Annotated in this window: 68 protein-coding genes (2 of these 68 cut by a window edge); 22 read left to right on the plus strand and 46 right to left on the minus strand. The window is 43.2% G+C overall.

Annotated features, from left to right (window positions below):
- The 9 genes from C2740_RS05605 to C2740_RS05645 all read left to right on the plus strand — a co-directional run.
- A protein-coding gene (locus C2740_RS05605) for a methyl-accepting chemotaxis protein (RefSeq protein WP_215292131.1) crosses the window boundary here: on the plus strand, window positions 1-456 show its 3' portion. 1482 nt of this gene lie to the left of the window's left edge; the window shows 456 of its 1938 coding nt (coding positions 1483-1938); its start codon lies beyond the left edge, outside the window; the stop codon is at window positions 454-456.
- Between the two features lie 188 nt (window positions 457-644).
- On the plus strand, window positions 645-1805 hold the full coding sequence (flhB, locus tag C2740_RS05610; RefSeq protein ID WP_215292133.1) for a flagellar biosynthesis protein FlhB: 1161 nt from the start codon (window positions 645-647) through the stop codon (window positions 1803-1805).
- Window positions 1802-3880: a flagellar biosynthesis protein FlhA gene (gene flhA, locus C2740_RS05615; RefSeq protein ID WP_215292135.1), complete on the plus strand. Its 2079-nt coding sequence runs from the start codon at window positions 1802-1804 to the stop codon at window positions 3878-3880. Before flhB ends, flhA begins: the two co-directional genes overlap by 4 nt.
- On the plus strand, window positions 3877-5178 hold the full coding sequence (flhF, locus tag C2740_RS05620; protein WP_215292137.1) for a flagellar biosynthesis protein FlhF: 1302 nt from the start codon (window positions 3877-3879) through the stop codon (window positions 5176-5178). Before flhA ends, flhF begins: the two co-directional genes overlap by 4 nt.
- Window positions 5162-5704 (plus strand): hypothetical protein, encoded by a 543-nt coding sequence (locus C2740_RS05625; RefSeq protein ID WP_215292139.1) that lies wholly within the window; start codon window positions 5162-5164, stop codon window positions 5702-5704. The genes flhF and C2740_RS05625 overlap by 17 nt, the downstream gene beginning before the upstream one ends.
- Before the next feature lie 4 nt (window positions 5705-5708).
- Window positions 5709-6443: an RNA polymerase sigma factor FliA gene (locus C2740_RS05630; RefSeq protein ID WP_215292141.1), complete on the plus strand. Its 735-nt coding sequence runs from the start codon at window positions 5709-5711 to the stop codon at window positions 6441-6443.
- Window positions 6425-7165: a flagellar motor protein gene (locus C2740_RS05635; protein ID WP_215292143.1), complete on the plus strand. Its 741-nt coding sequence runs from the start codon at window positions 6425-6427 to the stop codon at window positions 7163-7165. Before C2740_RS05630 ends, C2740_RS05635 begins: the two co-directional genes overlap by 19 nt.
- Before the next feature lie 10 nt (window positions 7166-7175).
- The gene (gene motD / locus C2740_RS05640) at window positions 7176-8015 is read left to right on the plus strand and encodes a flagellar motor protein MotD (protein WP_256440749.1); all 840 of its coding nucleotides are present in this window, start codon (window positions 7176-7178) and stop codon (window positions 8013-8015) included.
- Between the two features lie 44 nt (window positions 8016-8059).
- On the plus strand, window positions 8060-8350 hold the full coding sequence (locus C2740_RS05645) for a hypothetical protein (RefSeq protein WP_215292145.1): 291 nt from the start codon (window positions 8060-8062) through the stop codon (window positions 8348-8350).
- An 18-nt stretch (window positions 8351-8368) separates the two neighbouring features.
- Here C2740_RS05645 and C2740_RS05650 read toward each other — a convergent pair whose 3' ends face one another.
- Complete coding sequence (locus C2740_RS05650) at window positions 8369-8695, minus strand: hypothetical protein (RefSeq protein ID WP_215292147.1); 327 nt, start codon at window positions 8693-8695, stop codon at window positions 8369-8371.
- Between the two features lie 116 nt (window positions 8696-8811).
- On the opposite strand from C2740_RS05650, the gene C2740_RS05655 reads away from it, so the two are divergent.
- Window positions 8812-9171 (plus strand): hypothetical protein, encoded by a 360-nt coding sequence (locus tag C2740_RS05655; protein ID WP_215292149.1) that lies wholly within the window; start codon window positions 8812-8814, stop codon window positions 9169-9171.
- Between the two features lie 182 nt (window positions 9172-9353).
- Window positions 9354-10724, plus strand: a complete 1371-nt coding sequence (locus C2740_RS05660; protein WP_215292151.1) for a glycosyltransferase — start codon at window positions 9354-9356, stop codon at window positions 10722-10724.
- Window positions 10725-10916: 192 nt separating this feature from the next.
- On the opposite strand, the gene C2740_RS05665 is transcribed toward C2740_RS05660, so the two are convergent.
- The 12 genes from C2740_RS05665 to flgB all read right to left on the minus strand — a co-directional run bounded on the left by C2740_RS05665 (window position 10917) and on the right by flgB (window position 21314).
- Window positions 10917-11795: a hypothetical protein gene (locus C2740_RS05665; RefSeq protein WP_215292153.1), complete on the minus strand. Its 879-nt coding sequence runs from the start codon at window positions 11793-11795 to the stop codon at window positions 10917-10919.
- Window positions 11796-11849: 54 nt separating this feature from the next.
- Window positions 11850-12791 (minus strand): hypothetical protein, encoded by a 942-nt coding sequence (locus tag C2740_RS05670; protein WP_215292155.1) that lies wholly within the window; start codon window positions 12789-12791, stop codon window positions 11850-11852.
- Window positions 12792-12894: 103 nt separating this feature from the next.
- A complete protein-coding gene (locus tag C2740_RS05675) occupies window positions 12895-13869 on the minus strand; it encodes a hypothetical protein (RefSeq protein ID WP_215292157.1) in 975 nt (324 codons plus the stop codon).
- A 20-nt stretch (window positions 13870-13889) separates the two neighbouring features.
- A complete protein-coding gene (flgJ, locus tag C2740_RS05680) occupies window positions 13890-14909 on the minus strand; it encodes a flagellar assembly peptidoglycan hydrolase FlgJ (protein WP_215292159.1) in 1020 nt (339 codons plus the stop codon).
- 11 nt (window positions 14910-14920) lie between these two features.
- Window positions 14921-16030 carry a flagellar basal body P-ring protein FlgI gene (locus C2740_RS05685; protein WP_371818564.1) on the minus strand — a complete coding sequence of 370 codons (1110 nt, stop codon included), beginning with the start codon at window positions 16028-16030 and terminating at the stop codon, window positions 14921-14923.
- Window positions 16031-16114: 84 nt separating this feature from the next.
- On the minus strand, window positions 16115-16795 hold the full coding sequence (locus C2740_RS05690; protein WP_215292163.1) for a flagellar basal body L-ring protein FlgH: 681 nt from the start codon (window positions 16793-16795) through the stop codon (window positions 16115-16117).
- A 5-nt stretch (window positions 16796-16800) separates the two neighbouring features.
- Window positions 16801-17589 (minus strand): flagellar basal-body rod protein FlgG, encoded by a 789-nt coding sequence (flgG, locus tag C2740_RS05695; protein ID WP_215292165.1) that lies wholly within the window; start codon window positions 17587-17589, stop codon window positions 16801-16803.
- Between the two features lie 41 nt (window positions 17590-17630).
- A complete protein-coding gene (gene flgF / locus C2740_RS05700; protein WP_215292167.1) occupies window positions 17631-18371 on the minus strand; it encodes a flagellar basal-body rod protein FlgF in 741 nt (246 codons plus the stop codon).
- Between the two features lie 44 nt (window positions 18372-18415).
- A complete protein-coding gene (locus tag C2740_RS05705; RefSeq protein ID WP_215292169.1) occupies window positions 18416-19675 on the minus strand; it encodes a flagellar hook-basal body complex protein in 1260 nt (419 codons plus the stop codon).
- A 38-nt stretch (window positions 19676-19713) separates the two neighbouring features.
- Window positions 19714-20418, minus strand: coding sequence for a flagellar hook assembly protein FlgD (locus C2740_RS05710; protein WP_215292170.1), 705 nt, complete (start codon window positions 20416-20418; stop codon window positions 19714-19716).
- 12 nt (window positions 20419-20430) lie between these two features.
- The gene (gene flgC, locus C2740_RS05715; protein ID WP_215292172.1) at window positions 20431-20841 is read right to left on the minus strand and encodes a flagellar basal body rod protein FlgC; all 411 of its coding nucleotides are present in this window, start codon (window positions 20839-20841) and stop codon (window positions 20431-20433) included.
- Window positions 20842-20873: 32 nt separating this feature from the next.
- Window positions 20874-21314 carry a flagellar basal body rod protein FlgB gene (gene flgB / locus C2740_RS05720; RefSeq protein WP_215292173.1) on the minus strand — a complete coding sequence of 147 codons (441 nt, stop codon included), beginning with the start codon at window positions 21312-21314 and terminating at the stop codon, window positions 20874-20876.
- 216 nt (window positions 21315-21530) lie between these two features.
- Here flgB and flgA point away from each other — a divergent pair, with 216 nt between their 5' ends.
- The 8 genes from flgA (at window position 21531) to C2740_RS05760 (ending at window position 28033) form a co-directional block, all read left to right on the plus strand.
- Window positions 21531-22337 carry a flagellar basal body P-ring formation chaperone FlgA gene (flgA, locus tag C2740_RS05725; RefSeq protein WP_215292175.1) on the plus strand — a complete coding sequence of 269 codons (807 nt, stop codon included), beginning with the start codon at window positions 21531-21533 and terminating at the stop codon, window positions 22335-22337.
- A 175-nt stretch (window positions 22338-22512) separates the two neighbouring features.
- Complete coding sequence (flgM, locus tag C2740_RS05730; RefSeq protein ID WP_215292177.1) at window positions 22513-22827, plus strand: flagellar biosynthesis anti-sigma factor FlgM; 315 nt, start codon at window positions 22513-22515, stop codon at window positions 22825-22827.
- A gap of 78 nt (window positions 22828-22905) precedes the next feature.
- Window positions 22906-23724 (plus strand): hypothetical protein, encoded by an 819-nt coding sequence (locus C2740_RS05735; protein WP_215292179.1) that lies wholly within the window; start codon window positions 22906-22908, stop codon window positions 23722-23724.
- 278 nt (window positions 23725-24002) lie between these two features.
- Complete coding sequence (locus tag C2740_RS05740) at window positions 24003-24866, plus strand: flagellin (RefSeq protein ID WP_215292181.1); 864 nt, start codon at window positions 24003-24005, stop codon at window positions 24864-24866.
- 114 nt (window positions 24867-24980) lie between these two features.
- The gene (locus C2740_RS05745) at window positions 24981-25781 is read left to right on the plus strand and encodes a flagellin (RefSeq protein WP_215292183.1); all 801 of its coding nucleotides are present in this window, start codon (window positions 24981-24983) and stop codon (window positions 25779-25781) included.
- Window positions 25782-25825: 44 nt separating this feature from the next.
- The gene (locus C2740_RS05750; protein ID WP_215292185.1) at window positions 25826-26194 is read left to right on the plus strand and encodes a hypothetical protein; all 369 of its coding nucleotides are present in this window, start codon (window positions 25826-25828) and stop codon (window positions 26192-26194) included.
- A 221-nt stretch (window positions 26195-26415) separates the two neighbouring features.
- A complete protein-coding gene (locus tag C2740_RS05755) occupies window positions 26416-27345 on the plus strand; it encodes a hypothetical protein (RefSeq protein ID WP_215292187.1) in 930 nt (309 codons plus the stop codon).
- Window positions 27311-28033 carry a hypothetical protein gene (locus tag C2740_RS05760; RefSeq protein ID WP_215292189.1) on the plus strand — a complete coding sequence of 241 codons (723 nt, stop codon included), beginning with the start codon at window positions 27311-27313 and terminating at the stop codon, window positions 28031-28033. Before C2740_RS05755 ends, C2740_RS05760 begins: the two co-directional genes overlap by 35 nt.
- Before the next feature lie 7 nt (window positions 28034-28040).
- On the opposite strand, the gene C2740_RS05765 is transcribed toward C2740_RS05760, so the two are convergent.
- The 16 genes from C2740_RS05765 to fliF form a co-directional block, all read right to left on the minus strand.
- Window positions 28041-29888 (minus strand): tetratricopeptide repeat protein, encoded by a 1848-nt coding sequence (locus tag C2740_RS05765; RefSeq protein WP_215292191.1) that lies wholly within the window; start codon window positions 29886-29888, stop codon window positions 28041-28043.
- 40 nt (window positions 29889-29928) lie between these two features.
- A complete protein-coding gene (fliR, locus tag C2740_RS05770) occupies window positions 29929-30705 on the minus strand; it encodes a flagellar biosynthetic protein FliR (protein WP_215292200.1) in 777 nt (258 codons plus the stop codon).
- A gap of 40 nt (window positions 30706-30745) precedes the next feature.
- Window positions 30746-31015 (minus strand): flagellar biosynthesis protein FliQ, encoded by a 270-nt coding sequence (gene fliQ / locus C2740_RS05775; RefSeq protein ID WP_256440741.1) that lies wholly within the window; start codon window positions 31013-31015, stop codon window positions 30746-30748.
- A 9-nt stretch (window positions 31016-31024) separates the two neighbouring features.
- Window positions 31025-31822, minus strand: a complete 798-nt coding sequence (fliP, locus tag C2740_RS05780; RefSeq protein WP_305849416.1) for a flagellar type III secretion system pore protein FliP — start codon at window positions 31820-31822, stop codon at window positions 31025-31027.
- On the minus strand, window positions 31815-32432 hold the full coding sequence (fliO, locus tag C2740_RS05785) for a flagellar biosynthetic protein FliO (RefSeq protein ID WP_215292204.1): 618 nt from the start codon (window positions 32430-32432) through the stop codon (window positions 31815-31817). Before fliO ends, fliP begins: the two co-directional genes overlap by 8 nt.
- A 16-nt stretch (window positions 32433-32448) precedes the next feature.
- Window positions 32449-32799, minus strand: coding sequence for a flagellar motor switch protein FliN (fliN, locus tag C2740_RS05790; protein ID WP_215292206.1), 351 nt, complete (start codon window positions 32797-32799; stop codon window positions 32449-32451).
- A complete protein-coding gene (gene fliM / locus C2740_RS05795; protein WP_215292208.1) occupies window positions 32786-33802 on the minus strand; it encodes a flagellar motor switch protein FliM in 1017 nt (338 codons plus the stop codon). Before fliM ends, fliN begins: the two co-directional genes overlap by 14 nt.
- A gap of 13 nt (window positions 33803-33815) precedes the next feature.
- Window positions 33816-34301 (minus strand): flagellar basal body-associated protein FliL, encoded by a 486-nt coding sequence (fliL, locus tag C2740_RS05800; protein ID WP_215292210.1) that lies wholly within the window; start codon window positions 34299-34301, stop codon window positions 33816-33818.
- Between the two features lie 175 nt (window positions 34302-34476).
- On the minus strand, window positions 34477-34896 hold the full coding sequence (locus tag C2740_RS05805; RefSeq protein WP_215292212.1) for a hypothetical protein: 420 nt from the start codon (window positions 34894-34896) through the stop codon (window positions 34477-34479).
- Window positions 34897-34988: 92 nt separating this feature from the next.
- Complete coding sequence (locus tag C2740_RS05810; protein WP_215292213.1) at window positions 34989-35339, minus strand: BLUF domain-containing protein; 351 nt, start codon at window positions 35337-35339, stop codon at window positions 34989-34991.
- Window positions 35340-35344: 5 nt separating this feature from the next.
- Window positions 35345-36514, minus strand: coding sequence for a flagellar hook-length control protein FliK (locus C2740_RS05815; protein WP_215292215.1), 1170 nt, complete (start codon window positions 36512-36514; stop codon window positions 35345-35347).
- A gap of 12 nt (window positions 36515-36526) precedes the next feature.
- Complete coding sequence (gene fliJ / locus C2740_RS05820; protein WP_215292217.1) at window positions 36527-36988, minus strand: flagellar export protein FliJ; 462 nt, start codon at window positions 36986-36988, stop codon at window positions 36527-36529.
- 2 nt (window positions 36989-36990) lie between these two features.
- On the minus strand, window positions 36991-38448 hold the full coding sequence (gene fliI, locus C2740_RS05825) for a flagellar protein export ATPase FliI (RefSeq protein WP_215292219.1): 1458 nt from the start codon (window positions 38446-38448) through the stop codon (window positions 36991-36993).
- Window positions 38445-39092, minus strand: a complete 648-nt coding sequence (locus C2740_RS05830; RefSeq protein ID WP_215292221.1) for a FliH/SctL family protein — start codon at window positions 39090-39092, stop codon at window positions 38445-38447. The genes fliI and C2740_RS05830 overlap by 4 nt, the downstream gene beginning before the upstream one ends.
- Window position 39093: 1 nt before the next feature.
- Window positions 39094-40101, minus strand: a complete 1008-nt coding sequence (gene fliG, locus C2740_RS05835) for a flagellar motor switch protein FliG (protein WP_215292223.1) — start codon at window positions 40099-40101, stop codon at window positions 39094-39096.
- Window positions 40101-41720, minus strand: a complete 1620-nt coding sequence (gene fliF / locus C2740_RS05840) for a flagellar basal-body MS-ring/collar protein FliF (RefSeq protein ID WP_215292225.1) — start codon at window positions 41718-41720, stop codon at window positions 40101-40103. The genes fliG and fliF overlap by 1 nt, the downstream gene beginning before the upstream one ends.
- 252 nt (window positions 41721-41972) lie before the next feature.
- Between fliF and fliE the strand changes: the two genes are divergently transcribed.
- Window positions 41973-42353 (plus strand): flagellar hook-basal body complex protein FliE, encoded by a 381-nt coding sequence (gene fliE, locus C2740_RS05845; RefSeq protein WP_215292227.1) that lies wholly within the window; start codon window positions 41973-41975, stop codon window positions 42351-42353.
- 19 nt (window positions 42354-42372) lie between these two features.
- On the opposite strand, the gene C2740_RS05850 is transcribed toward fliE, so the two are convergent.
- From C2740_RS05850 to C2740_RS05920, 15 genes are all read right to left on the minus strand, one after another.
- Window positions 42373-42687, minus strand: a complete 315-nt coding sequence (locus tag C2740_RS05850; RefSeq protein WP_215292229.1) for a hypothetical protein — start codon at window positions 42685-42687, stop codon at window positions 42373-42375.
- Between the two features lie 128 nt (window positions 42688-42815).
- Entirely contained in the window at window positions 42816-43082 is a 267-nt protein-coding gene (locus tag C2740_RS05855; protein WP_215292239.1) for an EscU/YscU/HrcU family type III secretion system export apparatus switch protein, read from the minus strand.
- Window positions 43075-43980, minus strand: a complete 906-nt coding sequence (locus C2740_RS05860; RefSeq protein ID WP_215292241.1) for a flagellar hook-length control protein FliK — start codon at window positions 43978-43980, stop codon at window positions 43075-43077. The genes C2740_RS05855 and C2740_RS05860 overlap by 8 nt, the downstream gene beginning before the upstream one ends.
- Window positions 43981-43995: 15 nt before the next feature.
- The gene (locus tag C2740_RS05865) at window positions 43996-44295 is read right to left on the minus strand and encodes a flagellar protein FliT (RefSeq protein WP_215292243.1); all 300 of its coding nucleotides are present in this window, start codon (window positions 44293-44295) and stop codon (window positions 43996-43998) included.
- 172 nt (window positions 44296-44467) lie between these two features.
- Complete coding sequence (locus C2740_RS05870) at window positions 44468-45118, minus strand: response regulator transcription factor (RefSeq protein ID WP_215292245.1); 651 nt, start codon at window positions 45116-45118, stop codon at window positions 44468-44470.
- A 78-nt stretch (window positions 45119-45196) separates the two neighbouring features.
- Window positions 45197-46498, minus strand: coding sequence for an EAL and HDOD domain-containing protein (locus C2740_RS05875; protein WP_215292247.1), 1302 nt, complete (start codon window positions 46496-46498; stop codon window positions 45197-45199).
- A gap of 202 nt (window positions 46499-46700) precedes the next feature.
- On the minus strand, window positions 46701-47054 hold the full coding sequence (locus C2740_RS05880) for a hypothetical protein (RefSeq protein ID WP_215292249.1): 354 nt from the start codon (window positions 47052-47054) through the stop codon (window positions 46701-46703).
- Window positions 47055-47228: 174 nt separating this feature from the next.
- Window positions 47229-47435 carry a hypothetical protein gene (locus C2740_RS05885; protein WP_215292251.1) on the minus strand — a complete coding sequence of 69 codons (207 nt, stop codon included), beginning with the start codon at window positions 47433-47435 and terminating at the stop codon, window positions 47229-47231.
- Between the two features lie 17 nt (window positions 47436-47452).
- The gene (locus C2740_RS05890) at window positions 47453-47821 is read right to left on the minus strand and encodes a hypothetical protein (RefSeq protein WP_215292253.1); all 369 of its coding nucleotides are present in this window, start codon (window positions 47819-47821) and stop codon (window positions 47453-47455) included.
- A gap of 61 nt (window positions 47822-47882) precedes the next feature.
- Entirely contained in the window at window positions 47883-48929 is a 1047-nt protein-coding gene (locus tag C2740_RS05895) for a fumarylacetoacetate hydrolase family protein (RefSeq protein ID WP_251369608.1), read from the minus strand.
- 45 nt (window positions 48930-48974) lie between these two features.
- On the minus strand, window positions 48975-50591 hold the full coding sequence (locus tag C2740_RS05900) for an EAL and HDOD domain-containing protein (RefSeq protein ID WP_215292255.1): 1617 nt from the start codon (window positions 50589-50591) through the stop codon (window positions 48975-48977).
- 53 nt (window positions 50592-50644) lie between these two features.
- Window positions 50645-51061, minus strand: coding sequence for a CBS domain-containing protein (locus C2740_RS05905; protein WP_251369609.1), 417 nt, complete (start codon window positions 51059-51061; stop codon window positions 50645-50647).
- Between the two features lie 278 nt (window positions 51062-51339).
- Window positions 51340-51966, minus strand: a complete 627-nt coding sequence (locus C2740_RS05910) for a zinc ribbon domain-containing protein (RefSeq protein ID WP_215292267.1) — start codon at window positions 51964-51966, stop codon at window positions 51340-51342.
- 119 nt (window positions 51967-52085) lie between these two features.
- Window positions 52086-53156 carry a murein L,D-transpeptidase family protein gene (locus C2740_RS05915; protein ID WP_215292269.1) on the minus strand — a complete coding sequence of 357 codons (1071 nt, stop codon included), beginning with the start codon at window positions 53154-53156 and terminating at the stop codon, window positions 52086-52088.
- Window positions 53140-54204 carry a tetratricopeptide repeat protein gene (locus C2740_RS05920; RefSeq protein ID WP_215292271.1) on the minus strand — a complete coding sequence of 355 codons (1065 nt, stop codon included), beginning with the start codon at window positions 54202-54204 and terminating at the stop codon, window positions 53140-53142. Before C2740_RS05920 ends, C2740_RS05915 begins: the two co-directional genes overlap by 17 nt.
- 270 nt (window positions 54205-54474) lie before the next feature.
- Between C2740_RS05920 and C2740_RS05925 the strand changes: the two genes are divergently transcribed.
- Both C2740_RS05925 and C2740_RS05930 read left to right on the plus strand, forming a co-directional pair.
- On the plus strand, window positions 54475-55299 hold the full coding sequence (locus C2740_RS05925; protein ID WP_215292273.1) for an SPOR domain-containing protein: 825 nt from the start codon (window positions 54475-54477) through the stop codon (window positions 55297-55299).
- Between the two features lie 12 nt (window positions 55300-55311).
- Entirely contained in the window at window positions 55312-56277 is a 966-nt protein-coding gene (locus tag C2740_RS05930) for a M23 family metallopeptidase (RefSeq protein WP_215292275.1), read from the plus strand.
- Between the two features lie 6 nt (window positions 56278-56283).
- Here the strand turns inward: C2740_RS05930 and C2740_RS05935 are convergent, their stop codons facing one another.
- The gene (locus C2740_RS05935) at window positions 56284-56745 is read right to left on the minus strand and encodes a polymer-forming cytoskeletal protein (RefSeq protein ID WP_215292277.1); all 462 of its coding nucleotides are present in this window, start codon (window positions 56743-56745) and stop codon (window positions 56284-56286) included.
- A gap of 12 nt (window positions 56746-56757) precedes the next feature.
- Window positions 56758-57032, minus strand: partial view of an AAA family ATPase gene (locus C2740_RS05940; RefSeq protein WP_215292279.1) — the end only. It continues 595 nt past the right edge of the window; the window shows 275 of its 870 coding nt (coding positions 596-870); its start codon lies beyond the right edge, outside the window; its stop codon occupies window positions 56758-56760.

Consider the following 57032-nt stretch of genomic DNA (forward strand, 5'->3'; position numbering starts at 1 on the left):
GTACGTCTGATGGCAGTATCGGCCACTGAAATGGCCAATACGCTCACCACTGAGGTAGGTCTAGCAGGAATTCCTGTTGAAAAAATCGATAGTATTAATAAGGTGGTTGAGCGTATCGCCAGCTCCACACAATATGTCTCTGATATGAGCGCCAATATTACAACCGCTGCATTAGATCAGAGTCTGAACCTCTATGAGGTCAATGGCGCGGTATCTCAGGTAGAAAAAATTGCCCAGAAAAATGTAGAGACCATGAAAGATACCGCCCTTAGCGGGGAGATGCTGTTACAGCATGCCAATGCATTGGCGCAGACTTTTGGTCAATTAACAGTATCGATACCCAAAACAGCCACCACCCTGCCAAGTACGACTTTATTAGATAGCCCCAAGAGTCCAGAGCTTGAAGCTCCGACAGTCACCCCTGCTGAAAAAGACCCTGACTGGAAGCTGTTTTAAACCTAATTCCGGGTAGTCGATTTACCCAAAATCTATCTAAAACCAGTATTTTTGACTCTCCAGGGCCAATAGTTCTAGTCTTAGAAGATTGAATTAAGGGGGGTTCACCCCCCTTTTCCCGCAATTCATTTAAGCCCCTCTCGCTGAAAATCACTTATCAGCAAGTTAATCCTTTTTAAGGTGCAGCGGTGGCAGAAGAAAGCGATTTAGAAAAGTCAGAACAGGCCTCGGGGCAGCGCTTAGAGAAAGCGCGCGCAGAGGGCGATATTCCTCGCTCGAAGGAACTGGCAACTTGCGTCTTACTTTTCACTGCTGGCTTATCTATTTGGGGCCTTGGCAGTCACCTTGGTGCGGCTCTCAAGGATATGTTAAGTACTGGTCTAACTTTCGATAGTAAATTAGCTTTTAATACCGATACTTCCCTAGTTCGCTTATCAGATCAAAGTATTGACCTGATGATCGCGTTTGCTCCACTTGGGTTTGCATTGTTAATTGCGGCATTAGCTGCACCCATTCTGGTAGGTGGCTGGAACTTCAATACCAATGCCTTGGTACCCAATTTTGAGCGAATGGATCCGATTAAAGGGCTTGGTAACCTCTTCTCAAAAAACTCTTTGGTTGAGCTCGTTAAATCAATCGCTAAAACTATCTTAATTGGCGCAGTGGCTTACTTTGTAATTTCAGCGGACTTTGCCCAACTGATTACTCTCTCGCTCGTACCCGTAGAGGTAGCACTAGCCAAGACTGGTTTATTTTTAATCAAATCATTTATTTTTATTGCAGGTGCTTTAATTGCCATTGCTCTAGTCGATGTACCTTATCAACTCTATCGTTATGCTGAAAATCACAAGATGAGTCGGCAAGAACTCAAGCAAGAATCGAAAGAGGGTAATGGTAGCCCTGAAATTAAAGCAAAACTACGTCAGCAACAGCGTGAAATGTCTCGCCGCCGCATGATGTCTAATGTTCAAAATGCGGATGTAGTTATTACCAACCCAACCCACTACTCAGTTGCCATTCAATATAAAGAAGGCGATATGCGTGCACCAGTGCTACTCGCCAAAGGTACAGATACCTTGGCATTACGTATTCGTGAGTTGGCTAAAGAGAAAGAGATTTTGGTACTCGAGTCACCAAAACTGGCTCGTGCCATTTACGCCAATACCGAGCTTGATTCAGAAATCCCAGAATCCTTATACCTAGCGGTTGCGGAAATCCTAGCATTTGTATTCCAGGTCAAAAACTTCAATGGTCGAAGCGGCGCTTACCCAGCACAACCACACAATATTTTTGTGCCAGACGAATTGGATCCCTTATCTAGCACCAAGCAACTTGAGCTTGCATCATGAACTTCACGCAATTTTTAGACTCTCTTAAAAACCTCAATAGCAAAACGATTGCAGGACCGGTCATTATTGTTCTATTGTTAGCAATGATGATTTTGCCAATTCCCGCAATTGGCTTAGATCTTTTATTTACTTTTAATATTGCCTTGTCTATCTTGGTATTGATGATTGGCCTTCAGACTGCCAAGCCGCTGGATTTTCTAGCCTTTCCAACGGTGCTCTTAGTGACTACCATGTTGCGTCTGAGCTTAAACGTAGCCTCTACCCGCCTAGTATTGACTGAAGGTCATACTGGCCCTGCGGCAGCTGGTAAGGTCATTGAAGCTTTTGGACACTTCCTCATTGGCGGTAATTACGCTGTGGGTATTGTGGTCTTCATTATTTTGACCATTATTAACTTTACGGTTGTAACCAAAGGTGCCGGACGTATTGCTGAGGTTGGCGCTCGTTTTACTTTGGATGCGATGCCTGGCAAACAAATGGCGATTGACGCTGATTTGAATGCTGGCTTAATTGGTCAAGATGAAGCCCGCAGCCGTCGTGCTGAAATTAGTCAAGAGGCAGAATTTTATGGCGCAATGGATGGTGCCTCTAAATATGTGCGTGGCGATGCGATTGCAGGCATTCTGGTAATTGTGATTAATATCTTGGGTGGCTTGATTGTCGGCATGCTCCAGCATGATCTCAGTTTTAGTGATGCGGTAAAAAATTACACTCTGTTAGCGATTGGCGATGGCCTAGTTGCTCAAATTCCATCGCTCATTATTTCTGTTGCAGCGGGTATCGTAGTTTCACGCGTTGCCAATAACCAAGATATTGGTACCCAGTTAACCAAGCAACTCTTCACCAATCCAAAAGTACTAAATATCACCGCCATGATTATTGGTGGCATGGGCCTCATTCCAGGCATGCCAAACCTGGCATTCCTCTTGCTCGCTATTACCCTTGCCGCTGTAGCGTATTCATTAAAGAGTCAAAGTAAAAAATTGCTTGAGTCAGAATCACAAGCAAAGAAAGAAGAAACACAAGAGTCTATTGATGCTACCTGGGATGATGTGAAGCCGGTAGATGCGCTCAGTCTCGAGATTGGCTTTCGCCTCGTGCCATTGGTAGATTTGCGTCATGGCGGCGATCTAATTAAGCGGATCAAGGCATTGCGCAAGAAATTTGCTCAAGATATCGGCTTCTTAACACCGTCTATCCATATTTCCGATAACCTCGAACTCAAACCCTCTGAATACAGCATTAAATTAAAAGGGGTTGAAATTGCTAAGGGGGAATCCCATTACGGTCAATTCTTAGCCATTAATCCTGGTAACGCCATTGGTCAATTACCTGGACCAGATACCACCGATCCAGCTTTTGGCTTACAAGCGACCTGGATTGAGAATGATTGGCGCGAGCAAGCGCAAAGTATGGGGTACACCGTGGTGGATGCGAGTACCGTGATTGCAACGCATCTTAATCATATTATTGGCATGCATGCCTCAGAGCTATTAGGCCATCAAGAGGTTCAACAATTGGTCACCTTGCTTGGTAGAGAATCACCCAAATTGGTTGAAGATCTGATTCCAAAATTGCTCACAATCGCCGTCGTGCAAAAGGTTCTCCAAAATCTCTTAGCAGAAGGTGTCACGATTCGCGACATGCGTACCATTATGGAAACGCTCATTGAATATGCGCCCCACACTCAAGATCCTGCTGAACTGACTGCCAAAGTCAGAATTAAATTAGGTCGTGCGATTACCCATCAACTCTTCCCCGATAGTGACGAGATGTCAGTGATTTCTTTGGAGAACAATCTTGAACGTTTGTTGATGCAAGCAGTCAGCGGCTCTGGCGAGAATAGCTCGATTGAGCCTGGGATTGCTAAAACACTTGCCAATGAAGCCAATGAGGCTGCTAAAGAGCAAGAAAGAAATGGTCATTCACCAGTCTTGCTCGTTGCTTCACCCTTGCGCGCTACCTTAGCCAAATTTTTGAAGAGAGTGACGCCCAACCTGCGCGTTCTTTCTCATGAAGAATTACCCGATTCCAAAACTATCCGCGTTGCCAACTTAATTGGAGGTTCAGTATGACCATGAAAAAATTTCTTGCCAAAACAACTCGTCAGGCTTTGATGCAAGTCAAAGCGGAGCTTGGTGAAGACGCTACGATTATCTCTAATCGCTCGATTAACGGCTGGACGGAAATTTTGGCGCGCAGTGAATCCATCGCCCTTCCTGGCTCCAGGCTTCTCGATAGCGCAATGACAAGCAAGCAACAGGCAGAAAAAGCCTTACAAGCCAAAAAAGTGCAAGAAACGGTCGATTTGCTCAATGGCAGATCTACTCATAAGGCGATTACCCCCAAGACAGCCTCTTCTTCAACAGAAATCATGGCGGCTCAAGAGCAACCGGTAGAGATCATTAACCATCCACAGATTCAGGGGATGCTTAAAGAAATGCGCGAGATGCGCAACCAGTTTCAAGCACAATTGGAGGCTCTCTCTAATAGCACCCTTGAGTTCAGTCCCAATAAACGAGATTTGATGAGCCAATTTCTATCTGCTGGCTTTAACTTAGATTTAGCCAAACGGGTGATTGGCAAGCTACCTTCGGATTTTTCAGCAAAAGAGGCAAAGCCTTGGGCGATGAACTTACTCGCTAAAAATATGCAGGTGCTAGAAAATGAAGCGGAGATCATGAATCAACACGGCATCTATGCCCTGCTGGGACCAACTGGCGTTGGCAAAACCACAACCATTGCCAAAATTGCTTCACGCTTTGTTCTGAAGCATGGCAATCAAGATATTGCCTTGGTGAGCACTGATACCTATCGAATTGGCGGCCATGAACAATTGCGTATTTATGGCAAGATTTTAGGCGTTGAAGTATTTGCCGCAAAAGACGCCCAAGAATTACAGCAAACTTTAGAGAAGTTACAAGATAAGAAACTCATCCTCATCGATATGGCTGGTTTAAGCCAAAAAGATAAGATGGTGAACAGTCAACTCGATATGCTGTGCGAGGCTTCACATGATATTAAAAAAATCATTTGTCTAAACGCCAGTGGCACCTTAGATACGCTCAATAATGTCAGCAAGACCTTTGCTGGCAGAGGCTTAGATGGCTGCATTATCACTAAAGCAGATGAGGCAATTGGCTTAGGTGGCGTTATCAATGCCGTTTTGCAAAATAAACTCAAGGTGCTCTACCTTACTAATGGTCAGCGCGTTCCAGAAGACATTACCCTGGTTGATAAAATTACCTTGATTGAAGCGGCATTTAAACCAGAAGATTCTGATGATCACCTCTCGATTGTGAGGCCAGAAGATCTGCCTGCTTTTTTCAGCAAATCTGTAGTAACGGAGCAAGGTCATGCACAATATGCTTAATCCCCGCGATCAAGCAGAAGGTCTTAGACGAATTTTGATGCCTACCAAGGCTTGTCCAATCAAAACCTTGAGTGCAAAGCTCGCCCAAGGAAAAGGTCATCTATTGCAAGAATTGGTTAAGGATATTCATGGGCGCAATATCCACTTTATTGACATGAGTCTGGATCAACCCCAGGATCTACCATTAGCCCTTTTAAACCAGCATGAAATCGTACTCAAACTGGCTCAAAGTTCCGGGTCTATTAAACGGGCTTTTGGGATCATCAAATTATTGGCTAAAAGCCCAGAAAACCGGGTTTTTGGCATCATTGTGAGCGCGCAGAATGGAGAGACTGCCAATACAGTCTTTCGCAACCTAAGGCATGCTAGCCGCCATTTTTCACAGATTCAACTAGAGATCATTGGCTTTAGTACACTAAGCAATAATTGGGTGTGCCCAGTTGTTATAGCCAGCCCTACTTCATCACCGATCATTACAAGAAACCCTATTTTTACGCCCCAATTTGGTATAGCCCCTACTTTATAAAACTATGTACAAGGCCGACGGAAAAATAGACCAAAAAGAGAACCTCGTTGAGCAATATGCTGACTTGGTGAAGAAGATGGCCTATCAAATTAAGGCTAAGTTGCCGGCCAACGTAGAAGCTGATGACTTAATCCAGGCTGGCATGATGGGTCTGTTAGACGCGGCCGGTAAGTACCAAGATAATCAAGGCGCACAGTTTAAAACCTACGCTACTTCGCGCATTCATGGCGCCATCATGGATGAACTGCGTAATGCAGACTGGTTGCCACGCAATATTCGCAAACAAATGCGTGATGTCGAAAAAGCCATTGCCAGTTTGCAACAAAGCTTGGGAAGAGCCCCTAGTGAAAGCGAAGTGGCTAAAAAACTCAAGGTCAATATTGATGACTATTTTCAGATCTTGACTGACTGTAGTGGACATCAGCTCATCTATTTTGAAGATGTTCATAAGAATGAAGAAGAAGATCACTTCTTGGATCGCTTTATTCAGAACAATAGTAGCGATGTCATCAATGGCTTGCTCTCCAAAGACTTTAAAGAGGCGCTCAAACAGTCAATTGAAGATTTGCCAGAGAGAGAGAAATTGCTGATGGGCTTGTATTACGAGCAAGAGCTCAACCTAAAAGAAATTGGCGCCGTGATGAGCGTCACCGAATCCCGTGTTTCCCAAATGCATAGCCAAGCAGTCGCTCGGATACGCGCAACCTTAAAAGAGAGATTATGGACTGGGCCAGCCTAGGCGGTATTGCACTTGCACTGATTGGAATTTTGATTGGTCAATCCATTGATGGTGGCAGAATTGGATCCCTCCTTCAGCCCTCCGCTTTTTTTATTGTCACCTTTGGCACCTTTGGGGCGGTCTTATTGCAAAGTCGCCCACTGAATTTTCGTAGCGGTATTGCCAAACTCAAATATGTCTTTGTTGAACCCCTTGATCAGCGCACCGCTTTGGCAATGGAAATCTCTCACTGGAGCATCGTTGTCAGAAAAGAAGGTGTTTTAAAGTTAGAAAGTTTTATGGTGGAAACGGCAGATCCTTTTGTGAAAAAAATTCTCCGCTTAGTCATTGATGGTGCGCCACCGCAAACCATTAAAGAAATTGGCGCCAATGATATTTATCAATACGAACTGAATGAGCGTAACGCTATTAAGATCTGGGACTCTGCCGGGGGTTATGCACCCACGATTGGTATTTTGGCAGCCGTAATGGGCCTGATCCATGTGATGGAAAATCTTTCTGACCCAACATTACTGGGCAGCGGTATTGCCATTGCTTTTGTTTCAACAATTTATGGTGTGGGCTTAGCTAATCTCGTTTTTATTCCGATTGCCAATAAACTCAAAACTCTATTACAACTCGAGGTTTCTAAATACGAGATGCTGGTTGAGTCTTTAGCATCAATTGCCTATGGTGAGCACACCAAGGTAATAGAGGATCGTTTGTCTGGATACCTCCTTTAAAAATCCACCGCTGCGGCGACGCAAACGCCAAGAAGATCATGAGCACCATGATCGCTGGTTGGTGTCATATGCCGATTTCATCACCCTGCTCTTTGCCTTTTTTGTGGTGATGTATGCCAGCTCAAGCATTAACGAAAAGAAGTATGACGCTTTATCCAATTCCCTGATTTCTGCCTTTGCTCCAATACAAACTACAGAGGGTGACAGCAAGCTTGATGCCAAAATCAAACCTAGCGGAGACATTGCCGGCACTCAAACTGAACAAAGCCCTATTTTGATTGATCCGCTAGGCCTCATCAGACTGAAACGTGATATGGCATTTCAGAAGCGCGAGAAAATGAATCGGGTTGAGAAGGATTTGACCAAGGCATTAAAACCACTGATTGAAGAGGGCAAAATTGGAGTGATGCAGACCTCTAAAGGGGTGCGCATTGACATCATTGATAGCTACTTGTTTAGTCCAGGCTCTGCCAATGTCACCAGCCCAGCAGCGCTCAATACACTCTCACAAATTGCTCCCATTTTGGCAAAAAGTGATCAAGCCATTGATATTGAGGGTCATACCGATAATCAACCCATTAATACAAAAGCCTTTAATTCCAATTGGGAACTCTCAGCCATTAGAGCAACCACTGTTTTGAATATCTTGAGTCAAAAAGGGATCAGTGAGGCTCGTTTAAGCGCAACAGGTTTTGGCTCATCAAGGCCAATCGAGTCAAATGAAACTGTGGCTGGTAAAGCGAAAAATAGAAGAGTCTCCATCTTGCTAATGAATGATTCTGGCCAGCAGCCGGGCTCCGATATTACACCCGCGAAGGTAGTCCAGCCCAACGAAAATAAAACCCAATAACACACTGTAATACCGCAGACACACTGACCTTATAATCTGACCTTATGTCCTTACTCGAATTACTCGGCCCTCTGCTCTTTATTCTTTTAATCATGATGGTGATTGCGGTTGCCGCTTTCGTCGTTAAGTTAAGCGATGCAATTGATAAGCAAGAAAGAACGATTAAAACTTTATTTAAAATCATTGAGGAAAATCAGGCTGAAGCCCGTTCCGCAATTGATGCCTTTGAATCCACCCGTGAAAAAGTAGTTAGCATCAACGCCCGATTGGATAGCGTAGAGTTTGAATTAAAGGGTATGCGGGAAAAGATGAAAGAAATGGCAGTAAAAAAATAATAGGTACCAACAGAATCATTACCAAAACTTAATGGGCAGTAAATAGCCGTCGATTTCCGCTGTGAGCTCACGCTTTGATGAGTCAGTAGTGACCTTCTCTTTCATCAGACTAACCAGCATATCGATCACCAGTACCCGTATTTCCTCTGGCTGCCAAACATTCATCCGGTCTTTAAATGAAGCCAAAAAAGCTTTACCACCCAAGCCACGCAATCCAGGGTGCAACATTTCTGAATTTTCAATCGTCTCCGCCAGTGATTGCATAGCATTCCTGTTGCCAGAAAAACGGGTATTGAACGTTCTACATAATCGTTCGATGAGTTCAGATTCGGTCAAATCAGGCATACTGAATTAGCTTTCATAGGCTAGGATTGGAATAAATCTAAATAATTTTGGCATTATGGCATCTTTTAAAATGAAGCGATACCCCACCCTTGATGGGCCAGACAAGCTCAAATCCCATGAAAAGTAACCCCTCCAAAATCAGAATGGCAGATAAAAGAGCTGCCCGACTCTTGTGCCAGGCCTTTAATGACGCAATGCACGGCGGAGCTGAATACAAAACCGCCTTGATGAAGATGATCGACAGCCAAAAATCTCAGATTTCAGAACTCAGAAGTCTGGACTCTAAAAGCGTTTTAGCAGCATCAAACCTCCAGGTAAATGTGATGTTCCCCCATGAATATCGTAAAAATGCGATTCAGATGATTGCATATTTATTAAATAAACATATCAACCCAAACCTAGATGGTGCAGACCGCTTCATGTTAGAGGCGTTTGTTGATGAGCAGTTGCTGGATCTTAAAGAGTGGGTGAACTAAGTCATATATTAAATGGCTTAGTTGCACCGCTAATGAAAAATGTTAGCTCGTCAAGACAATTGCTAAATTTTAGTATTTACAGATAAAATAAATTGAAAATTAATTACCTTTCTAGGTTTCTATTAAAATTTAAGATCATCGCTCAATCCATCATATAAAAAAATTATCAATCAAGGAAATTCATGAGTTCAAATATAGATTTGGTGGATATTAAAACCATTTTTACACCTGGATTAGAAGATCCAGATGTTAAGAAAATTCCTAAAAGATTTTTTTCAACCTGGAAAACAAGTTTAATAAATTCAGAGCAAGCTTCCTATTTGAAGCAATTTCGCGAGCTGCATCCAGAATTCACATTTGAATTTTATGATGATGACGCGATGGATCAATACATGATTGATTATTGGCGCGATCACCCAATTTTTGAGGTGTATAAGAATTCTGTATATGGAGCATCTAAAGCAGATATATGGAGATATTGCATTCTTTACCACAAAGGAGGGATATATTTAGACTTTGACTCAGCAATCCTATTTGATATGAATTCTATTCCAGAAAATAATAGAGAACTAATTAGCTTTGAAAGCAACAAGCTAGATTTATTCGTTACTGATGAAAGTCTTCCGAATTTCGAATTTTTTAAAATCAGGAATTTTAAAAAAGATGAATTGAGCCATGCAGAATATCCAGTACTTCAATGGTGCTTAATTTTCTCTAAAGGCCATAGGATTTTAGAAATAGCTATTAATAATATAGTTGAACAATCCAGTTTTTATATAAATAAAGTATTTACATCGGCGCACAATGCAATTATTAACTTTACAGCTCCTATACAACTAACAAATGCCGTTTGGAAATACGTAGAGGAAGGGAATCAAGTTAATCAGCTCGGCATTGATTTTAATGGGCTGGCAGCTTTTAAGCACCTAGATAACAATACTTCATACACTCAAGACTCATCAAACTCATATCATAAAAAAGAAAATGTCCAAATCCTGAAAGATTCAGTGAGATTAAATGTGGGCTGTGGCAATAATATTCTCAAGGGATACAAAAATATTGACATGTACCAATATTCACCCGAAGTGATACTTATGGACATTAGGCAGCTAAGTCTTCCCGAAAATTCCGTTGATGAAATTTATGCAAAGGATGTAATTGAGCACATGGGTCTTCCTGACGCAATAAAGACTTTGCACCACTGGGGAAAATTAATCAAAACAGGTGGGAAATTGATAATTCAAACTACCTCATTTGAATTGATGGCGGAGGCTTACAGAGTTGGTAAATTGTCAATGTCGGACCTCAACTACTTGATGTTTGCAGGGGTAAATTGGGCCGAAGGACGCTCAGACTGGTGCTCCGAAAAAGTTACAGAACATGACTGGCATAAATCTATCTATACAAAAGAGTTGATAAGTCAAATATTAACCAAGAATAACTTTGAAGTGCAATACGTTTTTTTTGACGACATCGAAACACTAAGTGGAGAGGCATTTTTAGGAAATATAAGTCATGGCCTAAACATACGAATTAGAGCAGTTAAGCTTTAATTCCATTTCCAAGCATGTAAGATACCAATAAAACAGTTTTTTACAAAAAAAAATGGTTGTGCATAAAACCGAATGCAGAAAAGGCTAATTAGCTTAAGCATAGATAACGCACAGTCTGCGAAAAAAACTGCCCACAACATCACTGCTATGGTGAGTAAAAAATAGAGAGCTAAGACACTAAACTTTCAGCCATTATTTATTGATCAACTCCTCGACCACTTTTCTAGACTGCGGGTGACCATAATTGGTATACAAATGATACCTAGGCTGAACATAGATATCCGAAATATTATTGGGAACATCATTAAACAAATAGTCAAAATCTTTCTTGATAAAGAAAGCATTTGCACCCGTATGAGAATTGCAACAAATTAATTTATACCCATGTCGCTCAAACATTTCGACAAAATTTGTAAGGGCGGCACCAAAATAATCATCCCCGGACCAATGATGATCTGGGTCGTAAGTAATTTGAAACTTTGCAGGAGGTATAAACTTTGCATTGTATTCAACTACGCAAAGTTTTGGAATTAAACCGCTAGATAGCAACCTATCAACCAAAAAAATATCATTTCCATCTAAATCTAGGGAAAGAACATCAACATTTTCTATGCTTAAAGACTGCAATCCTAAATTTGTAAGATCAATAATATTATCCAGCGTTATCCAATTTTTAATGTAATGGAATTTTGTTGCCTTGCTGTAATCAAAAGCAAGATCCTCACCTCCGACCCAAAACCCACTCCAGCCTAGCGCAGTTAATATTAAAGTGTTATTTTGGAGGCCGTCTCCCACACCAAATTCAGCAAAAGTACCAGCTGATAAGCCAAGTCGCCGAATGATTTCAATAGTAATACCGTCCTCATCTGCCTGAGAAAAACATTTTTTTCCGTATGCATTCAGGGGGTTCGGATGAGAGTCCTGAAGCTGGGTAGTTTGAAAGTGAAGCATCAGATCTTTCAACTGAGTCAAACTTTGTAGTGCACCATTTTGAATTTGTGCTGAAGCAAGAAGATTTTGCTGAAGATTTTCAACACGAGCCTCTAAATTTTTAAATGTATTTTCATCCATACTTAAAGCCTTAAAGGTTAAGTTAATTTAAGCGAAAGCATTACTGCGAGCGATCTAATATGAATCATGGCAGACATAATCTCGAAATTCATCCATAGTCATTGGATCCATCAATAAAGGCTGCGTTTGGTTGATGATGGCGCCCCAGTAGCGAGTAAATAGCTTGGCATAATTAAATTTCATGACATTCATCTGCCTCGCTATATTTTCTATATTTTCCCGATGACACTCTGACCAATCCTCAATGAGGATTACAGGTAGATCGCTAAATATTTCAGCAAAAACTGATCGTTTTACAATTGGAATGCAACCCAAAAGCATAGCCTCCCAAGTTCGATGACAATCAATACCAGCGCCCTCAGGGCTTATCACAAACATACAATTTGCCTGCCTTTGCCATGTGCTCAGTCTTGGTAACCGGTTAGCCTCATAAAAACAAAATTCTTTTTGAATTTTTTCGAAACAGTCCTTACGATCTCCACGATCTACTGCAAATTGCCAGTTGCAATACCCAACAGTAAATCTACTAAATGTTTTTGGTGCATTCGAAAATACATTTATTAATGCCCTTTCTTGAGCAAGGGGTGATTGCTTCGTTAAGCCCCATAAGCCTGGGATTTCATGCATGGTGTGATAATCCATTCCTATTGGAATAGGGCTCAGTTTTGGGTGAATTACATTTAAATTTTGAGCAAACCAATGATTTAACAGAGGGCTTTCTATGATGTTAGAAATTGACTTACTATTTAAAAATTCGTGGTTGATACAAAGATCACTATCGCCACTAACTAAATTAAATCTATTCTTAACATTTTTTAAATAATTATTTGAAAAATTCTCTAGAGCATCTGTGCATATATATATAGCCTCCAGTTGATCAGAATTTAATAACAGGTCGATATCAATATTGGGACTACTAGAACGCGGTTGCGCATTGTGATATGTAGTGGATCGTAAAATCCCCCTACTAGACACGAAATAATTTATATTTTCCATAAATAATTAAGAGTTATTAAAATAATAGGTTCAACAAAATGCTGTCTTGTATTATTTGTATCTTATAGAAAATACTACACTCTTCTTATTTTAAAAGGGGGAACTAAGTAAGCAACTCCGAAATCATGCCTCTAAACGCCGATGGCTGAGGAATGATTCCAGCATTTGCCCCGTTGATCATTGCCGGAAGAATATACATTACGCCATCTTGGCTTTTAATACCGGCATGAAAATGTACATGCTCACACGTTTGCCATTTAACATAACCAGCACCACCATCCCCTAAGGAAATAATTTTTGTTTTAGAGCCAAGATAAGGATTAGGATTATTCAAAACATACTTCATCTTATAAATACCCATACCTCCAAATGCGGAGTTAACTTGCATAGGCTCATCAACTTCTGCAATAGAAAAAATTTTCTTAGCCAATGTTTCTGCATAGGCCACATCATCAGAGCACTTGTTTTGCGAGGCATAGTTCAAAGCCTCCTCCCAAACATCACCAGGACACCTGGTCTCATGCCGAAGGGCCCACATGTCATAGTAGGTCCCTATTTGGTTTGCAAAGGCTGCAGCCCTATTTGGAGATGCGCTTAAAAATTTGAGTGCATTTAAAACTGCCTGCTTATCAATAGGGTACGATCCAGCCTCGTCCATGTCTAATACAATAAAGTAATCAAAATCTTTAAACTGGCCATGATATTTAAGAGCTTCAATATAAGCATTGCGGGCTATTTCCAACCTAACAGTACGAGCCTGAATTTTCTTTAGTCCATCAAAATTAATTAATTGGAAATTAGATTTATTACTGCCCCACTCTTCAAGAATCTGCCTTGTAGCATCAGTAGAGTCATTTTCAATAAAAATATAGCCTGCCTCTGAAAATAACTCTGAAATATTATCAATATTCTGCAAAACTGAGTTTAAATGCTCAGCACAATTTTGTACGGCCCCAGCAAAAACAACCTTTGGACGTATTTTGTTAGCTTCCAAATTTACTGGTAATTCAGTTTTAGGTATTGACAATAGATTTGACTTATCGTGTGAGGTGATAATGTTTACAAGTTTTTTTAACATGAGAGTATTTATTTAAAAAGCTATGAAGGATTGCCAATTTTCTTAATCACACTAGCCAACTTTTTAGCATACTCAGGGTCAGTTGCATACCCCGCCTTTGCCATTGCATCTGCATAGCTGTTGATGTTGCTGAGATTGTTGAGGACATTTTGGTAGCGGGGATTATTTGAAATCATATTGGCAAAGTCCTTGAAGGAGTCTGCATAAGAATCATAGGCTCTAAATTTTTCAACTCTTTGCTGCTTTTCACCATTGATATATTCAGTAGTTAGAGCAGAAACAGTCTTACCGGTCCAATTCCCACTTGCCTTAATACCAAATAGATTATTACTCGGGGTTCCATCAGCACCTTTAATTTCTTTTTTGCCCCAACCTGTTTCTAATGCAGCTTGGCCCAACATAAAGTTTGCTGGCAGCCCAGTTGCGTTACTGGCTTGCTGTGCATAGCTGGCCATTTTGTTCGTAAATGAGCTAACGGTTTCTTTAACCGCATTTCCTACAGAAGAAGCCATCGCATCACCTGCATCCTCTAGCGTATTAAAGAGCTTGGATACCTTATCCATAAATGATGGGCTAGCCTTAGAACCACCATACATGGATGCAGCTGAGGTATAGGCAGCCACTTTTGAGCTGGTATTAGGATCAAATCGATTAAGGCCCAGTGCTTTAGAACTAATCGGCTCATCCCCTGGTTTGAGTGGATCGTTTTGAATGCCTGCAGCTTTAGTAAGCTGTTTAACTAATACATCTGCCAATCCAATGCCTTTGCCTGAAGCCAGTTTTTGACTTAACTGCTGGTCAAACATGGACGTATAGAGTTTATTTTGCTCAGTATTAAAGACCCCATCCTGTGGGCTAGCTTCTCGCATACTTTTGAGCATCATATTGATAAAGATCGATTCAAATTGCTTTGCAACGCCCTTAATGGCTTCAGGCGAGTTCTCCTTAGCAGATTTTTTTAACCCAGAAAGGCTATTGGCATCTAATGCCAGTTGATTACTAGCATCAAAAGCCGATATAGAGTTGCTAGGCAATGCCATAATGTTCTTACTTAAATAATCTCAAGTTCAGCACGCAATGAGCCAGCCGCTTTGATGGCCTGCAAGATCGCAACCAAGTCTTGTGGTGTGGCGCCAACAGCATTAAGCCCGCGAACTACATCTGATAAGGATGCACCACCAGCCAATTGAATCACGTTGCCTGGATCTTGGTTTAAGCTCACCTGCGATACCTTCGCCTCAACAGTATTGCCTGTATTAGAGAATGCGCTTGGCTGACTAATCACTGGTGTTGTACTGATCACGACCGTCAAGTTACCATGGGCTACTGCGCAGTTCTCTAGCTCAACCGTTTGATTGAGCACAATCGATCCTGTTCTCGCATTGAGAATGACCTTTGCCTCACCCTTAGCAGGAATAACATCAATACTTTCTAAAGCAGCCAAAAATTGGACGCGATTACCGTTTTCTACGGTATTCGGGTCAATCTGAATCACTCTAGAGTCTTGAGCAAAAGCAATCGGCTTGCCGAAACGCTTATTAATTGCTGCAGTCACAATACTGGCAGTAGAAAAGTCGGAGCTTCTCAGCTCAAGACTAACCATCTCCATGCCCAGTAAATTACTTGGAATAGTTCTTTCAACGGTAGCCCCCGCAGAAATACGGCCTGCATTGAGCTGGTTAATGGTTGCCGAGCTACCATTAGCAGAGGCACTTGCACCTCCAATCACCACGTTACCCTGAGACATCGCATAAACCTGTCCGTCAGCACCTTTTAAAGGTGTTAATAAAAGAGTGCCGCCACGAAGTGTTTTAGCGTTACCCATCGCTGAAACCGTGACATCTAAATTTTGACCAATTTGCGCAAATGGTGGCAAGTTGGCAGTCACGATTACCGCAGCAACGTTCTTTAACTGAATTTGTGAATACGTGCCGGGGGGTAAAGTGACGCCCAAGGATTGCAACATATTCAAAGTACTTTGGAGCGTGAATGGGGTTTGGGTGGTTTGGTCACCCGTACCATCTAAACCTACTACCAAGCCATAACCAATTAATTGGTTACTACGAACGCCCTGAATATTGGCTAAATCTTTAATTCGCTCTGCATGTGCAGAAGGGGCAACTATACCCGCTAAAACACCAGCGCAGACTAACAGAAACACCGCTAGGCTTTTTTGCCATTGAGGAGTTTTATCTGCTCGAAATAGTGAAAAACGATGGGTTCTGTTGATCAATAACATAAGCATTTAGAAAGGCATCATAGTTTTGAAAAAACGGGTTAATGAACTCGCCATATAAGCACTATCCATAGTGTTATTCGTGCGGTACTCAATACGTGCATCCGCTACCGTACTAGAATCTACTGTGTTATTTACAGTAATCATTTTTGGATTTACGATTCCCGAGAATCGGATAAACTGCGCACCTTCATCAAAGCCAATTTGCTTCTCACCCGCTACTGTCAAATAACCGCTGGGTGATACTTCGAGCACTGTTGCCGCAATACTTCCGGTGAAGGAATTATCCTGCTGACCCCCGCCTTTATTCTCATTGGAGAGATCGTTGGCCCAAGTCCAGGTTGGACTAACTGTATTACCAAACTGATCTTGCGCAGTAGCGGTAGACGAAGAAGTTTTGGACGACAAATTGTTAAGAGTTGTTTTGGATGATGTACTTTCGCTGACGATTACAGTGACGATATCCCCAACGGCTCGAGCACGATTACCCTCAAAGATGGGACGGTAGTTAGCAGTGCTATAAATAGTTCCAGGCGCAGCTTGTCCAGAATATAGACGAGTAGATCCTGGCCCTGGATTTTGAGTAATCGTTGAAGGCGTTACAGCACAAGCTCCTAAGATCGATAGCGCCGAGACGGCGCTCACAAGCTTGAGGGCTGAGTTAAAAGGGATATTTAACGGTAAGCGCATTTGTATTAGCCGCCTAATTGCGCTAGGCGTTGCAACATCTGATCTGATGTTGTAATCGCTTTGCTATTAATTTCATAGGCGCGTTGGGTCTGGATCATATTGACCATCTCTTCAACAACGTTTACGTTTGAGGTTTCAATAAAACCCTGTACCAAGACACCAGTGCCATTAGCACCAGGGTTCGATGGGTTTGGCGTGCCAGAGGCAGCCGTTTCTGCATAAAGGTTCTCGCCTTTAGCACTCAAACCTGCTGGGTTAATAAAGGTTGCCAACTGAATTTGGCCAACTTGGGTTTGTGCAACCGTATTTGGCAAAGTCACAGAAACTACACCGTCAGCTGCAACCGTTACTGTTTGGGCAGTTGCTGGAATCGTAATTGGGGGCTGGACTGTATAACCACTGGAAGTAACCAATTGACCGGTGCTATTAATCTGAAAGCTACCATCACGGGTGTACTGCGTCGTGCCATCTGGCATCAAGACTTGGTAAAAGCCGCTGCCGTTAATCGCAATATCAGTGTTGTTACTCGTTTGCTGTAAGTTGCCTTGGGTAAAAATGCGCTCAGTAGCAACAGGCTTTACACCAGTGCCAATTTGCATACCAGAAGGCAGCTGCGTTTGCTGTGATGACTGCGCACCAGGCTGGCGAAGAGTTTGATATAGCAAATCCTCAAATACCGCACGTGACTTTTTAAAGCCAGAAGTACTGACGTTCGCCAAGTTATTGGAGATTACGTCCATTTGGGTTTGTTGTGCTTCTAGGCCGGTTTTTGAAATCCAGAGCGAGCGTATCATCTTGTTTCCTTTAATTTAGGTGCATCTTGACACATAAAGTATTAACTTAAATTGTAGAGTTGAGCGGCATGTTGGTCGCTATTCTCAGCATTCTTCATGAGCTGCATTTGAATATCAAAACTCCGTGCCAAAGAAATCATATTGACCATGCTATGAATGACGCTGACATTACTGTCTTCTAAGGCACCATTGACAACCTTGACTGTAGGATCTGCTACAAAACCGGCACCAGAGGAAGATTTAAATAGGCCATCGTCACCGCGCACTAAGCTTTTTTCATCAGGATTCGAAAGCTTAATGACATCAATTGGGGTCGAAGGACCGCCACTGATTGCAGGATCAACACTTGAGATCGTGCCATCAGCACCAATCGAAATATTGACGTTTGGAGGAATCGTAATTGGGCCACCACCGCCTAATACATTGCGCCCACCAGCCGTTTGCAAAATACCATTCTCACTAATCTTGAATGAGCCGTTACGTGTCAAACCCTCTGATCCATCGGGGCGTTGCACACTAAACCAACCCTTACCTTCAATCGCCACATCCAGAGTACGGCCAGTTTGTTTAATGGCGCCAGGAGAAAAGTCTGTTCCACCAGAGGCGTTCACCACAAAGGAGCGTGTATCTAGGCTGCCACCTTGAATCGGTACAGATAAAAATGCATCGATCTGCGCCTTAAATCCAGTGGTAGATACATTCGCCAGATTATTGGAGTTCGTTGCTTGCTGGTCCAAGATATGTTGGGCCCCAGTCATTGCGGTATAAATTACACGATCCATATATGCTCCTTAGTCTCTATCTCTGTTATTCTCGTTTATTGGTCTTAGCCGTTCATACCAATGAGGGTTTGATAGATTTGATTTTCAATTTTGACCACTTGAGCGCTTGCCTGATAGGCCTGTTGAGCAGCCAATAAAGCCACCATATCAGTGGTTTGATTAACGTTGGAATCTTCTAAAGCCGAGCCAACAATGGTGCCCCTGCCTAGCGTATTAGCTGCCGCAATGACTGGCACACCCGATTTATCGGTTTCCATCCAGGTATCGTTACCAACCTGCTTAAGACCAGTATTACTTGGGATCATTGCAATACCAATTTGCGCCAAAGTGGCAGTACTACCGTCACTATAAGAACCAATAATGTTGCCTTCTTCATCAATCGACATTGAATTTAAATAACCAGTATCCGTACCAGCTGTTGTGGTTTCTACAATAGGATCTGAACCGGTTAAAAAACCTGATGCACTAACAGTAATAGTGGGTTGCGCACCATAACCGGTATAAGTTACGGCAATTGCGGCGTTTGCGGCGTTTGCTTGAGTAGCTGCAGATAGCTGCATGCCCAAATAAGTATCTGGCACGGTGCCAGTAGTGGTATCAAAATCACCCAAAACGCCGGCAAAAATTCCGCTCGTGAGCGCTGGATTTGCTGTGCCACCATCCGCCACATCAGATGCAGAGCGCGCAGCAATCGTCGTTGGAGTGTCGCCAGCATATAAACCAGTAAATATGGCGGCAACCTCTTCAGCAGTAAGCGTTGAACCATCTGTATTGGTATACGTCAAGCCACCAAATGTAACAGTGCCATAGGGTGACAATGATGAAGTGAAAGCAACAGTATCAATTTGATAAGTTTGCGTTGAAGTAGGACTAGTATCGTCAGGGGAAACCGGCAACAAAATAGCAGTGCCTGAACTATCGAGAACTTTATAGCCTGAACCATTTACCAAATACCCAGTACTATTTTCTGTAAATTGGCCGTTACGGGTGTATACCGTATTACCAAAAACTGGATCTATTAATGCAAACATCCCTTGACCACTAATGGCCGCATTTAAGGGGGTCGTATTAGTCGTGATTGGGCCTTGTGTAAAGGATTGCGTCACATTCGATGCAAGTACCCCGCCTCCTGTTTGCGTAGACATTCCGGAGTTTGCTGAATTCAAATGCGATGCCAGAACGTTCGTAAAATCGACGCTCGCAGACTTATAGCCAACTGTAGCGCTATTGGCAATATTTTTACCCAATACGCTCAATTGCTCAGAGGCAGCATTTAATCCACTTAATCCTTCTATGAGTGACATATGAATCCTTTAATGTTGAATAGTTGTTTTCTGTGCAATTAACGAATCTGAGCTACGTTAGATATATTGGTAGTCGTGTTGTTATCCAACATGATTTGTGTATTAGTTTTAGCCGTTGGATTCAGAATTCCGGTGACGTTAGCTACTGTTAATCCTGGTGGATTTACGTTCTTACCAGCAATGCTGGCAGCTAACTGAAATTGATATGGTCCATCCGGCAATTGATTGCCATTGATATCTTTACCATCCCAAGCTAATGGCACTGTGCCTGCAGGTTGCGGGCCTAAGGTAATCACATCCACGGACTGACCAGCACCATTCAATACATTGACCTTCAAAGAAGATGCAGGCGCATCTAACTGCACACCAAAATTAGCCTGTCCTTTGGATAAATTGAGCGCGTTTCCAGGAACGAGAACGCTCTTACCAACCAGACTAGATGCTTGATAGGCCTGACTCGATTGCATTTGCGTTAAGAGAGAATTCATAGAGCCATTAAGCTTGTTAACGCCTTCTACCGTAGAGATCTGCGCCATCTGACTAGTCATCTCTGCACTCTTCATTGGGTCAGTAGGATCTTGATATTTCATTTGCGCAACCAGCAAAGTCATAAACTGATCCTGAATCTGCGCAGCAGAACTAGCGGTTGCATTCAAGGCGGCATTGGCGCTACCACTTAACGCTGCGTTTTTTACGTTATTGCTCGCGCTGTTATTTACTGCATTATTTTGTATTGTGCTCATATTGAATTCCTATTAGTTTTGACCAATGGTTAATGTTCTTTGCAACATTGACTTTGCAGCGTTCATTGTTTCAACGTTGTTTTGATATGAGCGTGAGGTTGAAATCATGTTCACCATCTCTTGTGTTGCATTGACGTTTGGCATTGCCACAAAACCATCTTTGTCTGCCAGTGGATTTGCTGGATCGTGCACCATACGCGGAGGCAATTGATCTTCAATTACCTTATTCACTTTGACGCCTTGATGGCCAGATGTACCAACTGGGGTTGCCTCAAACACAACCTGCTTGGCTTTGTAAGGTTGACCGTTAGCGCTCGTAGCACTATCCACGTTGGCCAAGTTACTGGCGACTGTATTTAAACGTTGAGACTGCGCACTCATCGCCGAACTAGAAATATTAAAAACGTTTTGTAAAGAGGCCATTTGAATTTACCGTTCTATCTAAATACAATTAATTAGGATGTAGGACTGAGTGCTGCGTTCATGTCTTTAATTTGGGCGTTAAGCATCGTAATATTCGCTTCGTAATGAATCGCGTTATCTACGAAGGCAGTTCTTTCTACCTCGCCATCAACCGAGTTTCCGTCCACACTTCCTTGAATCAAGGGGCGATACAGTAAATCGGCCTCATTAATGCCGCCACTACCCCCAGGGATATGTTTCGCATGGCTAGTGGAAAGCGACATATTCCCGTTTGAGCTAGCCGCTGCATTATTAGCAGCACCAGCAATATTGGCCTCTAAGGCTTTTTTAAGAGAAGCGGCAAAGTCGATATCCCGCGCTTTATAGTTCGGGGTATCCGCGTTGGCGATATTGGCCGCTAAAATTTCTTGGCGTTGAGCCCTCACCCGCAGGGCAGTTGCGTTAAAATCAAAGAGCGCGTCTAATTTATCCATTTATTTCTCCAATTTCCCTAAAGAAATCCTCAAGTCAGCCGTAATAGGTTCTGAAGCATTGCAAATACCTATTAATGGCATTTTCACTAATGTAATTTGCTGCCCTCTTACTTGATTTGCCAATAAAAGGGGGAATAGTTCGGCTAATTGAGGCATTGACTTGCCCCCAAAATCCTAAAATCATGTTTTCGCCATCCTTTTGGACTGGAATTAAGCATGCATTCCTTAAATGAAACGCCTTTAGAATTCAAAAAAAGCACTAAAAAGCCCTTTTTTGGGTCTTTTTTGCTGGGTTTTGAGACTCTCGTGATTGGCATGATTGCCAGCGTTTTGATCTCTTTTCTGGTGCTATACCCCAAAATTAGCTGGGCTCAGGCGCAAACTCCCGCCTTTCAGAGCCTAAAAGTCATTAATCAGAAGGTAAAAGACTTTTTGATGACCCAAAGCGCAGGCTCACCTGGCAAACCAGAAATTACGGTGACCCCTATGGAAGAAGGTACCCAACTGACTTATTGCCCTTCTCCTGAAGCCTTTTTCCCACCCAACAGTGCCGCCTGGGGCAGAACCACCGTAGGTGTGCGCTGTGGCCAACCCAAGCCTTGGACGGTTTACATCCAGGCCAATGTCAGCATCATTGCCAACTATGTTGTCGCTGGAAACCCCATTGGCCAAGGGCAAACGATTAGTGCCAACGACTTGCAGCTTCAAAAAGGTGATTTAACCATCCTACCAAACGGTATTTTTACTGAATTTAATGGGGTAATTGGCCAAACCGCCAGAATGTCCTTAGTAGCTGGCACCGTCCTGAAAAAAGAAATGCTCAAAATGCCCATCCTTATTCAAAAGGGACAATCTGTGAGAGTTTCCAGCAGCGGTAAGGGGTTTGCTATTAGTACTGATGGTCAGGCCCTAAATGAAGCTGCCGAAGGCGAGTTGGTCAAAGTAAAGGTTATTAATGGCAGTGTTGTCACCGGGGTCGTCAAAAAAGATGGTCAAGTTGAAGTAGGCGGTAGTAAAAATTAAGCTTTAAAGGCAATTAAATTGGGGAAACATTAAAGTAAAGGAATATGGAACCGTAAAAGAAGGTGTCGAGTTGGAGTTTGATGAGCAGCATCCAAGATAGAATGAAATCAAACGACTAGCAGAACAATGATTACTGAAAATATATTTTTTACCCAATTAAAGCCAGAGTGAACCTATGAAAATTAACGACAACCTGAAGACCGGACTAAATACTGCAGTTGAAAAGCCAGCTGCCAGTGAGGGTGAATCTACTTCTGCCGTTACATCTAACTCTGGCGTAGCCCCTTCACCAGCACAAATTACGACCCTGTCTAATCAATTGCAGGCATTACAAGCATTGCAAGAAAACTTGGGCACTAGCTCTATGTTTGATGCTAAAAAAGTAGATGCGATTCGCGCTGAAATTGAAAGCGGTCAATTTTCTGTTGATGCTGGCAAAGTAGCCGATGGCATGATTAAAGATGCTGTTGCCTTTTTCAAACCTAAATAAGCTGATAGGTAAGTAAATGCTGAGTTAGATCCCTCATCATTTACTTCATCACGCCATCCTTAATACCAGCGATCTGTCATGACTATAGCTAAATCTAACTTAGTCAATACCTTTACAGGTTATGTAAAGGACTTAAACTCCAAAATAAAAACGATCAAATCAGAAATAGCGAGCGGTCAAAATACGCTCACTTCTGACCAGCAAGCCACTGTTACGAGCTTGTCTGCAACCATCAAAAGTTATAGTACGCCACAGGCCAGCATCACTGCCGCACAAAATACTATTGGAGTTGCGCAGAAAGCCATTGCCTCTATTTTGCCAATCATGAATCAGATGCAACGACTTGCCGCACAAGCATCGGATTCATCTATTGGCTCAGCAGATAGCATGAATATGAATTTTCGTTTTCAACAATTGTTTACAGAAATCGGAAAGTTGGCTACTAGTGCAGGACTCAATGGCACCAATCTACTGAGCGGCACCTCTGGTATGAATGTCATCACCGGTACCGACAAAACTGCTGCCTCACGATCTTTTGTTAATAGCCTTAATATTTACGGCATGATGACAATGGGTCTCTTAAGCAATATAAAAGTTGATTCACCAACCAATGCACAATCTGCTATGAGCGCTCTTCAAAGTGCCTTAGCCCAGATTAATAATGGACAGGCTGCACTCAAGCTAACATCCACTAGATTGGCCACACAAGCTACAAAACTTACCGGCCTGGCAAGTGATTCCCAAAAAACAATTGATTCGTTGCAAAAGGCAGATGTAGTGAAGTTGAATGCACAATTGATTCAACTACAAAACCAGCAAGCTGTCGACTACCAACTCATTAGCCAGCTCGACCCAACGGCCTACAAGACCCTAAAGCTCTTGAGCCTGACATCCTAGTCTTTTTATTTAACTTTTTAATACGCTAAATATTTAAAGTTAAATAAACAAGATTCAAGTTTTACAAAATCCCGCCGTTAAAGAAATCATAGAACGAATACTTCTGCGGAAGTATTTAAATGAGCTAACGTCATAGTTAGCGCAGAGCTCTGTTGATGTGGTCTAAGTACTACGCACTGATGCTTTTTCGTAAGTTGGTTTGGTTTATGCATGGTGCATGAACAAACCGTTTATCGCAATTATTTTGATTGCGTAAATTTAACTCAAGGAAAAGAATCATGTTTACATTTAGCCCATTGCAAATCACTTTAGCATCTGCTGTATCAAGTGTTCAACAACAAATTATTGACACACAAAACCAATTAAGTTCTGGAAAGCGAAGCTTAAATGCGGGTGAGTCCGGGATAGTAACGCGCTTATCTTCTCAAGCTGCATCATACGATACTGCAGTAAAGAATATCACTGCCGCAAAGAACGTTATCTCAGTTGGCCAATCTGCATTGGCATCTATGGCAGCAATTGTCCAGACGATGGAATCCTTGGCAACACAAGCAAGTTCTGCTGGAACGAATGGCGGCACAGATATAGATAGCATGGACACCACATTTACAAATCTATATACACAATTAACAACTATTGCAAATGCAGCTTCGGTTAACGGCAACTCAGTCCTCCAGAGTTTAACAACTGGAACCGATCTAAAAGTTACGTATGACGATACAGCAACTATCCGGTCACTAATTCCTCAGCAAGACATTTTAGGTTTATCCTCAAGTGCAACTAGTGGCCTAGAATACTATGCCGCCCTAAAAATAGCTGACACTTGGGATGGCACAACTTTATTAGGAGGCGCGCTTGGAACAGATGCTGCGACATGTTTAACCCAATTAAAGTCGTTTATGAGTGACATTTCTACAGCCCAAGGTAATTTGACAGCCTACAGCGCAACTATGGACGCCTTGTCTTCTAGTGCATCTAGCATTTCGCAGGGACTAAATTCTACAGTTGATAACATTCAAAATGTAGATTCAACCGCCCTTCAAGCAAAACTTCAGTCACTCAACAACCAACAAAGTATTGATTACTACCTTGTTAGCCAGATGAATACTGAAAGTGCTGCAATTTTGGCAATTTTTAGATAAGTTTCTCTCTAAACTAAGAAAAGCCAGGTTTTTCCTGGCTTTTTTTATGCTTTGAATATGGTGACAACCCCCTAGTATTCGTTTATCTCAATGTAATTCTGAAAGGAATTTGATATGAATAACGCAATTACTGGCTTGGCATCAACCTTGTCAACCGCTGTGAACGATGCTCAAAAAACCATTGTAGGCATCCATGAGCAGTTAGCCTCAGGGAAGAAAACCTTGAATCCGGCTGAAAATGGGGTAATTACCCGTTTAAGCGCTCAATCGTCAGGTTACGGTGCCATTGTACAAAATATCGTGGCTGCTAGAAATGTGATTAATGTAGCGCAGAGTGGCCTTACTTCGATTGCTGGAATCATTACTCAAATGAAAAACTTAGCAACCCAGGCTGCCAGCGTGGGATTGAAAGATTCAGACAGAGAAAGCTTGGATGTAACTTTTGCTAATATGAAAGACCAAATCGATAATTTGGCTACTAGCGCTTCTGTGAATGGCAATAATCTTCTGGGCACTGAAGATCTTACTGTCCGCACAGATATTGATGGAACCGGTACTCCTACAACCACAATTTCAGCTGCCAGCATTAGTGCCATAGTAACTGCAATGGCGGATCTCACCATCGCCACCTCTGATGATGCAGGCACAGCTATGGCAAGCCTCACAACCCAGTTGGAGACTGTTTCTACTGCTCAGTCTAATTTAAGCGCGTCTGATGGAGCTTTAGTTGCCCAACAGACAAATGCTCAAACATTGAGTGACGGACTTGCTAAGGTAGTAGACACAATTCAAAATGTGGATTCCACTAAATTACAGGCTTTGTTGCAAAATATGAATACTCAACAAAGTATTGACTACTACCTTGTCAGCCAGATGAATACTGAAGCTGCAGCAGTGTTGACTATTTTTAGATAAGTTATGATGAACGCTTAAGGACTTAAGCTAAAAGGTATTGTTTTATGTTTAATTCGCGCAATGCCATCAACACATATGTGGCGATCGATAACAACCAGCAGGGTGCTAGTTTTGAAAAAAGGTGGTTCGAGTCCGTCTTGATGATGATTAATCGAGTGATGAATAATGAATTCAACGCCGTTGAAACGCATAAAAAGCTACTTGAAATATGCGAAGGCCTTCAGTGGGTTCAAGAAAACCTCAATGAAAAGCTGAATTCACAACATCGGACTCTACTCAAAAATATCTACGGAACCAATATACAGATCCTAAATGGGGCAATGAAAACTGGAAATTTAGAGTATCTGCCACTGGTTGCAAAATCCATCCAGATCATTTTGGAGCCATATAGCAAAACTAATCCAGCAACTTAGTCATCGAGAGGTTACCGAAAAACTCTAGAATCGGTTGATTGAGCCCCCTCTCATGAGATTCGGCACTACTTCAACGTGAGACTCATGACCAAAGATAGCTATAAGTACAGTCAAATACCTACAAAAGCACCTAAATCAACTAATAGAATTAAAGATTAGAAATACTGGGCCGTAAATAAGAGTACAAGGGGTCATCTCTACTAACATTTCAGGGCAGCATTATGACAGCAAGCATAATCACAAATCTTTCAAGTCTGAGTAGCTACTCGGGCTCTAGGATTTCGAGTAGCGATATTACCGCCTTAGCGACGAGTACTGCCCTATTACAAACTCTTTCCGCCGCTCAAGTCACTAATATTTCAACAACTGCTTTGGCTGCTGCCACATCAGTTGTCCTAAGTAATCTAACAACCGCACAAGTAGCATCGTTGTCCTCGGCACAAATTGCGAGTCTATCAACAACTGCATTTACAAATCTTTCAAGCACCTCTGTAGCAGCCTTAACAGCTACTGAATTAAATACTATTGCACTTAGAACATCAGTATTGCAAAGTCTCAGCAGCACAGGTATTCAAAATCTATCTACTGACATATTTGGCTCGCTTAACTCTGTCACTCTAAACAGTCTTACAAGTACCCAACTTTCAAAATTAAATGCGGCTGGATTTGCCAACTTAAACTCTGCTGCAGTTGCTGGTTTGAGCTCTACGACCTTAAATGCACTGTCTAGCGCAGCGATTGCAGCGCTCAGCACATCCGGTATTAGCAGTATCTCTACTGCTGCCATTGCTGGTTTGAGCTCTACTAATGCTGGCGCTTTAAGTGGCAGCGTGATTGCGAAGCTAAGCTCTAGCCAGTTAACTAATGTAACAACCAATGCCTTTGCAGCCTTGGGTACTACTTTGACTGGTAACTTAAACTCTGCTGCAGTTGCTGGTTTGAGCTCTACGACCTTAAATGCACTGTCTAGCGCAGCGATTGCAGCGCTCAGCACATCCGGTATTAGCAGTATCTCTACTGCTGCCATTGCTGGACTTACTTCAGCGAAGGCCGGTGCATTAAGTGCTAGTGCTATCGCTCAATTGAGCTCTAGCCAGTTAAGCAATTTGACAACCAATGCCTTTGCAGCCTTGGGTACTTCATTTTTCTAGCCTGAACTCTTCAGCAGTTGCTGGTTTGAGCTCTACGACCTTAAATGCACTGTCTAGCACAGCGATTGCAGCGCTAGCCTACAGAGGTATTAGCAGCATCTCTACTGCTGCCATTGCTGGTTTGAGCTCTACTAATGCTGGCGCTTTAAGTGCTAGTGCTATCGCTCAATTGAGCTCTAGCCAGTTAAGCAATTTGACAACCAATGCCTTTGCAGCCTTGGGTACTACTTTGACTGGTAACTTAAACTCTGCTGCAGTTGCTGGTTTGAGCTCTACGACCTTAAATGCACTGTCTAGCGCAGCGATTGCAGCGCTCAGCACATCCGGTATTAGCAGTATCTCTACTGCTGCCATTGCTGGTTTGAGCTCTACTAATGCTGGCGCTTTAAGTGCTAGTGCTATCGCTCAATTGAGCTATGGTCAATTAAATGCTTTGAGCACTATTACTATTGCTAACTTGACAAGTTCAAGCATCGCTAGCATATCAACATCGGGCCTTGCTGGAATGACAACAGCAAATATTTCCAAGTTAAGTAGCGCACAATTTGCTGGGCTTACCGTTGCTCAACTTAGCTCAATGACTACATCTGGACTTGCTGCATTAAGTTCTGCAGGAGTCCTGACCTTAACAAGTACACAAACGGCAGGACTTACAGATAGTCAGTACGAAGCTCTAATGATTAGATAAGGGCTTGCTAAATTACTGTATTTATTAAATCAGCCAAATCATTAGCATAAACTTTTGATTTGGCTGACCAGTAATCTATCACAACCTCTTGGTGTAAATGCTCTCTCAGTACAGCTCTTTTTTCATCATTAAGAGCTAGCTCTAGGGCTATTTCATAGTAGCCATCATACGAAACTGCAGATAGCCCCCCCAAAGATAGATCTGAAAGCATGCTTGAGCATACGCGGGAGGCAAAAGATTCGCCACGCATAGTTACGACTGGAAGACCTGCGAATAAAGCATCGCTACAAGTGGTATGCCCGTTATAAGGGAAGGTATCCAAAAATAAATCTGCTAGGCAGTATCTTGCCAAATGCTCATCAATACTGGGAACACGTTTTGCAAAAATAATACGGCTAGCATCAATAGACTTAGAAGCATAAGCAATTAAATTTTTCTTTGCTGTCTCATTCAGATCCATCAACCACAAACAACTCTCCCTTACCTCTTGTAATAGCTTGATCCAAACCTCAAAGATTTGTGGCGTGATTTTATAGTTGTGATTAAAGCAACAAAAGACAAGGCCCTCCTCAGGCAATCCATACTGAGCTCTAGTTGCCATTTTTTCTGGTTGCTTGATATTGTCATCTCTAGGCAGATAACATTGCGGTAAATACAGTAATTTTTCAGTATAAGAGGCCGCGTAAACAGGGGGAGCGGTATTTTCATCGGCGATTAGATAATCAATATAGGGCAATCCCAAAGTGCCCGGGTAGCCCAAATAAGTCATTTGAATAGGGGCCGCCCTATGGGATAGCACACCTAATCGGCAGTCCGCTGTGTACCCCGATAAATCAATTAAAACATCGATTTCAAGTAAGTCAACTAATTGAGCAATCTCAGAATCAGTCTTTACAGCACAATTGAAAAAATGATCGAAGCTAGCGGCATAGCGCTGATAAATCACGCTGCCATCTTTTGTGCCAGTGAAAAAACCCGTTAATTCAAATTTTTGTCTATCAAATTTTTCGATTGCCCCAATCAAAAGATATCCAACAGGGTGCTCTCGAAAATCACCTGATATAAAACCAATTCTTTTTTTATGATGCGCGTATTTTTTACCTACGTTCATTGGCTTTAAATTCGGTGGAAATTTATGCTGACCGAATATAGTGGCACATTTTCTAGCCAGCTCTACTGAGCCTGTAAGAGCCATAAAACTCAGTGGATTGCATACTTTCCGACCTTGATCTACCCCTTGAACAATGGCAGCACAAATAGAGTCAAAATTTTCCCAATCACAAATATGTAACTTTGAATCCATCAATCGCCCTAACGCATATGGAGCATCTTGATCAATATTTAAAAGATTTAAAAAAACCTGTGCAGCCCTCTCGTACTCCTTAAATTGAGAAAATAAAATACCTTGACCTTCATACGCCACTGTATCCAAAGGGTTAATCTCTGCAGCCTGAATGAGAGTCAGCAATGCATCCTTATGCCTGCCAAGAGTTTGTAATACGCATGCTTTATTGTGATAAACACCCGACTGTGTCGGATCGAGCCGGACGGCTTGATCATAAAAAACAAGAGCATCCTCAAGGCGGCCAAGATCATGCAAGCACTTACCAAGCACCGAGAAGCCTAACCCAACATTGGGATAGATCTGAGTTAAAACTGTAAAGTATTCTAAGGCTTGCGGTAATTCACCTTGAAAGGTTTTGGCAACTCCAAGAGAGTGTAATGCAACATAATTATTAGGTTCTACTGATAATGATTCCAACAAGTAAGGCTCTGATTCAACATACTTTCCCTCATTCTGCAAAGACAATGCTATCTCATTTAGTTCTTCATAACGATTTTTCTGCTCGGACATAATTTAACCTTGAAACAAATATGAGATGCAAATACGCTGATTATCTAAATTTCAGCATGGCTTTACTAGCTTCCAGACCCCGCTCAAGAATGAACTGATAAGGAGCGGCCATGGTTGGCAGCATCAACATGATGACAAAAAATCCGACCGTCAAAGTAATCGGAAAGCCAATACCAAAAATATTAAGTTGGGGGGATGATCTAGTCAATATACCTAAGGCTATATTGGTAATCAGCAAGGTAGCAACGACTGGCAAGGAGAGTTGCAAGCCAATACTAAAGAGCTTTGCGCCCCAGCTTGCAATCATCATGCCATCAATCAGATGGGGCTCTAGGGTTACGGGAAAACTATAAAAACTATCCAATAATGCCGCAATCATCATCAAGTGGCCATTCATACTCAGAAAGACTAACAAAGCCAAGATACCCATTAGCTGGCTAATCACAATCGTACTACCTCTAGATTCTGGATCATAAGTCGTTGCGAAACCAAAACCCATGGTCATACCGCAAACCTGCCCTGCCATCTCAATGCCACTAAAAATAATTTGCACCATAAAACCAATCGCCAATCCAATTACTAACTGCTCAGCAACGACTAAGAGTCCGCCAAGCGAAAGCAAATCTACCGCAGGCATAGGAGGGGCAGCTGGGGCAATAATGATTGCTAATAAAATCCCCATCGCTACTTTGATGGGCATAGCAATCGCGAGATTGCCAAAAAATGGAGCGATAGAAACAAAACCTAAAATTCTGATGGCTGGTAGAAGGATGCTGACTACCCAGGCCTGAATCAGATCACTGTTGAGGGTTAGCATGTTGTGTTTTTATTTATGTTTTCAGCTGGGATTTTTTTGATCAGCCCATTAATAGAGAGAAATTGCTAAACATCCCTCTCATATAAGAGACTAGAACAGTAATCATCCAGGGCCCAACTATCAGCAGCGTGGCGAGAATCGCTAGCAACTTCGGAATGAAAGACAGGGTTGCCTCGTTAATCTGGGTGGCTGCCTGAAAAATAGAGACTATTAAACCAACCACTAAGGCCACGATTAATAGTGGTGCCGCAACCATTAAGGTTGTTTCCATGGCCAATCGGCCGATGTTCATGACTGATTCCGGGGTCACGATCGTTCCTTAAGAAGCAAAACTGGCTGCTAAAGAGCCTAGTAAAAGTTGCCAGCCATCTACCAATACAAATAGCATGAGTTTGAACGGTAATGAAATAATCGCCGGCGAGACCATCATCATTCCCATGGCCATCAACACACTTGCAACCACCATATCAATAATTAAGAAGGGAATAAAAATACTGAAGCCGATCTGAAAGCCCGTCTTAAGCTCGCTGGTCATAAAGCTAGGCACCAAAACACTCATTGGAATGTCATCTGGAGTAGCCACTTTCTTGCCCGACATATTTAAGAACAAAGCAAGATCAGTTTCCCGGGTTTGCTTGAGCATGAACTCTCTAATCGGAACCGAACCTTTATCTAAAGCCTGCTGCATGGTGATCTTGTTTTCATTGAGTGGCTGATACGCCTCGTTATAAACGCGATCAAACACTGGACCCATAACAAAGAAGGTCAAAAATAAGGCCAAGCCCAACAAAATTTGGTTTGGCGGGGTTGCTTGCGCACCGATTGCCTGACGCAATAGCGAGAGCACAATAATGATGCGAGTAAAACTGGTCATCATCAATAAAAGCGTTGGCAAAAAAGATAACGAAGTCAGCAAAATCAGAGTCTGTAGACTCAAGCTGTAATTTTGACTGCCACCAGGACCAGCAGAGCTAGTCAAAACATTCAACGATGAATTATTCGCTGCATAACTTGGAATCGTATAGAAAATACAAGCTAAAGCAAAGCCCATGCACAAAGCCCAAAATAGAGTCTTAGCATTGAGAGTGACGGACTTCAATTCTGTTAGATCATTCATTGCCATCACCTACTTTTAAGATTTTTCGCAAAAAACGCTTCACATTCTCTTTATGAAATTTGGCAGAATTGGTTTGAGGTCTAAAACTACTTTGCATCTTGCGTGAATCTTCTTGATCTGGAGTGGCAGCAAATGATTGCTCTTCATCAAATTCAGATCTGAATTTAAAACGGGGCTCGGGTTGGTGTTGCTCACGAACACCACGCTTAGTGGCTGGTGCTGGCTCATCTTCATAGAATGGAGCATCTTCGTAGCCTTCACTAAAATCGAGGTCTGCAACCTTGAAATTCGCCAGACTATTCACCTGCCCCGAGGCTACTCCTACAACCACCCAATTGCCACCGATTTCAACCACAACCACCCGCTCACGCGGGCCTACACTCACACCGCCAACTATTTTAGCCACAGATTGGTTGCCAATCTTGGCATGATTGAGTTTTTTCATCGCCCAAGCTAAACCTGCAATTAGCCCCAACACCAAGAGCAAGCCAAAAATCACTCGAAAAGGGCCGCCGTCTGATTCTGGAACACGCGTGATCTGAGCGACAGCCACTTCAGCAAAGAAGAAACTTCCCAGCATTACTAAGTTACGTGTTCTAAGGAGAGTCATCGTGCTATTTTCTGGCTTATTTATTTAATTTACGAATACGCTCGATTGGCGTAATGATTTCAGTTAAGCGAATACCAAACTTTTCATTAATGACAACCACTTCACCCTTAGCAATCATGGTGCCATTGACCAAAATATCCATCAAATCACCAGCTGCAGCATCTAGCTCCACGATAGAGCCCTGAGTGAGCTGTAAGAGAGATTTAATTGGAATTTTAGTGCGGCCAATTTCCACAGATAACTGAACTGGAATATCTTTAATAAATTCCAAATCCTTTTCCTGTGGCTGGGACTTATCGCTTCCGTCTAATTCATTAAAAACGTCGGCTCCTACTTGATTGCCGGATTCAATTTCATCTGCCATCATTGGCTCCTTTTATATATTCAGATGCGTCAGGCTTTAAGAGCTTTTGAACTCGTAATGCGTACTGATTGTTATAGATTCCATAGCGACAAGACAATACTGGAACGTTGTCAATCGTCACGGGAATTTCTGCTGAAAAAGCTAAAGGGATTGTATCCCCAGCCTTCAGGGCAATAATCTCTTCCATCAACATACTTTTGCTACCCAAGTTAGCGACCACCTCAACTTCACAAGCCTGGACTTGATCAAGCAAACTCTCTTCCCAAACATGATCATGCTCAGCAACAACACTTTGCATCTGTGATGTCAGAATATCCATGATCGGCTCGAGCATCATGTAAGGGATGCACAAGTCTATTTCATAAGAGGATTCACCAATTCCAATGGTGAAGGTGGTGGTCGACATCAGCTCACTTGCCATAGCAATATTGACAAATGACAAATTCATTTCAGAGCTAATGTGCTCACATTCGATTGGGTATGCTGGAGCCCATGCTTCCTGATAAGAAGTGAAGAAAGTATTTAATAACTCACTCACAATCCGCAACTCAGTGGTTGTGAACTCTCGACCCTCAATGGTTACTGGAAAGCGTCCACCACCGCCAAAGAGATTGTCTACGGTATACAAGACAAAGCTCGGATCCATAATCAATAAAGCAGTACCGCGTAACGGCTTGAGCTTAATTAAATTAATGTTTGTTGGTTGGCTGTGCTTAGAAAGCAACTCACCATACTTACAGGTTGTTGTTGGTGATACTTTAATTTCTGTAAGTTGGCCAAACATAGTTGATGTAGTAATACGCAATAAACGTATAAAACGTTCATGCACTGTTTCGATCGTGGGCATGCGGCCACGAACCAGGCGCTCTTGGGTTCCTAAATTAAATGCCTTTGCATTGCCCTGCAGGTTTTGCTCCTGCATTTGGGCATTTTTTTGCTCCTCAGTTAACTCAACGTCTTTTAACAGCTCGTTAAGTTCGCCTTCGGTGAGATTTTCATCTGCCATGATGGGCTCGTACTTACTGAATAATGAAAGAAGTTAAATAGACGCCAGTGATCTTTTGCTCTGACTCGCTACCACTAAAAGGCTTTTGGAGTTGCTCAGTAATTTCAGCAATCAAGGCATTTTTTCCTTCTACTGAAGTAATTTCAGAGGCTTTTTTGTTGGTGAGAATGAACAAAATACGACTTCTCAACTCAGGCATATGCGCTTTTAAATTGGCGCTCATCTCTTCAGAAGGTACTTGTAAGTTCAATGTAGTTTGCAGATACTGCTGCGGCTCAGTACTCTCAGGGCGCAGATTCACTGTAAACACTTCCAAAGGTACGAAAATTTGGAGCTCAGGAACCTTCGGCTTGCTAGCCTCTGCTGAATGAGAATCAGCCTTCATTACCAGGAAATAATAAGCTGCACCACCAGCTAGAGCCAATACGAGCACAGCACCAAGGATGATGAATAGCATCTTTTTTGATTTGGGCTTAACCGGTTGTTCATTCTCTGACATTTACCACTCCATTGTGAAAATTATTCCTCATTATCGGGGGAAATCATGACACTAGATACTCAGAAAAGAGGGAGAAACACCCCTTATAAAGGCGTTTAGATGTTGCTTTTGGAGTTGTACTAGGCGGTATGCTTTGAAACAGCCAATCCCTTTTCAGGGGGATTATTCAGGAAAATTAAGCCGAGGTAATAAAGCTAGCGCCCGGGAAAGAGGTTGGCTGGGCCTGATATGGATGGCGCGGCATCATTTGACCGGTTGCGGCAGTGATACCAGCCAGGGAAGACATTTCCTTATTCGGGGTGCTCGGTGTATGGGCATTCAGCAAGCCATGTAACAGCGTGCCGGCTGCCGCATCGCCCAATTTAGAAAGGCCCAGAGAGGCGCCCGGCATAGCAACAGAGGCAATTGCCATACCCCCAGATAAAGTTTTACTTAAAAAGCTACCTAGACTATCCGTAAAGCTAGATGAGGGCTCAGTAATAGCGGATTTTTGCCCCCCTGAAACGCCATGAAATTCAGCCGAAACCCCTTTGGCTAGAAAGCCAGGGTTCAGCGAATTGCCAAATGAACTTGGAAGGTTAGCTAGATTAGACATGATTGGATTTTAGAGGGCTGGAATAGATTCAAATTAAAGAATAGAGGGGATTTTTACCCTTAATTCCAAGTTTTGGGTATTGATGTCCATTTTTAGAGCTTGTCTTGCCACTGAATCGGCGAGCCAACATGCTCGTATTCCTCAGTTTTGGGGTTATAAAAAGTCATTGCCCAGCTAGGATATTCTCGGGTGCTAATTTCACCCTCTTGGATTACGCTCACCAAAGTGTGTCGAGAATCCTGCTCAATTTTGGCAAAAAGGGCTTTCACAGCTGACTCTTCGCCCTCCAGAACTTCCATGAAATTGCCATCTTTAAACACCAACATACCGGTGATGCCAACCTTAGTATTGTCGCTACTCATCATAAAAGCCATATCCAGAAACTTTTCTCGAGTAAAAGTCTCTGTTGCAGAGCTGACGTAGATGAGTTGATAGATGGCCATAAAAATTACACGAATACGTTGACAGTGCCATCGTACTGCATTGACAAAGCTCGACTCTGAGCTTTGCTAGCTTTGGGTGCTTGCTCATTGAGCAGCTGACTCAACGCACTATGATGTTCATTTGAAAGGCTAGAATTGGCACCAGACTCCGCCTTAGAAGCAAGCGCGCTGGCTTCACTTTCTTCATAACTGGCTCCAGAGCGCACATCTGCCTGTTCCAAAATGAGATCCACTTCGCTCATAGAGCTACGCAATTGCTCTAAGCCATCTTGCAAGGCTTGACGCACATCAGCATTATTGGAAACGAAGGTGGCATTAACCTGATGATCTTTCACAGTAATCACAATTTTTAGAAGCCCAAGATTGTCAGGATTTAGATTTAAAACCGCTAAGTGCATATTAGCACCAACCATCAAAATCATTCTCTGGGAGATCTCTTCACTCCACTGCAAGGAACCAAATAGGGCATGCACTTGACCATGCATGGTATTTCCCTGAATTGGTAAATTAGCTAATTCAGATTCGCCACTGCTACCAGCTTCACCGCCATGCCCTTGGTTTTCTGAAGCAGAAATTCCCATAGCCGTAATCGCTTCAGTTTCTGGATTGACGCTCTTTTTAGGCGCCAGCTGATCTTTCTCATGAACTTCAAAACTGGTGGACTTTAATACTGCCTGGAAAGAACCTAGACGAGAGCGAGCTTGGGCCTGAAGAACCTCACTATCCGTATTTGGTCCAGATTCCTTAGAAAAAACACGCATATTTTTGGCTTGCGCTTGCATTTCGGCCAACTTGGCATATGCAAACTCAGTACGACCCTGGCTCAGAGTGCTTGCTTGAGGTGTAGATACTTGAGCAGAATTCACCTCACCTGATTTGGCAATATTGACAAAGGCATCGGCCTGTCTTGAAACCGCAGCCCTGATCTCCTCTTGATGAGGATTGTCCTTTGCTTGTAATTTGCTAGCCTGCACAATATTAGGCGATAAAAGCTGGGCAGTATTAACCGTATTTTTAGCGTCAAGCTCTTGAAATACTTTTACCTGGGAAGTAAGGAGTTGGCTAAAAATGGGTAAAGTCGCCACTCCAACACCAGAATTGGATGACTTTATAGTATCTTGCCCAACATTCGTGTTGAGCAAAGATTGGGTTTGGGCTTTGAGGTCAATATTCATGGCAATCTCAATTTAGGCGCTATGGTTATTGGCAGCTAAGAAGCGACGTTGATTGCTGCTGAACTCATCCATTTGCTTTTGCTCAAGTCTTGCCGCAAGCTTTTGCATTTGTAGTTGATTTCTTTCAATGATGACTTCGTATGATCTTTTTTTAGCCTGACATTTTTGCCAATAGGCTAAATGGTGCTTAACAATTTCTTCATATTGATGAATGGCACCCCCCTGACTCACAATTGCCTGGTCTAGGTTTTTCAAGAAGATGATGTAATTTTGCAAATCAGTAGCTGTGACGCCTTCCAGCGACAAAGCATTGCGCTGTGCAATATATTCATCGCGATAAGTTTGTAAGCGTGTTTCTTGCTCACGGGCCTGGGCTGCATCTCGATTTGCTTTGGCCAATCTTTCTGCAGCTTTATCGAGATTGCGCCTGGCAAGCTCTAGGAGAGTGCTCATACCGTTTAAAGTGCTCGCCATGATTAGCCTTGCTGCGTAATAATTTGATTAAGCTTCTCAATACTGTCTTGGGTATTGCACTGTGTTGCAAAATCTTGCTGCAGGAAGCTTTCAATCATCGTACGCTTCTGAATCGCTTCATCCAAAACAGCATCTGCTCCAGGTACATAAGCACCGACATTGATCAGATCCTGATTGCGGCTGTATTTTGAGCTGAGCTGTTTAAGTTTACGAGCTGATTGTTGGTGCTGGGTATCCACGATACTGTGCATGACGCGGCTAATCGATTGCTCAATGTCAATTGCAGGATAGTGGCCTGCTTCTGCTAGCACCCTATCAAGCACAATATGACCATCTAAAATTGCTCTGGCAGCATCAGCAATTGGATCTTGCTGATCATCACCCTCAGTCAGGACAGTATAAAAAGCGGTAATTGAACCACCGCCAACATCACTATTACCAGCACGCTCGACTAACTTCGGTAGTTTTGCAAACACGGAAGGTGGATACCCTTTGGTTGCTGGGGGCTCACCGAGAGCTAGGGCGATTTCACGCTGCGCCATAGCGAAGCGGGTTAATGAATCCATGATCAGCAAAACATGCTTACCCTGGCTACGGAAATGCTCTGCGATCGATGCTGAATAATTCGCGCCTTGGAGACGCATGAGAGGTGAAGCATCCGCAGGTGCTGCAATTACTACGGAACGGGCTAAACCAACTTCCCCCAAAATATGTTCAATGAACTCTTTTACCTCACGTCCACGCTCACCAATCAAGCCGACGACGATGACATCAGCATCGGTATAGCGGGCCATCATGCCGAGTAACACGCTTTTACCAACACCTGAACCAGCAAAAAGACCCATTCGCTGACCACGCCCTACTGTAAGTAGGCTATTAATCGCCTTTACACCCACATCTAATATCGTATCGATTGGAGCACGCTTTAAAGGGTTGATCGGCTCAGACTGCAAGGGTGCAAAAACATCTGCTTGAAGGGGGCCGAGGCCATCTAAAGGTACGCCAGCTGCATCGAGTACACGACCTAAAAGATGATCGCCGACTGGTAGGCGAGTAACCCGACTTTCGCTCTGAACGGAATCATCATTGTGATCGAACGGCCTGTGAAATTGTGAAGTACGTATAGGCATTGACTTCAAAATCACTTTAGCAGAAGGAGCAATACCTTCGATATTGCTTTGGGGCATCAAAAATAAGCGCCCATGATCAAAGCCAACGACTTCTGCCTCAATCTGCTGACCATCACCCATTGGAATGACACAAACACTCCCAATCGGTAAAAATATTCCACCTGCCTCGATTACTAAGCCCGTCACCTTCGTAACGCGTCCAGCAACTTCAACGTTATCTACAGTCGATACTGCGCTAGAGCAATTACGCAAGTAATTATTCAGCAGCCCATCTAAATTCAGGTGAGATTGATCGGAGCCATGTGAATCGAGCTGGTTGGCAACAGTCATGATTTCTCCACCAGCCAATCATGGTTTTGACCTAAAGCATCACAAATTAAGCGCCAGCGATTCTCATGTGTGGCATCAACCGTATTTCCAGACGTTTCGATAATGCAAGCACCACGTTCAATGGAGAGGTCTTCTTCTATCTGCCAATTCTTTAATTCATCTTGCAAGTATTTCTGCACAATCTGCACATCTTCAGGATTTAATTTCAACTGAAGCGGTCCTTCGCTATCAATCAGACTATTGGTCGCCTGTCTCAAGATCGGAAGGATGGCTTCTTGATTGACCTTCAGATGCTCTTTCAGCATGGCTTTAGCAATATCTAGGGATAGTGCCAATACGTCTTCACACAAGACCTTACTTTTTTCTTTAGCAGTATTGGAAAATCCATTCATCAGATTTTTCAAGTCAGCCTGTTCAACCGCTAATTTTTCATTCGCCAAGTTCATGCCAGCTTCATGACCACTTTTCATACCACGGTCATAGCCATCCAAATAGGCTTTATCCAAGATCTCCTTAATCTTCTCGGGAGAAAAACTAATCGATTGTGACGGACTAGGCTCAGGCTTCACAGCCGGTTTAGTCGGAATCAGATCTGTGAAGAAAGATTCGCCTATCGCCTTGGGCCAGGCGCGAGAGGTTTCCATATTAGAGATAATCCTCACCGCCTCCGGCGCCCGGTAACATCACGGTGCCATCTTCAATTAAGCCTCTTACCACTACCAAAATTTCTTTTTGTTGCGCTTCAACTTCAGAGAGTTTGACGGGGCCTTTATTTTCTAAATCATCGCGCATCATATCGGCCGCACGAGAAGACATGTTTTTAAAGATTTTTTCACGAAGCTCAGCGCTTGCGCCCTTAAGAGCCGTTACCAAGACATCAGATTGAACATCGCGCAAGATGGTCTGAATTCCACGATCATCAATGTTGATGATATCATCGAAGGTAAACATCTCATCGTTAATCTTTTCCGCAATTTCAATATCGTATTCTTTAATACGATCCATCAGCACTTGCTGTGGAGCCTGGCCAATATAGTTCATGATGTCTGCAGCCGCACGAATACCACCAATTTGTTTCTTACTGGAGGTCGACGCGCCACTTAACAATCGGGCAAGTACGACGTTCAATTCTTTGAGCGCTTGCGGCTTCACCTCTTCTAAGGTAGCAATACGCAACATCGTATCCTTACGCAAATCCTCATTAAACAGAGTCAGAATTTGAGAGGCCTGTTCAGGCTCAAGGTGCACCAAAATCGTGGCAATAATTTGCGGATGCTCATAACGAATCAGATCGGCAACGGCCGCTGCATCCATCCACTTCAGATTATCAATACCTTCGGAGTCTTTATTCTCTAAAATACGTTCGAATAGACCGGAAGCAGTTTCTTGACCTAAGGCTTGAGTTAAGACATTGCGGGTAAATGAATCAGTATCGATATTCAGAGCTGCACCTTCACCGGCATAGCTAAAAAAATCTCTGAGGGTTTCCGCAACACTGGACTGCTCTACCCTGCGCAAAGTAGTCATCACGCCACTGAGCTTTTGGACGTCCCGAGGACTGACGAACTTCATCACTTGTGATGCACCCTCTTCACCGAGGGCCAACATCAAAATCGCCGCTTTAAGAACACTACTCTCGCTTGGATTTGCCATTAGCTATTTCCCACCCAACCCGCAACAACATCAGCCACTGCCCTTGGATTTTCCTTAGCCAAGGCCTGTACAGCCTTGAGGTCCTTTTGATACGGAGTTAATTTTGGTATAGGTCTGCCATTTTCGTCAAGATTATGATCAATTTCGGGAGCCTCATCCGGCGCCAGTAAATTGGCGAGCATCGGTTTAATAGCCTTACGGTACATCACAAAGAGTACCGCTAATCCCAAAATAATCTGACCAATATTTTTTGCCATTTCGATATAAACAGGGTCCTTCCAGACCGGCAATTCAGATATGTCAGCTTCCTTGATGGGTGTAAATGGGGTATTGACTACGCTGATGCTATCGCCTCTAGCTTCATTAAAGCCCATAGCCTGTTTGGCTAAATCAATGATCTGCTGTTTTTCAGCGTCATTTAAGGGGCGCGAAGTTGGCTTACCTTCTGCATCAACATCAGTCTTATTGTTTACGACCACTGCCACAGAAAGACGCTTCACACCACCCATCGATTTTTGTGTAAACAAGATGGTTTTATCAATCTCATAATTCGTAATCGAATTTCTTTGTGTGCTCATTGGATTTTGAGCTGCAGCATTATTGGCACCAGCGCCCGCACCAGCAGCAGCGCCACCAGGAGCCGCATTATTGGTCGTATTCAAAGGTGCAGTTGCATTTGCAGGCGGCTGATTAGTTAGGGCACCCGGCACACCACCATTGCTTGACCCTGAAGGGACAATCGATTCATTGGTTTGCAAGCTACGAATAACGGCAACCTCAGGCTTTTGATTTGGCTTGTAAATTTCATTAGCTTCTTCAGTATTTGAAAAATCGATTTCTACGTTAGCTTCAGCCCGCACATTTTTCTCTCCCAAAATTGGAGAAATAATGGCCTGAACACGGGACACAATATTTTTTTGGAGATTTTCAACATACTTAAGTTGATTTGCATCCAAGGTTTTAGATCCGCCCTTGCTGACATCGGAAAGTAAATTACCGTTTTGATCAACAATATCAACGTTAGCTAGACTTAAATTCGGTACGCTACTAGAAATCAAATGTGCTATTGCGCTAACTTGATGTTGGTCGAGAGTGCGACCTTGCATTAGCTTAACCAAAACAGATGCTGTTGGTTTTTGCGCATCGCGCACAAACACGGATGATTTAGGTATTGCCAAATGGACTCGCGCGCCATCTACTCCGGAGATTGCTTGGATACTGCGCTCTAGCTCACCCTCCAAGGCACGCTGAAAGTTCACCTGCTCTACAAACTGAGAGACACCAAATTTTTGGTTCTCTAGTAGCTCAAAGCCAACATTACCACCTCTAGGCAAACCCATCGCCGCTAGCTTTAAGCGGGTCTGGTATACCAAATCCGCCGGCACCAAGATTGAAGCACCGCCATCAGCCAATTTATAAGGAATATTTTGCTGTTCCAAAACGGCCACAATGGCACCGCCATCCTTGTCGTTGAAATTGGAAAACACAACCTTGTATTTAGGGCTCTGACTCCAAATCCAAAAGACTGCCATCACGGCAATGACCGCAGCAATACCTGCTGATAAAAGCACTTTTTTACTAGTGCCTTGCAAATTTAAGCGCGCTAACAAGCTTTCCATAACAATTTTCCCAGCCAATTAGTGAGATGAAAAGGCAGATTGAAGATCACCCTGGAAACTGATAAGATCGGTTTTTTGCATGATTTGTCCAATACGCCCTAATTAAATATGAAGATTAGCGCTTATTATGAATAGGGCAATTTCATTTCAATTGAAGGAATAAGGCCTTTTTTTCCTTCTTATTGCCAAAACTGATGCCATTCTTTACTGCTACATTACTTCCATTGAAAAGTTTCAGTGAGGAGTTCCATCATGAGTGTCGGCGCTATTGATTCAGGGCGTATTCAAGCAATGTTGGCCCAATTAAAGGCTGCGTCTGCGGCCGCCCCTGCAAATCTGGCTGCCCCTATTCAGGGCCTAGATGGCATTAAGGGACTTAATAACGGGGATGGCCCAAAGCCTGCCCCATCCATTGATTTTGCAACTGCACTGAGGTCATCTCTTGACCAGGTAAACCAAAACCAGGCCAAGGCAGTCGAGCTGGGTAAAAACTTTGCCCTGGGCGATGATAGCGTCAACCTATCTGATGTCATGGTAGCCACACAAAAGGCTAGCCTCTCATTCCAGGCCACTGTTCAAGTGCGTAATAAACTCGTTTCCGCTTATCACGACATTATGAATATGCAGGTTTAGTGCCTGGTGCCATTCGGATCTAAGCGGTAACCTTTTGTTCGGTAGCCTCGATCAATTCAGTGTGAGAATATTTTGAGCCGACAACGTCGCCCACTAGGTACACAATTACATCAACCGCAAATTTTCGTAATTGCGCTCTGCTTGTAAAGCTCTTACCACTAGAAAGAAGTACCAATACCTCCTTGGGATTAATCGTTTTTAGCTTGGGATGCAGAGAATTGCAAGTCTCCATCATATGCATCAATGCCTCGCCAGCATTTGAGCTTTGCATAAAATGCGCGTTATAAGCAGCGCTCATCTGCAGAATCAGGGTACTCTCAATGGATACGGCCATATTTTGGTCTCATCAGGTATAAAATTTTTTAACTAAATTAATTACTAACATAATCAACTTATAGTGAATATAACTTTATCTAAAAGCTGAAGATTTAGCAACATTACCCTGCCAAATAAGATAAACCTCTAATTTCGCTCTTCCAATTGATATAGCCATGCCAGGATTTCAGCAACCGCTTGATATAAAGCCGGGGGAATATTCTCGTCAAGATCGACCTGCATTAATAAACCGACCAGGCCTTTTGACTCATGAATATAAATATCATTCTCCTTGGCCCTGGCAATAATTTGCTCGGCAACCAAGCCTTTACCGCTAGCCAACACCTTGGGAGCAAATTCTCCATGCTCATAGGTCAAGGCTACTGCCTGCTGCAAAATCTTGGCCTTATCCATGGGAGATTACCTCCAAAGCTTTAAGCTCCTGACCATTGGCATTCAGGGTATTTTTGAGCTCGCTGATTTCTTGTTTAAATAAAGTTTCCGTCTGAGACTTATCTGCTTTTAATTGCACACTTAAGGTGTTAGCACGCAGGGTCAAATGGGCCTGCACCTTACCTAATTTAGGCAGCTCCAGTTCAATCACACTAACAATGGTTTGATCTGCACCTTCGTGAGAAGACGATTGGGGGGATTGCTCTTGCTCACAGGTCACCTGCCAATCCATGTGCTGACCGGGCCAAATGGTTCCACTCCAACGAATAGTTTGATTTTCCAACGCATCTAACTGCTTATTCACCACTTGCGACGCATTGAAGTTGGGGCGATTTTGTGGCTCCTTCTTTAATGCATTTAAGGGCCATTTGCCTTTAGCAAAATTGGCTAAATGGGATTCATAAAAGAGCCCACTCATAATGATGGCATTTTGCAGTTGGGCTGCAGTTATCTGTGCATTCTCAGGATGTTGCAGCAGCGGTGGCAATAAACTTTCCGCCTTCGAGAGCTGTCCTTGTAACAGCGCTTCATCTTGCAATTGCGCAATCAGCAAACTCGTACCACTCAAAATCACATTTTCTAATACCGCCTGATTGGCGCCGGCGCTTAATAATAAAAAGGTGGGGTTTGGGTTATTGCCTAGAAAGCGAAAATGAAGGACATCACCCAGCGTAAATTGACTATCTAGCTTCATACCAAACACTTGATCACCAATTTGCACTTCGGCTGTTCCAGCGGAGTCAAAGGCAATAATTTTTCCCAGGTACTCAACGCCAAGCTTCAGAGCGAGTTGGCTCGACTGCCCTATTCCCGCTGGAGCAATCAGTGGATTGATGGCGCCAATCGGATTTATGGGCATAAATCTTCTATCTAGTTATTTCTTGAACGACTGGCCATTCATTATGTCAGTCAGGCGCAACATCCAGGGCTGCATTAAATCCATGATTTCTTTATCGTTTGATAGGATTGTTTTGAGGCAAGCAATTTTTCGCTCAAGTGCTTCAGGAGTAAGGGGGGCTTGCTCACCATGCACCGGAATTTGATGAATATAGCCCTGGCACAGAATTTCTAATTTACCGTAGCCATCCCAGTCTTTTTGACGCGCGGCTTCTAACATCTGCTGACTGATTTCAGTCACAGCTTCATAGAGAGAGAGCATATCGCTATTGGGCATTAAATTTTTGACTTGTAAAAGCGATTGCTGTGATGATGTGAAAACCTTGTTTATCGAACATAGATATTACAAAACTTTGAGCCTAAACGATTCCAATATAAAACCCGTAAAAGCGCTCTAACTAGATTGATTAAGTGAAGCAATAAGAACTTTTATACTGCAAAGGTCCAAATTAAGCCAATAAATTGTTTTTAATCGCGTAATGCACTAATTCTGCATTGGTTTTCATACCCATTTTTTTCAGAGTGCGAGTGCGATACATGCTGACAGTTTTGGGCGAAAGACTGAGCTTTTCAGCAATCGCATTGACGGTTAATCCAGTGGCCACCATCATCATAAATTGATGCTCGCGGTCGGATAGGCATTGATGTGGATCGGCAGCAGATTGGGCATCGCCAAATCGATCCGCCAAAATTTCAGCGACAACTGGGCTGATATATTTTGCTCCAGTAGCAACGCGACGAATTGCTAAGACTAACTCTTGGGTAGGCTCACTTTTGGTAATGTACCCCAGGGCACCCGCAGATAAAACCCGGGCAGCATATTGTGAAGGCGGGTGCATTGATAGCACTAGGATGGCTAATTTTTGATTACTTCGGCGAATGGACTTAATCACCTCAATACCATTGCGGTCCTGCAAATCAATATCGAGCACTAAACAATCAAGCTCAGGATTGTCGGCCAGTTTAATTGCCTCCTTACCTGATTTAGCCTCTGCAACCACCACGATACCGGGGTGTGTGTTGAGCACCTGAACCAGACCCTCACGAATGATCGCGTGATCATCTGCAAGCGCAATACGTAGGTGCTTCATTAATGTCATAAAAGCCGTCTCAATTTAGTTCTATGACATTCTAACGAAATCTTCAGAATTGCCGAAAAGGACAAATTTACCAGTAAATCAACCCTTAACTGCACTCATCTGACGATCAAGTTCATTCGTCCATTGAATTGCCTGCAGCTGCAAATCTGTGAGCGATTGTGCAGAAATTCCTAAATGACTCCGAGAAGCTTCCATGCGACTAAAGTCTGCGGCCTCAATGGCGTCCGTTAAGACGAGTAATTGACCCAAAATACCCTCATGGTGCAAGAGCGCATTTTGTAAATGCTCTGCCAGGTGGATATGCTTGAGCACCTCTTCTAGAGTCTGACCAGTTACTTTATGAGCTAAAGAAAGAAGGCCCACCACAAAAGCCTGGTCGCTTAAACCAGGCTGAGTAATATCTTCGTGTTGGGATAAAAGCTCAATTAAGCGGGCACGATTGACTACTCTACGCTGCAATTCTGAAGTGGCAGCATTACCAGCTTCTGTATAGATTAAAAGCAACATCCATTGCAGTAGCTGCTTTTGACCCAAGGTGACCAAAGCCTGACGTACAGAGCTAATTTGCAAATGCCCCGCCACGCCAACAGAATTGACTAAACGAAACAGGCCCAATGTCAGATCAGGGTTGGCCTTAAAGAGTGGCTCTAAGGTTGTAATTCCCTCATCCTTAAATAAGAGTCCCACAATTTTCATAAGACTTACTTGCAATGCTTGCGGTTTCTTGCTGCGCATCACCAAAGGCTGAGAAAAATACGAGCCACTAAATAAACCAAAGCCCTGTGTTTTGCAAGCGGCTAGATCTTCACCAGTCTTGACTTGGGTTGCCCAAAAAATGGGGTTTCCGAATTGGCGTACATGATGAATGATTGCAGCAGTGGCGTCAGGTGAGCTTGTCTGCAAGTTCACCTTAACAATATCAACCAACGGCAAAATGGCATTACTACCGGCCCCTGCCCCCTTAATTTCAGATGTATCGCTCAAGCTTGAATCTACTAACGCTATCCGAAATCCAGCAGTTTTTAGCTCTTGCAGGCGCTTTAGCATCTCCGCATTCAGGGAAACGTCAGGCATGATTTCAAGAATGATGCGCTGAGCAGGAAGGATTTCCAGAGTATTGCTCATGAGCAGCTTTTCAGTGACATGAATAAAGCCGTCAGCAGAACCCAGAACTCCCTCTAAACCAAAGTGGCTCATTGAATTGACAATTACCTGAGTGCTCGTTGCTAAATCATCAGGCCGTCCTTCATCAACGCTCTCACGCGAACGAAAGAGCATTTCATAAGCCATTACCCTGCCTGAGCGATCAAACACAGAATTGCGTGCCAGAAAGATTTCAGAGGCGCTTAAATCCACGGAAGACTCAGTAGTGGCAATCATATGATCCTTGTTTAAAGGTGCCCCAGCCAGCGAATGGACGGACTTTGGCTATCCTGATAAATAAGATACCAATGTATAGCGAAAGGAGGATTTTCAATTCGAAGAATAAAGCCGTTTTTTTGGGCTTATTCTTTAAAACACATCTGAACTAGATGTAGGTTAAGAAAGGCCAAAAAACGATTCTTCTTAAACCAGAAAAGCGTTAAACCTTGATGTTTACGAGTTTTCCAGTACCTGAGGCAGGCATCAAATCATTAGATGAAGGACTTAAAGAATCTTTAGGGGTAGGCTTAGAGGCTCTGGATGCATCAAGCATAGAAGATGCAGCTTTCATCTCCTCTACCTTACCACTATTTAAGGCGCTTTCAATCGTATTAAATACGGCTGCTGGACTGAGGCCACCAGCAATTCCACTCAATCCGAGAAGGGCTTGTTGCGCTGCAACTACGTTTCCATTGCGTAAAGCAGACGTCAAAGCGCCCAAGTAAGCTTGGCGATTGTTGTCATTGGAACCACCTGAATTAACGGCGGATGTAGGTGTGATATCAATGCCCATAATTTTCTCCTGAGTAGAACTATTCCTTTCAAAATTTAATGATTAAACCCAAAAATGGGGGCTAACTTACAAGCCCTCACCATCTCTTACGGTCTGCAATGTAAAAACTTAAGCCCGAATGTTAGAAATTCTTTAATTTATTGTTAAAATATCTCAAGTTATTGATTTATTTGACTATTTTTTATTCTCTAAAGCAACTATTTTGGCCGTGATATCCATGGATTCTTGACTTGCATGCAAAATAGCCTCAATTTTCTTCTTGATCGAGTCAGAGCCTGATTCACCAAGAGAGTGCATTAATAGCTCGGCATTTAAGCGAATAGCTAGCAAAGGCTGACCCAAATCATGCAAAAGAGCCTCCATTTGGGTTTTTTGTTCCATAGGGATTTTTGCCCCAGCTAGTTGCAGGTCTTTTTATTGCCCTGAACTACGCAATTAGTGCCATTGGAATAGATTGTGCGATTACCGTTTGTCACCGAACTGCCTCCAGGGGAGTAATAAGTTGTAGTGCCGACCTGGGTTTGAGTGGAGCCATTAGGGCCATTCATGACGGTAACCGGTTGATTGTTATTGGGATTCCCAGCGATGTTACCCGCGTCATATGGAACAACGACGTAGTTGTTGTTATTGTTGCCGTAACCATTATTACCGCCGTTTCCGCCGCGCCCTATATCTCGACCGCCCGCACTTCCGCCAATCTCTGCGGCAAATCCAGGTAAAGAAATCATGATCAGGGCGACAATTGCTATTAATGGTTTAAGTTTCATCGACTTTATTCCTTTTGATCAATCCAAACCTCTATCCTACTCTTGAACCTGGCTTTGGTTTCTAGCCCAAGGTAAATTTGAGTTCACCCAGCTTTTCCACAACGCTGGTCACTACATCACCTTTTTTCAACCAAACTTGCTGATCCTTAGGCATATTGGCGATAACACCCTGAGGAGTGCCAGTGAAAATAATATCGCCGGGCTCTAAAGCCCAATACGTGCTGATATAGGCAAGTAACTTTTGGACATTATGAATAAAGTCAGAGGTATTGGAGTTCTGCCTCATCTCACCATTCACAAAAGTCTGAATTTGCAGGCTATTCGGATCGCCCACTAAATCAGCCGTCACAAAATAAGGGCCAATAGGTGCATATTGATCCAGGGTTTTACCAATCATCCATTGACCGCCAGGAAGGTCGAGCTGTAAATCACGTGAGGTGAAATCATTTGCAGTGCAGTAGCCAGTAACATAATTAAGGGCTTCTGATTCAGGGATATTGCGACCTTTTTTTCCGACCACTACTAATAGCTCGGTTTCGTAGTCAAGCTTATAGGAAACATCAGGCGGAGGAATTTCTAGTACAGAATGATGGGCAGTCAAGCTGTTGTCATACTTGTTAAAAAGCGCTGGAACGGCTGACTTGGCCACCCCCATCTCTTCTGCATACTGTCGATAATTAATACCAACACAAATAATTTTTCCTGGATTCTTAAAAAGCCTGCCGTACCGAATTTTCGCTTCAGGTAAGTAAGGCACCCCAGACTTTTCTGCACCAGCTAGCACCTTATAAAATGCGTTGGCATTACCCTCTTGTAGCAATTGATCCAAAGTGTATGGTGCAGCAATATTGAGTTTCTTGGCGACGGCACGAACGTCAATGACCCCTTTTGCGCTGATGACACCCATTGTCTCTGAGCCATCGCTATTCTTCATCGATAGAATCTTGGCATTTTTGACCATCATGTGAGGGCCGCTATAGGCTTCTTGCTCTTTGACAAACTTAAATCTGCGCGCAGCAGCATCAGAAGTAAATCCGAGGGTTGAGGCAGCCACAATACCAATTCCAGACAAGGAAAATGACTTGATAAAGCGACGACGTGCGCTCATGCTTACTCCGACTTAATTGATAAGTTATGTAGTTTAACGGTTAAGCTATTCATCATCTGAAGCTGCCGCCTGCTCCCAAACGTCTTCATCCGGAGCCAGTTGAGTTTGGGAAACGAAGGTTTTAATGGCCAAAAGAGAGTCTTGAGCAACATCATCTAAAGTTAGGGATCCCAATTCACCTGAACACAGCTGCTGGCATTTTTGTAAGTCACCAATTTCAGCGGCTTCGGCAAGAGTCAGTAAACCGCCCAAAACCCCACTTCGATCAGCAATTGCATCGACCACGACACCGGGCAAGTTGAATTTAGACAAAATCTCACGACTAGATTCATCGAAGAGGTTATCAATTAAAGATAAGCCGCCAACCAAGAAAGCCAAATCGCTTGATCCCAAGCCTGCTCCAGCTGGCAACTTGACCGACGCCAATTCCATAAAGAATGCTCTGACGCAAACCAACTGGAGCAATGGGGTAGATTCTAGTGAGACCTTAGCCTTGCTATCTGCGTATAAAAGCAATTGAGTCCAACGAGTAATGCGCTTGACCCCAGAAATCACTGCAGCATCTCTAATATTCTCTGGCTTAGCGCGTTTTCTGCCAGCATCGACTTCTGCAATCACCATTAAGTGTTTGGCAACTACTGGGTTTAACTCTATTTCATCAACGAGCTCATGCAGCTCGGGAGATGAAAGCAGCAAAGTCAGGAGCTTCAGAATTTTGCGGTAATCATCACCTCGATGTAGTGAAAGCTCTGGATCAGGCTTAATAAAATAAAAGCCCTCATAGGCATCACAACCTAAATCGCGGGCCTGATGAAAATCTTCTGGGGTCTCTACATGAGTGGCGATGATTTGCATCACAGCACCATCGCTAGCACCTTTTGCCCCTTTTTTTGCAGGAGACTTGGTATCTCTTGGCAGAGGGGTAGCCTTACAAAAATCAATCAGGCTGGCTGCGCTCTCTACCTCATGAAGATTAAGCTTCACATATCGAAACTTCGGCAATATATCTTCGAGACCATCAAACACTTCTGCTAAACCAGTCAGTACAAATTTGTAGCCGATATTCGAGAGCTTCTCAAGCTTTTCAAGAATCTCAGGCACTTTGGGCTCATCTGAAGGGTCAGGATTTTTGGCATCCTTCTTGCTTTCTTCAGCCCCCTCATCCTCAAGAGGTTCAGTTTTAATTGCTTCAAGAATCTCCGCCAAATCGATTTGCAAAGGAAACTTGATCGCAGGAATACCGCGCAGCTCATCCCCCAAGTGATGAGTATGAATTTTGATGAATCCGAGATGCTGGCCAAGTGACTGAGCCACCCCCTTTGTCTTGAGTGCATAAAGCATTTCACCAAGGGTTACTTCTTTGATTTGATTACCATCATCATCACGCAAATTCTCATCCGTAATTTCGTCGGGATAAGTGACTTGTGCCTTAGGGTCTTCTGCTAAACGCTTAGCAATTTGTGCCAACACGTCATTCCGCTCATTGACCCGCTTTGCTTTAAGCGTAGTTCCAGGTCGGAAAAAGAGCTCATATCCAATAATCGCTTGCTCACGATCAATGATGGGTTCGCGCCCTAAATACGGATTTTCAGGCGGCACCTTTTCAGGCCCCCTAGGAGCTTGCACTGGAGAAGACTGAGTTTTTTTGCTAAATAGTGCCATTTATTTTCTTAATAAAAAGAATGCCTTTCTAATGAATTACTTGTTAAGCGGACTTAGGTATCTGCATTTTGAGAGCCGTCCCACTCCTTAATATAGCGTTCTAAAAATTTAATTTGGCCCGTTCTGTGCTCTAAAGTATCTTTCACTACATCTCCAACAGAAATCACCCCCCTTACCTTGCCTGCATCTACTACAGGCAAGTGACGGATTCTTTTGGAAATCATGATTTGCATGCAGTCACGCAAATCATCTTCATATCCGACCGAGATGGGATTGAGAGTCATCGCATCTTTGACCAATACTTCTTTTGCACTCAAACCGGGAAGCAGCACTTTAATTGCACAATCCCCCTGCGAAATGATTCCCACCAATTTTTCTGAATCAATCACCAATACTGAACGAACAAGATTGTCGCGCATGAGCTCCAATACTTTGACAACATAATCGGAGGGTGTAACTGAAATCAGCATATTCGACTTGTTGGCTAAACAGTTTTTTACCAATGGCATACGATGCTTACCCTTTTATATCTACAGATCAATATCCGCGCTGGAAAACCCAACTCGCAAAGTACATTGTTCATGTGTAGATTCTATCTAAGCCATGAACTTATTCAAGCAAAAACAAAGCCCCACTCAGAACTACGCCCATCCTAGCTCTATTGGCATGCTTTTGTGATAAATCTTAGGGAAAATCCTGAAAAGAGTGGCTTTGGCGCTATAACTCCATTTGGAGGCCTGGCATTAATTTACTTAAAGATTTTTAACTGCGATTCTTTAACCTTGAAATGCTCAAAGAGCTGTCTTCCAAGAGAGTAGTTTTCCGAAGTATTGGTATCTAAAATAATGAAGGATTCGGCAGTAGATTTTTCTTTATTGAACAGGATATCGCCAGCGAATACAAAAGTTAAACTACTTTTTCCTTTTGTCTCTACGGTAACAAATTTGAGAGAGCTCATTAAAAAGGATGGGTATTTTGACAGCCTCTCTACATCAACCTCATCACCCATCATTATTTTTGGTGAGGCCCCGCGTGATAAATCTACATTCGGCTTAACTAAACCCTGAGGATCTAATTTACCAACTGGATGGAGATACATCCTGTCTTTAGTAATTAATACTTCATAAGCAGTAGTGTCGGTTTGTTTTGTGCCAGCCAAGGCTCTTATGTAGGTTGCAACTGAGTGAGAATTCTTTTCATCGATGAGTACGTCTCGTGGGACAAATTTAAAGAAGATTTTTGCCTTTTCACCGCTAGTAGTAACGGGTGCTTTTTGCTCGACCGGATTTACTGCTGGGGCATCATTTTTTGCGCCACACTTAGAGCAAAATTTTGCACCCACATCAAGTTTATTACCGCAAGCTGAACAAAACATCTTTTTTAAACCCTAAATTAGTTCCCTAGAATACAAAAACTTATTCGCAACAATGTAAACAAGCAATTCAAGAAGAGAGTACAAGCAACACTAGTGCAACTATATTCTACTTAGAGAATTTAGGTGCGGCTTTTGAACTTCAGGTTCCAGCTATTGCCGTTTTTATCCCAATACTCTCGGTAGATTGCGGAACCATCGCCCTGACCTATCGGCTGGTCAATCACCAAGGTAGATGTTGACTCAGGAGCATAAATAGCCTCAGGTGGTCGCACAGTTTTGCTTTTGAGGCCTTGAGATCTATAGGCAGCAATTTCATTACTAACCTTGGTTGCGCGGGCGCTCCAATCAGACTTCTTCAGCCACTGAACTGATGGAACTACGGTCACATTGATTTGACGTTTACTAGCCAACTCAATAATTTCGCGGACATCGTCATTAGCAAAAGCAAGACAACCATCAGAGGCTTTGGGAGCTCTGCTGTAGGTGTCTTTGGGAACGCCATGCAGCCAAATTCCTGAGCCACTGATATCTAACTTCTTATCGAGCGCATTCGGGAAACTTAATTCCAAAGCACCTGCACCAAAAATAGATCTCAATTGCTGCTTCGGAATCTGCATCGTGACAGAGTAGACGCCTAAGGGAGACTTGAGATCACCCTCTTTTTGCTTACCAACGCCCAATTTACCAATGGTGACGTAATAATCCTTCTCCCAAACTGGGTCTCCGTCTTTATTGCGCAAGAGATAAGCGCGGGAAATGGATGCATCGACCAAAATAACATCTGCATTTTTCGGCATCTTTAAGACCTGAGCTGGACGTAACTCAGCCAAATTAGGGATGACGGAATTTCTTAACTGCAGCTCAGACAATAGATTCTGCGGCGCTTCGCCATCGCGCACTTCGCTCTTAGACTTATTCGCAATTGCTCCACCTGTGAGGGCTGTTAGCAATTCGGCGCGCATAAAGGTTGCCAAACGGAAATTGGGATGCTCCACTTCGGACTTATTTAATATCTCCATAGCCTTATCAAGGTTGCCATTGCGAACCAACTCTTGAGTAGCCTGACGAACGGTAGCATCGCCATTAGCCAGACACAAAATTGGCGTCATACAAAAGCTAGCAATCAATAAGTGCTTCAAACGCAATTTCAGAGCTCCGCTATTGAGGTGTGAGTTATTTATTGAATTCACGAGTAATCAACCAAGTTCCCTTGTCATTTACCCACTCCAAACACTTCACAGAGTTTGTGTTGACGTTTGCAGAGTTGTACTTCTGTCTAAACGTAACCAGAATCTTGTTCTTTGACTTGACTACTTTCATGATGCTGATTTCAACATTAATAGCGCCTGGTTTGGCAACCCTCTGTTTCCTTTGCTCCAACCAATCTGCATAAGACAAGCCCTTATCAGGCGAGAAACTAGGTGAGTAAAAAGCCAAATATGATTTGACATTCTTGCTCGACCACGCCTTGACCCAATTTCCCATATTGGCAGTAATGAGCTCAAGCTCTTGAGGAGTTGGTGATGTGTCCTTCTCCGCTGCTGCAACCTGGGCCGGTGGAGCCTCCACCACTGGAGTCGCTACAGGACTGGTCTTGGGCGCCTGAGAACTTGGAGTAGCGAGTGGTGCTGCTGGCGTTACTGGGGCAGGCGCTTTTGGAGCCTGTGCAACGACTATCGGCTTATCTACTAAATCAGCACCTCCATTAGAGGCTGCCAAGAGAATTGGGGCGGGTGCTGAATTTTTTTCATTCAATGCTTTTGCATAGGCCTCTGCTGCCTGTGCTGAATAAATTTTGCGCAAACTTCTGTAGGCTGGCGTCGCGGTATTTAGGGCTGTTTCTAAGACCTTCCGTGCCTGCTCTTTCTTATCCATTCCCCATAAGGCAACTGCATAGTTATTGGCAACTAAGAGATTGGCATGATCTTTTTCATAATAGGGCTCCAAAAGATTGGCGGCCTCTTGCCAGCGCCCCAGCATTAATAAAGCAGAAGCTTTAGTGTTTGCATAGTCAATTGGGGATAGATCCTTCTTCAGCACCTCGACTTGGGCAAGCGCTGCTTTTGAGTCCCCTTTTAATAAAAGATTGTCAATTGCCTGTGTTGATACATAAGCAGATGCAGGAGCAATACTGATAAAAAAGAGTATTAAGGCGCCATAAAAGAATTGCAGGGAGTTCTGCAATAAGCACAATTTTCTAGCTATAGATGAGCGAACTTCAGTCAAAATGGATGGCATTAGGGGAAAGGGGCATTTAAACCCATCGATTTTAGCATTTTAGTGAAAATTATCAATGCCGATAGTCTTTTACAGCGCATTAACCCAATCCACCCACCTTCAAAACCCCCAAAGAATGGGCCCAGAAAGAGACCTTTTTGCCCCTGGATTGTGAGCATTTATCTGTCTTTTCAAAAGGCACTAAGTCGAGCATCATGGACCGACAACTACACTAAAATAGCCTGAATTGGCAATCTCGCAATCAGACTCAGTTTTAAGGCCCGAAAATACGTGAAATACCTCATCGCCATCCTCCTTTTATCCACGCAACTGGTTTTTGCTCAAAATACAGAGGGCGAGAAGCAAGGTGTTATTGGGATCCGTTACACCAAAAACGCCGAAGGAATGATTGTGATTAAGTACGTCGAGGACAAATCCCCGGCAGCCCAGGCCGGAATTCAGGTCAACGACATCATGATTAGCGTCGATGGGTCAACCCTCAAAGGCATGGATCCAGCCAATATTAAGAACATGCTTCGTGGCAAAGTCGGCAGTACCGCCGAGATCAAGTTAGAAAATCCTCAAACCAAGAACGAATACTCCGTTAGCGTAGTTCGTAAAGTTGTCCATTTTGGGACGAGTGATGCCCCAAAAGAGTCTGCAAAAAATAACCCTCCAGCGGATATCAAAACTGCCGATAAAGCTGAACTAGCCCCTAAGGGAGCACCCCCTCAGGTAGCGCCCCCTAAAATCAATATCAAGGCAATTGAAAAAACTCCAGCGCCTTCAGCCCCATCTGCGGCAGCAGTCACGCCTGCGCCCTCCAGCGCTAACCCAGAGAAAGCAGCTGCAAGCGCTTCGAGCGACTCCAAATACTTTATTCAAACTGGTGCTTTTTTTACTAAAGAAATTGCCAATGATCAGGTGGCAGCGTTCAATCAAAAAGGCTACACCAGCTTTGTTGATCCCGCAAAAATTAACGGCAGCAATATTTTTCGTGTTCGTATTGGACCCCTAGCAAATCAACAAAGTGCTGAAGCACTATCCAAAAAACTGGCTAGTCAAGGAATTACCAACTCGATCATTGAAACATCTCAGACAACATCTAAGAACTAATCGAGTTACATCATGCAAATCATTTGGATTTCAGGGGCAACCTCCCACTACAGAAAATTTAACATCACCAAGACCCAGCTAACTCGGTTTGCTGCTGCACTCGGCTTCTTGTTCATCATGATTGGAAGTGCCATCTATTTCATGGGCTTTAGGGTTGCCATTAAATTTGACCCTGGTATGGCACGCGATATGGGTGGTGTGATTACCTCAGAAGAGCTGTATCACGTTGAGGATGAATACCGTGAAAAGCTGAGCAAACTCCAGGGCAACTTAAAGGCAATGGATCAGAAAATTGATGCACTCAGCAAGATTAACGAACAGTATGCCGCGCTCGCAACACCACTGCCACTAAAGGACAAGCGCAAAGATAAAGAGAGCGAGACAGGTGCAGGCAAAGGTGGTCCATATTTGCCCCTCTTTCCCTATCAGGTTCATTTTGAAGAAAACACCAGCCTAAGACACAGCATTATTAAAACTCTAGAGTCTACAGAGAGTCTTGATAAAAAAATACAGTCGCTCAAAGAAGCCTGGCTAGAAAAATATGAGCGCTTGATTCCCTTGCCTACAAAACCACCCTTAGCGGCTGGCTATGGCTTAAGTAGTAACTTTGGTGCACGCTTAGACCCCATTACCAACAGTCCCGCCTTTCATCCTGGTATTGATTTCAATGCCAAACCTGGCACCCAGGTATTAGCAGCCGGCAATGGCACCGTCATTCGGGCAAAGCACGATCCAGAATTGGGTAATGTCATTGAGATTAAACATACTGAAGGCTTTACTAGCTTGTATGCTCATTGTCAGAAACTTTTAGTAAACCAGGGTGACACGGTTACGCGCGGTCAACTGATTGGAGAGGTTGGCAATACTGGCCGCTCTACCGGACCACACTTGCATTTCAGTGTTTATAAGAATGGTTCACTACTCAATCCGATGGATGTTTTGGCTTTTACTAAGCCAGCAGCAACTAAAGAAAACTAGGGAAAACTAAGACGAAATTCCTGCGTCTTGTTTAATCTTATTGATAGTATCTTGCAGCTGAGTAGCTGAATCAGGCGTAGTGTTTGGCTCCGCCCTCTTTGAAATCATCTGCCCATTGAGGGTAGCCCCAGGCTCAATTCCGATGGTGTCATAGGTAACGTCGCCATGGACGTTAGCAGTCGTATGCAGCTCAACTCTCTCATGAGCATAGGTGTTGCCGTTCACCATTCCAGCTATGAGAATGCGGAAAGCATAGATATCCCCGTGCACTTCACCACCCTTACCGATTGCTACGGTAATTCTTTGGCCTGCACGTTCTTCGATATTCCCAAAAATTTTACCGTCAACTCTGACGCTTTCTGACACCATCAAGGCACCATGAAATTCAGTGGCGCTTCCAACAATGGTTCCAAAGGATTCAATCTGAGGCTCAGAAAACTTGTGCTCATTATTTTTTTTACCAAACATCGTCAGACCTCTTTAATTTTGCTTGCTGAGAAAAGCGGGAATAGTCGAAGCATCAGCGGCTATCTGCTCATTTGCTTTAAAAGCCTGCATTTGAGAGCGAGCTTGCATACCAGATAGTTTTTTATTCTGACGATATCGGTCCAGTATCAAAATACCCTTACCAAGACCTGAATAAATAGCACCTAATTTAGAAGCAGGCACTTCACGTTCGCGCTTTTTCTCCAGAATCTTCTGAGCTACAAATTCTCCGAAGCGGCAGAAGTAATTCGAGATAGTGGCATTGCTAG

The organism is Polynucleobacter sp. MG-5-Ahmo-C2 (assembly GCF_018687735.1).
GTDB lineage: Bacteria > Pseudomonadota > Gammaproteobacteria > Burkholderiales > Burkholderiaceae > Polynucleobacter.

Coding starts and splice junctions, on each gene's coding strand:
- flhA (WP_215292135.1), top strand. CDS start 1,802: ATGAACTTCACGCAATTTTTAGACTCTCTTAAAAACCTCAATAGCAAA.
- flhF (WP_215292137.1), top strand. CDS start 3,877: ATGACCATGAAAAAATTTCTTGCCAAAACAACTCGTCAGGCTTTGATG.
- C2740_RS05625 (WP_215292139.1), top strand. CDS start 5,162: ATGCACAATATGCTTAATCCCCGCGATCAAGCAGAAGGTCTTAGACGA.
- C2740_RS05630 (WP_215292141.1), top strand. CDS start 5,709: ATGTACAAGGCCGACGGAAAAATAGACCAAAAAGAGAACCTCGTTGAG.
- C2740_RS05635 (WP_215292143.1), top strand. CDS start 6,425: ATGGACTGGGCCAGCCTAGGCGGTATTGCACTTGCACTGATTGGAATT.
- C2740_RS05645 (WP_215292145.1), top strand. CDS start 8,060: ATGTCCTTACTCGAATTACTCGGCCCTCTGCTCTTTATTCTTTTAATC.
- C2740_RS05650 (WP_215292147.1), bottom strand. CDS start 8,695: ATGCCTGATTTGACCGAATCTGAACTCATCGAACGATTATGTAGAACG.
- C2740_RS05655 (WP_215292149.1), top strand. CDS start 8,812: ATGAAAAGTAACCCCTCCAAAATCAGAATGGCAGATAAAAGAGCTGCC.
- C2740_RS05660 (WP_215292151.1), top strand. CDS start 9,354: ATGAGTTCAAATATAGATTTGGTGGATATTAAAACCATTTTTACACCT.
- C2740_RS05665 (WP_215292153.1), bottom strand. CDS start 11,795: ATGGATGAAAATACATTTAAAAATTTAGAGGCTCGTGTTGAAAATCTT.
- C2740_RS05670 (WP_215292155.1), bottom strand. CDS start 12,791: ATGGAAAATATAAATTATTTCGTGTCTAGTAGGGGGATTTTACGATCC.
- C2740_RS05675 (WP_215292157.1), bottom strand. CDS start 13,869: ATGTTAAAAAAACTTGTAAACATTATCACCTCACACGATAAGTCAAAT.
- flgJ (WP_215292159.1), bottom strand. CDS start 14,909: ATGGCATTGCCTAGCAACTCTATATCGGCTTTTGATGCTAGTAATCAA.
- C2740_RS05690 (WP_215292163.1), bottom strand. CDS start 16,795: ATGCGCTTACCGTTAAATATCCCTTTTAACTCAGCCCTCAAGCTTGTG.
- flgG (WP_215292165.1), bottom strand. CDS start 17,589: ATGATACGCTCGCTCTGGATTTCAAAAACCGGCCTAGAAGCACAACAA.
- flgF (WP_215292167.1), bottom strand. CDS start 18,371: ATGGATCGTGTAATTTATACCGCAATGACTGGGGCCCAACATATCTTG.
- C2740_RS05705 (WP_215292169.1), bottom strand. CDS start 19,675: ATGTCACTCATAGAAGGATTAAGTGGATTAAATGCTGCCTCTGAGCAA.
- C2740_RS05710 (WP_215292170.1), bottom strand. CDS start 20,418: ATGAGCACAATACAAAATAATGCAGTAAATAACAGCGCGAGCAATAAC.
- flgC (WP_215292172.1), bottom strand. CDS start 20,841: ATGGCCTCTTTACAAAACGTTTTTAATATTTCTAGTTCGGCGATGAGT.
- flgB (WP_215292173.1), bottom strand. CDS start 21,314: ATGGATAAATTAGACGCGCTCTTTGATTTTAACGCAACTGCCCTGCGG.
- flgA (WP_215292175.1), top strand. CDS start 21,531: ATGCATTCCTTAAATGAAACGCCTTTAGAATTCAAAAAAAGCACTAAA.
- flgM (WP_215292177.1), top strand. CDS start 22,513: ATGAAAATTAACGACAACCTGAAGACCGGACTAAATACTGCAGTTGAA.
- C2740_RS05735 (WP_215292179.1), top strand. CDS start 22,906: ATGACTATAGCTAAATCTAACTTAGTCAATACCTTTACAGGTTATGTA.
- C2740_RS05740 (WP_215292181.1), top strand. CDS start 24,003: ATGTTTACATTTAGCCCATTGCAAATCACTTTAGCATCTGCTGTATCA.
- C2740_RS05745 (WP_215292183.1), top strand. CDS start 24,981: ATGAATAACGCAATTACTGGCTTGGCATCAACCTTGTCAACCGCTGTG.
- C2740_RS05750 (WP_215292185.1), top strand. CDS start 25,826: ATGTTTAATTCGCGCAATGCCATCAACACATATGTGGCGATCGATAAC.
- C2740_RS05755 (WP_215292187.1), top strand. CDS start 26,416: ATGACAGCAAGCATAATCACAAATCTTTCAAGTCTGAGTAGCTACTCG.
- C2740_RS05760 (WP_215292189.1), top strand. CDS start 27,311: ATGCCTTTGCAGCCTTGGGTACTTCATTTTTCTAGCCTGAACTCTTCA.
- C2740_RS05765 (WP_215292191.1), bottom strand. CDS start 29,888: ATGTCCGAGCAGAAAAATCGTTATGAAGAACTAAATGAGATAGCATTG.
- fliR (WP_215292200.1), bottom strand. CDS start 30,705: ATGCTAACCCTCAACAGTGATCTGATTCAGGCCTGGGTAGTCAGCATC.
- fliP (WP_305849416.1), bottom strand. CDS start 31,822: ATGAATGATCTAACAGAATTGAAGTCCGTCACTCTCAATGCTAAGACT.
- fliO (WP_215292204.1), bottom strand. CDS start 32,432: ATGACTCTCCTTAGAACACGTAACTTAGTAATGCTGGGAAGTTTCTTC.
- fliN (WP_215292206.1), bottom strand. CDS start 32,799: ATGATGGCAGATGAAATTGAATCCGGCAATCAAGTAGGAGCCGACGTT.
- fliM (WP_215292208.1), bottom strand. CDS start 33,802: ATGGCAGATGAAAATCTCACCGAAGGCGAACTTAACGAGCTGTTAAAA.
- fliL (WP_215292210.1), bottom strand. CDS start 34,301: ATGTCAGAGAATGAACAACCGGTTAAGCCCAAATCAAAAAAGATGCTA.
- C2740_RS05805 (WP_215292212.1), bottom strand. CDS start 34,896: ATGTCTAATCTAGCTAACCTTCCAAGTTCATTTGGCAATTCGCTGAAC.
- C2740_RS05810 (WP_215292213.1), bottom strand. CDS start 35,339: ATGGCCATCTATCAACTCATCTACGTCAGCTCTGCAACAGAGACTTTT.
- C2740_RS05815 (WP_215292215.1), bottom strand. CDS start 36,514: ATGAATATTGACCTCAAAGCCCAAACCCAATCTTTGCTCAACACGAAT.
- fliJ (WP_215292217.1), bottom strand. CDS start 36,988: ATGGCGAGCACTTTAAACGGTATGAGCACTCTCCTAGAGCTTGCCAGG.
- fliI (WP_215292219.1), bottom strand. CDS start 38,448: ATGACTGTTGCCAACCAGCTCGATTCACATGGCTCCGATCAATCTCAC.
- C2740_RS05830 (WP_215292221.1), bottom strand. CDS start 39,092: ATGGAAACCTCTCGCGCCTGGCCCAAGGCGATAGGCGAATCTTTCTTC.
- fliG (WP_215292223.1), bottom strand. CDS start 40,101: ATGGCAAATCCAAGCGAGAGTAGTGTTCTTAAAGCGGCGATTTTGATG.
- fliF (WP_215292225.1), bottom strand. CDS start 41,720: ATGGAAAGCTTGTTAGCGCGCTTAAATTTGCAAGGCACTAGTAAAAAA.
- fliE (WP_215292227.1), top strand. CDS start 41,973: ATGAGTGTCGGCGCTATTGATTCAGGGCGTATTCAAGCAATGTTGGCC.
- C2740_RS05850 (WP_215292229.1), bottom strand. CDS start 42,687: ATGGCCGTATCCATTGAGAGTACCCTGATTCTGCAGATGAGCGCTGCT.
- C2740_RS05855 (WP_215292239.1), bottom strand. CDS start 43,082: ATGGATAAGGCCAAGATTTTGCAGCAGGCAGTAGCCTTGACCTATGAG.
- C2740_RS05860 (WP_215292241.1), bottom strand. CDS start 43,980: ATGCCCATAAATCCGATTGGCGCCATCAATCCACTGATTGCTCCAGCG.
- C2740_RS05865 (WP_215292243.1), bottom strand. CDS start 44,295: ATGCCCAATAGCGATATGCTCTCTCTCTATGAAGCTGTGACTGAAATC.
- C2740_RS05870 (WP_215292245.1), bottom strand. CDS start 45,118: ATGACATTAATGAAGCACCTACGTATTGCGCTTGCAGATGATCACGCG.
- C2740_RS05875 (WP_215292247.1), bottom strand. CDS start 46,498: ATGATTGCCACTACTGAGTCTTCCGTGGATTTAAGCGCCTCTGAAATC.
- C2740_RS05880 (WP_215292249.1), bottom strand. CDS start 47,054: ATGGGCATTGATATCACACCTACATCCGCCGTTAATTCAGGTGGTTCC.
- C2740_RS05885 (WP_215292251.1), bottom strand. CDS start 47,435: ATGGAACAAAAAACCCAAATGGAGGCTCTTTTGCATGATTTGGGTCAG.
- C2740_RS05890 (WP_215292253.1), bottom strand. CDS start 47,821: ATGAAACTTAAACCATTAATAGCAATTGTCGCCCTGATCATGATTTCT.
- C2740_RS05895 (WP_251369608.1), bottom strand. CDS start 48,929: ATGAGCGCACGTCGTCGCTTTATCAAGTCATTTTCCTTGTCTGGAATT.
- C2740_RS05900 (WP_215292255.1), bottom strand. CDS start 50,591: ATGGCACTATTTAGCAAAAAAACTCAGTCTTCTCCAGTGCAAGCTCCT.
- C2740_RS05905 (WP_251369609.1), bottom strand. CDS start 51,061: ATGCTGATTTCAGTTACACCCTCCGATTATGTTGTCAAAGTATTGGAG.
- C2740_RS05910 (WP_215292267.1), bottom strand. CDS start 51,966: ATGTTTTGTTCAGCTTGCGGTAATAAACTTGATGTGGGTGCAAAATTT.
- C2740_RS05920 (WP_215292271.1), bottom strand. CDS start 54,204: ATGCCATCCATTTTGACTGAAGTTCGCTCATCTATAGCTAGAAAATTG.
- C2740_RS05930 (WP_215292275.1), top strand. CDS start 55,312: ATGCAAATCATTTGGATTTCAGGGGCAACCTCCCACTACAGAAAATTT.
- C2740_RS05935 (WP_215292277.1), bottom strand. CDS start 56,745: ATGTTTGGTAAAAAAAATAATGAGCACAAGTTTTCTGAGCCTCAGATT.